Consider the following 54,975-nt stretch of genomic DNA (forward strand, 5'->3'; position numbering starts at 1 on the left):
CAGCATCGAGCAGTCGACCCGGCAGCAGCGGATCGGCATGGTGCTCAGCGGCGCCACCGAGCAGGCCACGCCGTACGAGCACTGGGTTGATGATGTTCTCCGGCGGCAGCCGGTCGGGGTTGTCCTGATCGCCTGCAAGCTGTCGGCCGACGACCGGCAGCGGCTGCGCTCGCGCAACATTCCGCTGGTCATGGTCGATCCGGCCGGCACCCCGGCGCCGGACACCCCGTCGATCGGCTCGGCCGACTGGAGTGGCGGCTACCAGGCCACCCGGCACCTGATCGACCTCGGGCACACCCGGATCGGCATCATCACCGGCCCGGCCGACATGATGGCCTCGACCGCCCGGCTCTCCGGCTATCGCGCCGCGCTCGACTCGGCCGGCCTGACCAGCGAACCCGAGCTGATCCGGCCCGGCCACTTCCACCACGCCGACGGCCTCGAGCAGGGTAGGGCTCTGCTCTCGCTGCCCGACCGGCCGACCGCGATCTTCGCCTCCTCCGACCTGTACGCGCTGGGCGTCTACGAGGCCGCCCGCACGCTGGGCCTGAGCATCCCGGCCGACCTCAGCGTGGTCGGTTACGACGACCTGACCATCGCGCAGTGGGCCGGCCCGCCGCTGACCACCGTGCACGTGCCCCTGGTGGCGATGGCCGAGCAGGCGGTGCGCCTGGTGATGCGGTTGAACGACGAGCCTGAGATGGCCTTCAGCCGGATCGACATCGACACGACGCTGGTGGTCCGCGGCAGCACCGCTGCACCGGTCGCTGCGCGAAACATTTCCAACTGATCAGGAAACCTTGACGCAAACGTTTCGCGCGACCTAGCCTCAGTCGCACAACACGAAACATCGTCGTAACGGCTCTCGCCGACCCAACCCCAATTTCTTTCTTGACTCCATCTATGAATGGAGAGGGTTCCATGCGCCTTCTGCCCGTTTTCGCCGCCGCCACCCTGGCCATCTCCGCTCTCGCCGCCTGCGGCGGCAACGACAGCAGCGAGTCCGACGCGTCGACCGCGACCTCCGGCACCGTCAACTGGTGGGGCTGGACGCCGACCGACACCGCGACGGCCAACGCCTACATCGCCGCGTTCAACCAGAAGTTCCCGGACATCAAGGTCAACTACAAGCTGGTCAACATCTCCGACTGGGTCGCCGCGCTGCGCCCGGCGCTGGCCTCGGGCAACGGCCCGGACGTCTTCGACATGCAGCCCGGGGCGTACGTCACCCAGTTCAAGTCGTTCGCCGAGGACCAGACCAAGCTGGCCGAGGACGCGCTTGGCGCCGGCTGGAAGGACAAGGTCGCCCCGATCGGGATCAGCGGCCTGACTGCCACAGAATCCACTCAGGACGGTGGCAAGCTCACCGCGATGTCGGTCGGCTCGGTCTACGCCGGGATGCTCTGGCTCAACGGCGACATCTTCAAGAAGTACAACCTGACCGCGCCGACCACTCTCGACGAGTGGAAGCACGTCTGCCAGGTGCTCAAGCAGAACAAGGTCGGCTGCTTCGTGCAGGGCGCCGCCCAGGAGGGCTTCGACCAGGACACCCTGCAGTCGATCGCCAACTCGGTGCAGCCCGGCCTGTGGAGCAAGGCGTCCACCGGCGACGCCAAGTGGACCGACCCGGGCATCGTCAAGACCCTGGCGATCTGGAAGGACCTGTTCGACAGCGGGATCATGCAGGAGGGCGCGGTCGGCTACCAGCAGTACCCGGACGCCAACAACGACTTCCTGACCGGCAAGTACGGCATGATCATGATGGGCACCTGGTACACCCAGTACGCCACCACCAAGGCGATGACCGCGGCCCTGTCGGCCGCCGGGGTGAGCGGGGCCAAGCCGTTCCCGATTGTGCCGGCCGCCTTCCCCGATGTGGCCGGGGCCGGCAACACCAGCGAGATGTACGGCGACGCCGACTTCGGCCTGGCCATCTCGACCAAGAGCAAGAACAAGGCGGCCGCCGAGACCTTCGTGAAGTGGATGGCCACCTCGGCCGAGGGCCAGCAGGCGATCGCCGACCAGCTCAACGACATCCCCTCGGTCAAGGGCGTCGAGCCCGACTTCACCAAGATCGAGCTGGTCGACCCGGCCACCCAGAAAGGCCCGGTCGAGGACCTGATCACCAAGTCCGGCTCGATCACCGAACCGCGGGAGTCCCTGCTCAGCGCGGACGTGCAGACCGGCATCCTGGCCGCCGCCACCTCGGTGGCCACCGGCAAGTCCACTCCGGAGGACGCCGCCAAGGCTCTCCAGCAGGCCGCCGAGGCCGCAGGCGTGACTTTCAAGTGACCGGGACCTCGACCCCGACCCTGCATCGGGCGGCGAGCGTCTCGGACGAGGCGGACGGCGGTGGCCGTCGTCGCGGCCCCCGTCGTCCGCCGGGTCTCCCCTGGATCCTGCCGGCCCTCGTACTCAGCGTCGGGCTGATCTATTACGGCATCGGGTACACGGGCTACATCTCGACGTTGAACTGGGACGGCATCAGCCCTGGTCCGGAGCACGTGGGAGCCCACAACTACACGCGGATGCTGCACGACCCGGTGTTCTGGGCGGCCGTACGGCACACGGCTTTGTTCTTCGTCCTAACGTTCGTCGTCCAAACGTTAGTCGGACTAACGTTCGCCGTCCTAATGCACAGCAAGCTGAAACTCGCGGCTATCTACAAGGTCATCGTGTTCGTGCCCGTGGTGCTCGCTCCGGCGATCATGGCGCCGGTGTTCCGGCACATGTTCGCGCCGGACGGGGAGCTCAACGCGGTGCTGCGGCACATCGGACTCGGCGACCTGGCCCAACCGTGGATCGGGCAGACCTCCACCGCCCTACCCGTGATCATGTTCATCACCATCTGGGAGTGGACCGGGGTCACCTTCGTCCTCTACTACGCGGCGATGACCCAGATCGACCCGTCGGTGCTGGAGGCCGCCCGGATCGACGGCGCCGGCAACCTGCGCACCCTGCGCAGCATCATCTGGCCGGAGCTGCGCGGCACCACGGTCGCGCTGGCCATGCTCGGCGCGATCGGGGCGCTGAAGACCTTCGACGTGCCTTACCTGGTGACGATCGGCGGCCCGAACTACGCCACCGAGTTCCTCGGCACCTACATCTACCGGCAGACCATCCCGCTCAGTCACGTCGGTTACGGCGCGGCGCTCTCCATCGTCCTGCTGGTGGTCGCCCTGCTGATGGCGCTGGCGCTGCAGTTCGCCGGCCGGGAACGGGAGGGCCGCTGATGTTCGAGATACGTAGCCGTACCGGACGGATCTTTCTTCAGATCTTTGCCACCGTGTTGCTCATCCCGTTCGCGTTCCCGCTGGTCGTGATGGTCAAGGGGGCGTTCGCCGGCGAGGGCCTCGGCAACTTCCAGGCCGTACTCAGAGTGCCGGGTTTTGGAAGGTTTTTTGTCAACAGCCTCATCATCGCGGCGGCCGTGATCGTGCTGGTCTACGTGGTGACCATGATGGCCGCGTTCGGGTTCGCCAAGCTGCACATCCGGTTCCGCGAGGTCTACTTCTGGCTGCTGCTGGCCTGCCTCACCCTGCCCGAGGTCGTGTTGCTGGCGCCGCTGTTCGCCACCGACACCAAACTCGGTCTGTACGACACGTACTGGGCGGTGATCCTGCCGCTGGCCGCCCTGCAGGTGCCGTTCGCGGTGCTGCTGACCAGGAACTTCATCAACAGTCTGCCGGACGAACTGTTCGAGGCGGCCCGGGTGGACGGCGCCAACTCATACCGCGGCTTCATCTACCTCGTCATCCCGCTGACCCGGCCGATCGGCGCCGCCGTACTCATCTTCACCCTGGTGGCGGCCTGGAACGACTACCTGTTCCCGCTGGTCTTCCTGCAGTCGCCGGATCTCCAGACGATCACGCTCGTCCCGCAGTTCTTCGTCGGCGAGTTCAGCAACGACCAGACCAAGATCCTGGCGTCGGCGGTGATCACGGCGATTCCCGAGATCGTCGCGTACCTCAGCCTCCAGCGCCTCTTCGAGCGCGGCCTCAGCGCCGGCGCGATCAAGTAGAAAGGCCGGATTCCGTGCCGCTCATTCAGGTTCACCTTGCCCGGGACACGTTCGACAAGCACCACGCCGCAATTGGCGACGCGATCCACGACGCGCAGATCGCCGCCCTCGGCATCCCGGCCGACGACCGTTTCCAGATCTTCACCCCGCACGACGCCGGCGAGCTCAAGTTCGACCCCGCTTACAACAACGTTCAACGGCAAAACCTTCTGGTCGTACGGGTCATCGCGGTCCACATGTACGACGTGGCGACGAAGCGCAAGTTCTTCCAGGCCGTCGTCGATCGTCTCGAGCCGCTGGGCATCCGGCCGGAGGACGTGCTGATCAGCCTGACCGAGAACGGCTTCGAAGACTGGTACGCCGGAAAGCTCTGAGGGGAAACTCGATGCTTCAACACGACTCCGCGCCGCTGCGGGTGCTCTACCTGGGCGGCACCGGAACCATCAGCGCGTCCTGCGTACGCCTCTCCGCCGCGGCCGGCATGCACGTGACCGTTCTCAATCGTGGCGTTAACGAGCGAGGCCGTGAGCTGCCCGAAGGCGTCGAAAAGTTAACCGCTGACGTCTCCGAGACGGCGGCCGCGCTGGGCGACCGTTCCTTCGACGCGGTGGTCAACTTCCTTTCCTACGACGCCGCCGACGCCCGGCGCAAGGCCGAGTTCTTCGCCGCCCGCGCCCGGCAGTACGTGCACATCAGCTCGGCCTCGATCTACTCCAAGCCGATCCGGCAGGTGCCGATCTCCGAGTCCACGCCGACCGGGCCGAACCCACCGCTCGCCTACGCCACCGCGAAATGGGAGGCCGAGCAGGCCCTGCAGGGCCTTCCGGTGACGATCGTGCGGCCCTCGCACACCTACGACGACGCCAATCCGCCGCTGCCCGGCGGCTGGGCGATGGTCGAGCGGATCGCCCGCGGCGAGGAGGTCCCGGTGCACGGCGACGGCACCTCGCTGTGGACGCTCACGCACGCCGAGGACTTCGCGCAGGGCCTGGTCGGGCTGCTCGGCAACCCGCGGGCGATCGGCGAGACGTTCAACATCACCGGCTCCGACATCTACACATGGGACCAGATCTACACGATCGTCGCCGAGGCGCTCGGCGTGCAGGCCAAGCTCGTACACGTCGCCTCAGACATGTTTCCGCTTGTCGCGCCGGAGTGGTTCTGGTCCGAGGAGATGGTCGGCGACCTCGGGCACAGCGCGGTCTTCGACACCACCAAGATCCGCACCTTCGTCCCCGGCTTCGCGCCCCGGCTCACCTTCCACCGCGCCGTCGCCCGGATGGTGGCCCGGCGGGCCGACCACCCGGTGCCGGCCGGCGACGAGACCGACGCGATACTCGACCGGGTCGTCGCGGCGTACCACAAGGCCCGCGCCGTTTTCGCTGGAGCGCAATGAAAACCCTGGGTAACACCGGTCTGCAGGTGTCGGCGCTCTGCGTCGGCACCAGCCCGCTGGCCAGCATGCCCGGCCTCTACGGCTACCCGGTCAGCGAGGAACGGGCGGTCGCCACGGTCACCGCGGTGCTGGCCAACAACAAGATCAACTTCATCGACACCTCCAACGGGTACGGCGAGGACGGCTCGGCCGAGCGTCGGATCGGGCTGGCTCTGGGCGGCCGCGGGTTGCCGGCGAACGTCGTACTGGCCACCAAGGTCGATCCCGATCCGCGCACCGGCGACTTCTCCGGGGCCCGGGTGCGGGCCTCGCTCGAGGAGAGCCTGTCCCGCCTCGGCCTCGACCGGATCCAGCTGCTGCACCTGCACGACCCGGAGCGGATCAGCTTCGCTTCGGCGACGGCGCCCGGCGGCCCGGTCGAGGCGCTGGCCGAGCTCAAACGGGAGGGGCTGGCCGAGCACCTCGGGGTGGCCGGCGGCCCGGTCGGCCTCATGCGGCAATACCTCGACACCGGGATCTTCGAGGTCGTGCTCACCCACAACCGCTACACCCTGCTCGACCGCTCGGCGGCCGAGCTCTTCCGGGACGCGCACGACCGCGGGATCGGGGTGCTCAACGCCGCGCCGTACGGCGGCGGCATGCTGGCGAATCAAACCCAGCAGAAGTACGCGTACGGCGCGCGCGACGAGCGGATCGCGGCCGCCGCCCGGGAGATGCGGGCGGCGGCGGCGCGGAACGGCGTACCCCTGGCCGCCGCCGCACTACAGTTCTCCCTGCGTGCGCCGTTCGTCGACGCGACCGTCGTCGGGGTCTCCTCGCCGTCGCGGGTCGCCGAAACGGTCGCGCTGGCCGAAACGCCGATCCCGGACCCGCTCTGGGCGGAACTGGACTGTCTGGTCCCGCCCTCCTCACTCTGGTTGGACCCGCGATGACCACGAGAATCGGACTCCTCGGCGCGGCCGGCATCGCCGGCGCCGCCGTCCTTCTTCCGGTGCGCCGCCGGGACGACGTCGTGGTCGCGGCGGTCGCTTCCCGATCGGACCCCAAGGCGTACGCGTCGGAGCACGGCATCGCCCACGCCTACGACTCGTACGAGGAACTCCTGGCCGACCCGAACATCGACCTCGTCTACAACGCGCTGCCGCCGTCGATGCACGCCGACTGGACGATCTCGGCGCTGCGGGCCGGCAAGGACGTGCTGTGCGAGAAGCCGTTCACGATGAACGCGCGGCAGGCCCGGCGGGTGATCGCCGCGTCCACCGAGACCGGGCGGCGGGTGATCGAGGCCTTCCACGACCACTACCACCCGCTCAGCGCGTACCTCCGGGGCGCGGTCGCGGACGGGATCCTCGGCCGGATCACCCGGGTCGACGCTGTTTTCGACGGCTCCAACCCGTACGCCCCGGGGACCTTGCGGCACGAACCGCAACTGGGCGGCGGCGCCCTGATGGACCTGGGTTGTTATCCCGTGCACTGGGTGCGGTCGCTGTTTCCGGGCACGCCGGTCGTCAACGCCGCGACCGCCACCCGGAACCCCTCGGGCGCGGACATGTCGATGCGGGCCGAGCTGACCTTCCCTGGTGAAGTAGCCGCGACGATCACGTGCAGCATGGTCGAGGGCGTGACGCTGAAGTCGGCGCTGACCCTGACCGGCGAGCGCGGCACCCTGCTTGCCGACAACATCGTCTTCCCGTCGTCCGGGCACAGCATCCGGCTGGAGATCGACGGGGTGCCCCGGCTGTCCACCGTCGCCGGCCGCACCACCTACGACCATCAGCTGGAAGCGGTCCTCGACGGGCTGCGCACCGGCCAGCCGCTGCCGACCGAGGGCGACGACTCGATCGCCACCATGACGGTGATCGACGCGATCTACCAGGCGGCCGGGTTCGACCGGTCCCGCTGGGAGTAATCTCGGCCTCCACTGTGGCGGGACGGCCGAGGGGGCAATCTTGTACGACGTGATTGTGGTGGGGGCACGGTGTGCCGGCTCGCCGCTGGCCATGCTGCTCGCCCGCCAGGGCTATCGCACTCTGCTGGTGGACCGGTCGACGTTCCCCAGCGATACCGTGTCGACCCACGTGCTGCACCCGCCGGGCGTGTCCGCGCTGCGCCGCTGGGGCCTGCTCGACCAGGTCACCGCGACCGGCTGCCCGCCGGTCGGGCGTTACTCGTTCGACTTCGGGCCGCTCACCCTGGCCGGCGCGCCGGGCACCCCCGAGTCGCCGTACGCGTACGCCCCGCGTCGCACCCTGCTCGACAAGATCCTGCTGGACGCCGCGGTGGCGGCCGGGGTCGAGGTGCGCGAGGGCTTCAGCGTCGAGGAACTGGTCTTCACCGACGGCCGGGTCACCGGCGTCCGCGGCGGCAACGGCGTCACCGAGCAGGCCAAAATTGTGGTCGGCGCGGACGGCCGCAACTCGGTCGTGGCCAAGGACGTGCAGGCGGTGGCGTACGAGGATCATCCCCCGCTGACGGTGGGCTACTACTCGTACTGGAGCAACCTGCCGACCGACACCTTCGAGGCGTACAGCCGGCCCGGCCGGGGCTGGGCGGTGTGCCCGACCAACGACGGCCTGACCATGGTCGTCGGCGGCTGGCCGCACGCCGAGCTGGCCGAGCACCGCGACGACGTCGAGGCCACCCTGATGGAGACGTTCGCGACCTCCCCGGAGTTCACCGAGCGCATCCGGGACGCCAAACGTGAGGAACGGATCGTCGGCGCCTCGGTGCCCAACTACTTCCGGGTCCCGTTCGGCGAGGGCTGGGCGCTGGTCGGCGACGCCGGCTACAGCCGCGACTTCATCACCGCGCAGGGCATCACCGACGCCTTCCTCGACGCCGAGGAGCTGGCCGGCTCGCTCGACGAGGCGCTCAGCGGCAAGGCCCCGTTCGCCGAGGCGCTGGCCCGCTACCAGTCCCGCCGGGACACCCGCGCGATGCCGCACTACCAGATGACGCTGGGCATCGCGTCGCTGCAGCCGCCGGACGAGCAGATGATCCAGCTGGTCTCGGCGATCGCCGGCAAGCAGCCCGCGATGGACGCGTTCGCCCGCCTCAACTCGGGCGTGACTTCCCCGGCCGAGTTCTTCAACCCGGAGAACATCGGCCGGCTGGTCAGCTCGTAGCGGTCGGATTCGGCGTGGACGGACGGCCCGGGCACCGTTAATTCGGTTTCCGGGCCGCAGCGCGCCCGGTAGACAGGACGGATGAGTGAGACGACGCTGCCCGGCGGGCGCACCACCGGCGCTGTGCTGATCGACGGCATCGTGCACAAGCCGGCCGCGCCCTCCAGCCCGACCGTGCACGCGCTGCTGCGGCATCTCGAGGAGGCCGGGTTCGAGGCCGCGCCCCGCGCGCTCGGCTTCGACGAGCAGGGCCGGCAGATGCTCACCTACCTGCCGGGCGAGATGATCGGCGACCGGTTCCCCTGGCCCGGGTGGGCCACCTCGGACGCGATGCTGGTCCAGGTGGGCCGGTGGCTGCGCCGCCTGCACGACCTGACCGCCGGCTTCACGCCGCCGGCCGGCGAGCAGTGGTTCATCGGCGGCACGATGGCTCCCGGCCTGGTCGTCGGACATCAGGACGCCGCGCCCTACAACGCGGTGGTCGACGGCGACCGGCTTGTCGGTTTCTACGACTGGGACACCGCCGGCCCGTCCACCCGGGAGTCCGACCTGGCGTTCTCGGCGCTGCCCTGGGTGCCGCTGGCCGCGCCGGACGGCTTCACCGACCCGGCCGAACGCTCCCGCCGCCTGCATCTCTTCCTCGACGCATACGGCTACGAGGGTGACCGGCACGTCTTCGCCCAGGCCGTCCCGCAGCGGGCCCGGCGCCAGGCCACCTTCATCCGGCAGATGCCCGACGGCCCGCTGTTGCCGATCGCGGCCCTCCTGGAGAAGGCCGCGAACGACGTCGAGGGTCTCCCGGACGACTTCTGGTCACCCACGGTGGTGTGACTCGGCCAGCCGGTAAACCGGGGTCGGCAGGCCCTCGTAACGGGCCTTGAGCTGCAACGCCAGATAGAGCGAGTAGTGCCGGGACTGGTGCAGGTTGCCGCCGTGGAACCACAGGTTCTCCTGCTGGGTGGGCTTCCACATGTTGCGCTGCTCGCCCTCCCACGGCCCGGGGTCCTTCGGGGTGTCCGAGCCGAGGCCCCAGACCTTGCCGATCCGGTCGGCGGTCGGCTGGTCGACCAGGTCGGCCACCCAGCCGTTCATCGAGCCGTACCCGGTGGCGTAGACGACCAGGTCGGCCGGCAGCTCGGTGCCGTCCTCGAGCACCACGCCGTCGGCGGTCAGGTGCGAGACCTGGCCCTGGGCCAGCTTGACCCGGCCGTCGGCGACCAGCTCGGCCGCGCCCACGTCGATGTAGTAGCCGGAGCCGCGTCGCAGGTACTTCATGAACAGGCCGGACCCGTCGGAACCCCAGTCGTGCCGGAACCCGGCCTTCTCCAGCCGGGCATAGAAGTCGGCGTCCCGGGAGGCCATCTCCTCGTACAGCGGGATCTGGAATTCATGCATGATCCGGTACGGCAGCGACGCGAAGATCATGTCGGCCTTGTCGGTGGTGACGCCGGCCGCGACCGCGCGCTCCGAGTAGAGGTCGCCGAGCCCGACGTCCATCAGCGTCGACGACTTGACGATGTGCGTCGAGGAGCGCTGCACCATGGTGACGTCGGCGTCGTGCTCCCACAGGGCACCGCAGATGTCGAAGGCCGAGTTGTTCGAGCCGACCACCACGACCCGCTTGCCCCGGTACGCCTCCGGGCCCGGGTGCTGGCTGGAGTGCTGCTGCTCGCCCCGGAAGACGTCCTGCCCGGGGAAGGCCGGGTAGTTCGGTTTGCCGGACATGCCGGTCGCGAAGACCAGCTGCGTTGGTCTTAATTCGATGGTGTCGCCGTCCCGCTCGACGGTCACCGTCCATTTACCGGCCGCCGCGTCGTAGGTAGCTGACCGCACCGTCGAGGACGACCAGTACGGCACCTCCATCACCCGGGTGTACATCTCCAGCCAGTCCCCGATCTTGTCCTTCGGGGAGAAGACCGGCCAGTTCGCCGGGAACGGCAGGTAAGGGAGGTGGTCGTACCAGACCGGGTCGTGCAGGCAGAGGCTCTTGTACCGCTGCCGCCACTGGTCGCCGGGCCGCTCGTTCTTGTCGATCACCACCGACGGTACGCCGAGCTGCCGCAGCCGGGCCCCGAGCGCGATGCCGCCCTGCCCGCCGCCGATCACCACCACGTACGGCTGGTCCTGCCGCTCGGCCGCCCGGCGCTCGGCCCAGGTCAGCCGCCCCTTGGCCAGGGTGTGCTCGACACCCTGCGGCCGCCGCCCGCCCTGACTCTCCTCGAAGCCCTTGAGCTCACGCAGCGTGGTCAGCAGCGTCCACGCGCCCTCGGGTTTGAGCCGCAGATGCCCGGTCCCGCGCCCGGTAGCCGTCTCGAACCGGATCCACGCCTCGACCACGCCGCCCGATTCGGTCGGTTCCTCGGTCACTTCGAAGCCGCTCGGGTCGGCCTCGTCCAGGGTGGCGGCCAGCAGGTCCGCGACGCCGTCGGGGCCCTCGACGGTGGTGATGTTCCAGGTGAAGGCGACCAGGTCCCGCCAGAAACCGTCCGGGGCGAACAGGTCGGCCGCGGCCCGCACGTCCCGGGCCCGCAACGCGGACTCGAAGGACGCCAGCCAGTCATCGACGCGCTGCTTGGGGGAAGTCATGCCGTCCACGAAACCGGCACGCATACCCCGCGCAACAGGGTTGCAACACATTGCACAGGCGGGCCTATGCTCAGCCATGGGCGACTACAGCGCGGTCCAGCCGGGCACCGACCTGTCGCGCCACGCCCGCGACCTGCGCAAGGTCCACGACGCGGTGCTGGCCGGCGACCGCCCGCCGCACCGCCCCCGCCCGCTGGTCGAGCGGTCCTGGTCGCGGGTGCTGCGACTGGGCCTCGACCCGCACGACCTCCTCCCCGCCGGTGAGGTCGAACGGCTACGCCGCGACTCCGGGCTCGCCCCGATCATCACCGAACTGCTACGGCTCGCCTCGGATGCGTTCCTGCTGGTCGTCACGAACGCCGACGGCACCATCCTGTGGCGGGCCGGCTCGACCGCACTGCGCCGCCGGGCCGACGTGCTGGGCTTCGGCGAGGGCGCGCTCTGGACCGAGGCCGCGGTCGGCACCAACGCGATCGGCACCGCGCTGGTCGAGGCCGCGCCGGTCCAGCTCTTCTCGGCCGAGCACTTCGAGGAGGCCCAGCACGCGTGGTACTGCTCGGCCCACCCGGTGCACGACCCGCGCACCGGCGACCTGCTGGGCATCGTCGACGTCAGCGGCCCCGCGCTCACCCTGCACCCAGCGATCGAGGCGCTGGTCGCGACCGGCGTGCGGCTGGCCGAGGCGCAACTCTGGCGGCACCACGCCGACCGGCTGGAACGGTTGCGCCGCTCGGCCGCCCACGTGGCCGGCACGGCCGGCGGCCCGCTGCTGATCGTCGACGACCACGGCTGGGTGGCACACGCGAGCGGGGTGGCCGCCCGGGACCGGATCGGCGCGCCACGGTCCGGGACTGCTCTGGGCGTACCCGGCCTGGGCCTTTGTCTTGTCGAACGCCTGCCGGAAGGCTGGCTGGTACGGCCCGCCGGGCCGCACCCCAAGATCACCGCGACCCTCGATCTGACCGGCCCGCCCTTCCTGGAGCTGCGCGGCGCGGGCGAGCCATGGCGCACGTCGCTGACGCGCCGGCACGCCGACATCCTGACGCTGCTGCACGATTGCGGCCCCGCAGGACTGACAGCCGGCCAGATAAGCCATTTCCTGTACGGAGACGCAGCTCACGTGGTGACCGTCCGAGCCGAGATCAGCCGGCTACGCCGAGCGATCGGCGCCCTGGTAGCGACCAATCCCTACCGCCTGGAGACAGGGGTAACCATCGATGTCCTACGGGTGCATTCCGGCAAGCCGCCGAGCAAACCTCTGGTAAACAGGACGGATGGCGCTTGATCTCGGATACCGACAGGCTGGTGACCCGGCCGGCGCGCCGGTACTGCTGCTGCACGGCAGCGGAAGCAACGCGAGCACCTGGGACCGCTTCACCCCCCGGCTGACCGAGGCAGGCTTCCGAACAATCGCCGCCGACCTGCGAGGCCACGGCACGAGCCCGCGCCCCGGCGATTACGCCCTGACCAGCATCCGCGACGACGTCCTGGCCCTGCTGGAGACCCTGGACCTGCGCAACGCCATCGTGATCGGCCATTCGGTAGGCGGCCACGCCGCTCTGGCCGCCGCGCTGGTCGCGCCGGACCGCATAGCCGGCCTGGTCCTGGAGGACCTGGCAGCGCCGCCGCAGCAGCCCGGCTCGGTCTCCCTGCGCGGCATCAACCCACTGCAGGTGCTGGCCGCGATCGCCGGCATCGCCACGGTCCGCCGAGATTACGACCTACGCGCCGTGGGTTCCATCCTCCGCCAGCTGACCCGCCCCGACCCTTTGTGGTGGGAGCAACTGAGCGAGGTACGCCAGCCAACCCTGATCTTGTCCGGCGGCCCAACGAGCTGCATCCCCCCGAAGCGCTTGGCCGAGGCGACCGCCGCGATCCCAGGAGCCCGCCTGACCACGATCCCGGTAGGCCACCGAGTGCACAGCCTCGCCCCCGACCGCTTCGCCACCGAGGTCCTCACCTTCCTCGCCCAGGCTGACGATCTGGTGACGAGCCAGGGCTCAGCGGTCCCCCAATAGACCAGCGCCCTCGTCGGCGAAGAGCAACGGCAGCACGAGCCGGAGGGCGTGCGCCTGGGCGGTCAGCGACTTCTGCATGCCCGCTCGCGTTACCGCACTGGTTCTGGGTTGGCCGGCACTCGTCAGCTTCGCCTTGCGCACGAGATTCCACACCGACGCGCTCAGGATTTTCTCGCCAACATCCAGGTTGACGAACGTGTCCACAGTCTTGTTGCGCTCTTCCAGAACCGCCCAGATCGCCCAACGCCCCGACACGTAACCGACATATCCGGGTTCTGGCGTTCGCGGCCCATCAAGACCAAAGTCCTTCGCGAGGAAATCCAGCACACCCGAAGCGTCCGCCGGAAAATGTTCCACGCGACTGTCCTTCATGCTCGATCTACCCCTTCGTCGCCAGCACCCCGAAATGCCGGCGGACCGCTCCACGGGACATGGTCGAGCAAGAAAATATTGCGGTTCTGCCACACTCCTGAGTAGTTCAGAAGGAACGACGCAAACGACAGCTCGGTGAAATCGGAGCGTGCGAGCTGCGGGCCGACCGCGACCACGGTCCAGGACGGTGGGCCGGCTGCCCAGGTCTGCCAGCAGAGAAGCCACCCATCCGGCGTCACTCCCCAGGGAATGGCCCCACCCGCATCCGGGTGAAACCGGACGTACGGCACCGACGGGATCAGCCGATCCCGGCCGGTCTGCAGGAGGTCCCACAGATTCCAACCAGCGGCGGCCTCCGGGCCGACGATGGTGATGTCACAGAACACGCCAGGCCCGAGCGCGTCATAAAAGCGCCGATAGTCCGCCGGAAACTCCACGCCCGCCTGGCGGGCAACTGCCGCCCAGTCAGTCGCAGTAGCCTTGACGCCATCGGCGATGACCGCAGTGAGTAGCGGTTCGGATTCATCGGGAAGCGCCGGAAAGTCCGCACCCGCCTGGCGGATCTGCTCCTCACGATCTTTCAGATCGACAGCCTTCAGGCGCGGCGGAAACGCCTTGAACGGCGGACTCGAGGCAAGGTCGGCCCCGGCCAGCTCGGCCAGCCCGAGCGGCGGATCGGCAATGATCTCCAGCAGGAACTCCGACATGGTCTTGCGGTGAACCCGCCAGTCCTCGTAGTGCATGTCCGCCCAGACCACCGGCCACCGCTCCGGGTCCGCGTCCTCGGTCAACCAGAAGAACATCCCGCCGGTCGGCGATGTCCCCCCAGAGCAGCAAACCGCCTTTTTCCGGGTAGAGCGGGTACGGATACGTACCGTCGCCCTCCGCCCGCCAGGTACGAAGGTCGTCCAGCCAGGTCTCGTAGTCGCCGAGGTAGTCATTCTCGTCTCCCCGGCGCTTGCCCGGCCGATGGACGCGGACAACGCCCTTGAACTCACCAGGCGAGAACCCGTCCACGACCCGCTTGAAGTCCCGCGGGAGGGTCAAGCCATCCAGCGACTGCTCGATCCGCGTCCAGTCCCGACCTAGGCCGGCGTTCAGCGCAACCCCGACCACCGCCGCAAGCGATTCAACGGTGTCCACTGTGGTCCCCGCCTACTTCTCTGGGTTCAGCTTTCAAACTCAGGCCATGGTACCGAGCACGTCCGGCCACAGCGACCCACCTCGATCGCCAATCGCCGCTCACGTGGGTTTAGGTCAATAACGAGCGTGACAAGCATTCATCAAATCGTTCCCAGTTGGCCCATCCAGGAACGGTAGAACAAGCTTGAGCGCCTTGACCTGGGTAGCAATAGCCGCAGCAACCAGGCGATATGTATGGGCGCTGTCCTTGGCATCTTGCGCAGACCCAAGCCCGGCGGCCCCACAATGGCGACTGCGCGCCACAGATGCTTCACCGCCGCGGCCGACCTGCTACAGGGCAGAGGTATCCCCCGCCGAAGGCAAGCCAGGTAGCTTATCGATCAGTGCGATGACCTGAAAAGTCTCCCCAACTTCACGATGCATCTCAACAACCTCGCTCGTTTCCACGTTGATCGACTTAGCATCGATCAGCCCGTTGGTCCAAACGATCACCTCTGCGATAGTGGAATCCGATTCGAGCACCAACCAGACGGAACCAGGATCACGATCTTCAGGTGATTCAGTTAACTCGGACACGAATCCAGTCGCCGACAATTCCTGGCTCCGATCAGCTAGCCAACGGCGAACAGCGGCGACAAGTTCGACTTTCTCCAGCATATCCTTCACCCGTACTTGCTAGTCACGTGGTTGACATTCAGCGCCTCAGGTAGCTCGTGAATTGGATTACCCTTTCGCTGCGCCATGCGACTGTCGAGCGAAGCACGAAGCGCCTGGCCGAGGCGACCGCCGCCATCCTTGGCGGCCGCCTGACGACGATCCCAGTAGGCCACCGTGTGCACAGCCTCGCCCCGGACCGGTTCGCCAACGAGGTCCTAACCTTCCTGGGCGAGACCGTCCCGCGTGGTGCGGAGTCCTCCTACCGCTGATCCAGCTCGGCGCTCCGGAACCTCGGCGGACCGCTCCACCGGGCATGGTCGAGCAAGAAGATGTTGCGGCTCTGCCACACCCCGGCGTAATTCAGAAGGAACGACGCAAACGACAGCTCCATGAAATCGGAGCGCGCGAGCTGCGGACCAACTGCGACCACCGTCCAGGACCGCGGGCCGGCCGCCCAGGTCTGCCAGCAGAGAAGCCAGTCATCCGGCGTCACTCCCCCACGGAATGACTCCGCCGGCATCCGGGCGAAACCTCACGTACGGCACCGACGGGATCAGCCGGTCCCGGCCAGTCTGCAGAAGATCCCACAGATTCCAGCCGTCCTGGGCTTCCGGGCCGACGATGGTGATGTCACAGAACACGCCAGGACCAAGCGCGTCGTAGAAACGCCGATAGTCCGGCGGGAACTCCACCCCTGAGCGGGCCGCGATCCCCGCCCAGTCTGTGGGGGCGGCCCCGGCGCCGTCTCCGATCACGACCGCCAGCAGCGCTTCAGACTCGTCCGGAAGAACCGGAAAGTCCGCACCGGCCCGGCGGATCTGCTCCTCGCGCCCCTCCGGGCTGAGCGCCCGCGCCCGGGGCGGAAACGGCTTGAACAACGGGCTGGTGGCAAGGTCGCCGCCTGCCAGTTCGGCCAGGCCGAGCGGCGGATCTGCGATGATCTCCAGCAGAAACTCCGACATGCTCTGGCGCCGGAGCTGCCATTCCTCGAAGCCCTTGTCCGCCAAGACCACCGGCCACCGCTCCGGGTCCTCGCCCTCGGTGAGCCAGAAGAAGATCCCGGCCATCGGCGTGGTAGCCCAGGGAAGTAGGCCACCCTCCTCCGGATAGAGCGGGTACGGATAGGTCCCGTCGCCGTCCTCGCGCCACATCCGAAGGTCGTCCAGCCGTGACTCCCAGTCGCCGAGATAATCGTCGCTGCCCGGTTGCAGGACTCGGACAAGCGCCTTGAACTCACCGGGCGGGAACCCGTCCACCACGCGCTTGTAGTCCGCCGGGAGGGTCAGGCCGCCGAGCGACTGCTCGATGCGCGTCCAGTCCCGACCCGGGCCGACGTTCAACGCAACCCCGACCGCCGACGCAAGCGATTCAACGGTGTCCACGTTGGTACCCGCCCGCTTCTCTGGGTTCAGCTTTCAGGCTCGGACATGTTAGCGAGCACGTCCGGCCACAGCGACCCCGCTCGATCGCCGGGAAAGCCAGGCGCACTTAGGTCAATAGCGGGCGTGACAAGCGTTCATCAAATCATTCCCAGTTGGCCCGTCCAGGAGAGGCAGAACAAGCTTGAGCGCCTTGACCTGGGTAGCAATAGCTGCAGCGACCAGGCGAGACGTGCGAGCGCTGCCCTTGACATCTTGCGCAGGTCCAAGCCCGGCGGAAGCGTAGAGACAGGACAGTTCCGCCCGCCGAGTCGCGTCACCAACTCTACGAGTAACGACGGTGATCGCCGACTTTTCATAATTGTCGTAAATGACAAGTATTGAATAGCCTGCCGAATGATATCCGATAAGGCCATCAGAAATATCCGGCCCCGCAAACCCCAAGGCCTCGGAGAGGAACTTATACTGCTCGATTGCTTCAGCATTGAACCGCTCCGCCGGGCCCATCGCCGCATCACGGCCGTCCATGAGTTACCACCCAATGGTCCGCTACTCGAACCTTCAGCAACTACCCTGCAACTGGGACGGGACTGTACCCCAGTCCAACGATCCCGGCCTCATCGAGCGATGATTTGAGGAGATCGCCCAAGAAAATATCGGTATATAAGCCGGGAATCCGAAAGATTCGCGAGCGCATCTCATCATCACAGCCATCTCGAAATGCAGGAAACTCAATTACTCGATACGAGCCATAGTCGGCAACTACCGATGCAGCAACGTCCACCACATCCAGCATCGTCACAACTTGAACGATGTGCAGTTCTTTTTCGCCCAAATATCCTTTACCAAGCAGCCTCGGATCCGATGGCGCGACTTTCGAAAGCACGGACCAGGCCACATCATCACAAACCCAATCACGAATCTCGGGATGCCGGAAGATGTTGGGCTCAGCCCCCAGCCCGCCCGCCTCCCACTCGAATCTCGCAGGCACCACAAACGTCGGATACGGAGATTCCCAGTCGTGCTCTGTCACGTCGACCGGAAAACCCTCCTCCCCTCCGAACAGGAAGCCATATTCGTCAACCAACAACCTCGCCATGAAGGCCATTTCTTTCTCCATCACCGCCTTTGGTCCTGTCCGGTGGCCCCGCAAGGGGCATCCCCTCAAGCGACCGGCACCATTCCCGGCGCCATATGCACGCGGCCTACGACGAGCGGGGAGGCGCCGTCCACGCTTATAGGAACATCCCAGGGTTGGACCGGATATGTGTCACCACCCTTCTTGCTGGATAATTTACTGAAGAACCAAACGTCACAACTTCCCTTCAATGGCAAGCCAAGCCTCAACCTCGCGACGAGTTCCGGGGTCCTTTAAGTGATCGGCTATCCAAGGAAGCGCAGACAGGATCTTTTCAACTCCTCTGAGGTTCCGTGATTCAAAATCGGGCTCCTTCCCGGCAAATTCATACAATATTCCCACCGGGGCGTACGATGATTCGCCTGCGGTCAGGTATTGCTCTCGCCTGACACGCGCTAATTCCAATGCCGCTTCTCGAGAAATCGGCAACCGATCCAATGCCCAGCCGGCTGCACCATCGGGTGAAAGCACGACCGGTAGCTCGCTGTCCCGAATTTCGAGCCGGATTGCTGCCGTCGCAAACCTAAGCGGCGGGTTGGCCGAGTTGGATGTGGCAGCGGGCGGCCATGACGTCGATCTCCGCGCGGTTGAGCCAGTACACCCATTCCGGTTCGGTGATCCCGGGCCGGCGCTGGTCGTAGGCGTCGTCGACGGCGTCCAGGGCGCGGCGGCAGGTGTCCTGGTCGTGGCAGCGGGCGGCGGCCCAGGCCAGGCGTTCCAGCAGCAGCGCCCGTACGACCGGAGTCGCGTCGGTGGCGCCAGCTACAGCGGTTTTGGCGATGAGCAGGCCGTCTTCGCGTTTGCCGACGCAGCACCAGCAGCACCCGAGCCGGCGAAGCCGCGCCGCGCCCGCAAGCCAGCCAAGTAGCCGCAGCAGCCCTCAGCGCCAGCGAAGCCCGCAGCAGCCGATTGGCTAAGAAAAGCTATACAGGATCAAGAAGGCGGCCCGGCCGAAGCCGGGCCGCGCGCACGCGCTACAGGCCTACGGCCCCACGCGCACGCCAAGCAAACGCGGACCGCCAGACCCATGCACGTAGGCCCTTGCAATTACATCGACGATCCTAAATGTCGATGATCATCTGACATCAATCGTGACAGCAACAGGAGTGCACGCCAAGGCACAACCCAGCACGCCGCCAGGGTGCTCGCCGCTACCGCCCCTCGCGGCCTTCACCGTCAGGGCGTTCCTCGCAGCGGCCCGAAATGTGATGGACTTCGATGATCTCCGTCGTCCTCTTCCCAGGCGACATTCGTAGCCAAGATGTAGTCCGGCCCGCCATTGACCAGATATCTCGCGAGCGGTTCACCTGCAGTGACACTCACATCGAGACCTCCGTCCACAAACACTTCTGAAGCTTTCTCGATACTGAGACTCCCATAGCTATCCCGAAGATGGAGCGCTCGAACTCCAAAGAATGCGACATCGATCCGGTTTGGCACCTCACTACCACTGCCGACACAGCGCAGAAGCAGCGTGGAGTGACTTATAGAGTAATCCCATAACCTGAAGGACCTATCCCAAGACTTCATGACCTGCGACAACTCAGCCTCCTGGCATTGGGAAGGACGGCTGCGGGAAGTTTACAACCTTCCCGCCATCATAGAACGTAATGCTGTCCCACGAACGGTTACCGACCCGCACCGCAAGACCAGTCTTGTACATCTCCCACTCAGTCGCATACCAATTATCACCCATTCCACTCCGGTAAGCATTCGTGAACTTTTCGGCCGGAGTCGCACCATGGAAACCATCGAGCCTGACATGCAGGCGAGTATTTGGATCGTTTACAGCTGCCCGCACATCCGCCTGCCATGAAGGTGAATCAAGGTAATGCGTGTATCCGTTTCCGTCGGCAAACTCCCGGAGGCCGTGAGCACGCGTTCCGAGTGCAACATCACCGCAGTTATGTACGAGTACCGGAGTGTTGCCGGCGAGCACATAGTAGGTGTGGATGTCAGCGACGGTCAGATTAAAGCGGTGAGCACGGTGTTGGAAGAGGTGAACGTCCCTGACGACGGCCGTGCTTCCCGTTGTGCTGGCTAGACGATCACCTGGTTGGAGGGCGTCGGCGCGGGTCCATTGCCTGGTCGTCTCGGTCCAGAAGGGGTGATTTTGGGTGGTGTGGATGACGTTCTGGTGGCCGTGCCCGTCGGTAACCGTGACGTCGGCCATGTCCAGGTCGATGTCGTCGTGCCAGGCGGTCACTGGTTTGCCGGTTGTTGTTCCGTCGACCGGGTCGGTAGCGGCAACTTCGTCGCCGAGTTCGAGCTTCTCGATCGGTTTGGTCGTGCCGTCGGCCATGAGCACTGTGGTTCCGGCTGCGAAGCTGCACGGCCCGTGGGCCAACCGCGCCGTCTTACCCTTGGCGGCGGCTCTGGTGAGCATCGCGTCGAGGCCGGGGCCACCCCCGACGGCCATCGAGGCGACGAAGAAGGTCAGGTTCGCGTTGCACTCGGAGGTCCAGCCGTTTTGACAGTCGAAGTCGACGTTGAGGTCGTCGCAGTTGCCGGCTCCGCACTGGACGAAGTCGAGGGCAAAGTTGAGGGCGTTCAAGGGGTTGCCCTGGTCGATGCAGACCTGAACGCCTTGGGCGACGCAGCCTCCCGGCACTATCGAACTGCCGAAGTCGACCGTGTTGGTGCCGAGCGTGCCGAAGTAACGGCCGGTGGCGCTGCGTCTCCCGGTGGCCTTGGCCTTCGTGGCCGAAGCTTTTGTGCCGCCGTAACCGCCTTCGCTTACCGGGTTGTGCTTTTCGCAGGCGTTCGCGCTGCCGCAGCCGCTGTGCGCGCTGGTGTTGACCGTGTCAGTCAGCGCCGCCGCTCCCCCGCCCTTGTCGTCGCGGGCCATCAGGCCGCTGGGATCGCTGGACGAGACGGGGTTGTTGGCGGCGTAGGCGTACGCGTTCCACTGTTGGGGGTCGGCCAGGTCGAGCAGCGGGTCGACGGAGATGAACCGGCCGAGGCCCGCGTCGTACTCGCGGGCGCCCAGGTGGGTCAGGCCGGTGTTGTCATTCGTGCCGCCCACGAAGCCCTTGTCGTTCGGCCACGCCATGGTGGCCCCTCGGGGGCCGCCGAACGGGGTCTGCCGGCGGGTGGTGGCCTGCTGGGTGCCGACGTCCACCGCGATCTGGGCGGTGCCCTGCTGGTCGGAGGAGAGCCAGGTCAGTGCCGTGCCGGTGCGGGAGGCGATCGTGCCACCGGCGAAGGAGTAGTACCGCGTGGCGGTGGTGGTGCCGGTACTGGTGTCGTATCGAATCTCCTGGCCGGGCAGGTACAGGGTGTGGCCGGTCGGGTCGCGGCGGACGAACCGGTTGCCGTCGGCGTCGTAGATGTACGTGGTCAGCCCGGTGTTGTCGGACGACTTCTCCAGAGCGCCGTCGGCGTTCCAGGTCATGGTCTGGGTGCCGGCCGAGGGCGTCGGGCGGGTGAGCATGTTGCCGGAGTCGTCGTAGCTGTAGGTTCCGGTGCTCGCGCCGGACGTCGTCGTCACGGCGTGCGGGCGCACGGTGGTGCTGCTCGACGTCGGATAGTTGTAGTCGGTGGTGCTGTCCCCGCTCGCCGAGTGGGCTACCTGCTTGGTGCGGTTGCCGATGGCGTCGTACTGCCAGCTGTTCCAGTACGCGGCCGGGCCGCCCAGCAACGCGGTCGACGGCGTGGGGGCACAGTCGCCACCGGCCGGGGTCCACGCCTCGGTGAGCCGGGCGAGGTGGTCGTACGTGAAGCACTGGGTGTCGTCCGCCGGGTCCGACGCGACATCGGTGATCTTGGTGATGTTGCCGGCCGGGTTGTAGGTGAACCTGGTGTCGGTAAGGCTGTTGGGGGTGACCGTGTCCCGGTCGGTGCGGATGGCGGTGAGCCGGCCGGTGTCCACCTCGCGGGAGTACGCGGTGTAGACGTGTCCGCCGCTGCCGAAGTAACGGTCGATCTGGTCGATCTCGCCGAGCGCGTTGTAGACGGTGCCCCCGATGTAGGACCGGGCTTCCGGTCCGTACTTCGTGTCCAGGGTGATCGGCGCGCCGAGGTCGTTGTAGCCGTAGGTGAGGGTCTCGTCCGGAAGATCGGTGTCCGCGCCGGGCAGGTCGGTCGATTTGATCGAGCCGTCGAGGTTGTAGGTGTTGGTGTAGACGTAGGTGCCCGCCAGGCCGGTCTCGGCGGTCTGCGGGGTGGGCGCCGCGCCGTGGTACTGACGCAGTTCGACGGTTCGGCCGCGGGCGTCCGTGACGGTGGAGGCCGCCGTCCCGCCCGCCGGTGGTGTGACGTCGATCCGGTCGACGCGTGACCGACCGGACAGCAACCATCAACATCAAAACTCCCGAGCCGTAGGCTCGCCCCGCTGGGAATTTATACATAGAAGATCTTTGAAGTAAACCGAGAGTCCTCGGCCAACTGCGGACCGGAATCAGCCACGCAACCCGCGAATCCGCTGGCCACCGCGGAGATCCAGCGGGCCCGCAACCAGCCGGCTATGACGCATATCACTCAGGATCTGTCCAGAAAGGACGGAGTCAGGCGGCGGAGCGCTGCTTGGCGGCGGCCGGGCGGTAAGTCGCGATCGCCTCTGGAGGCATGGGGCGGGCGTAGTAATAACCCTGGGCGTATCGATAGCCCAGCCGATACAGCTCGGCCGCCTGGTCGGCGGTCTCCACGCCCTCGGCGACCGCGCGCAGGTTCATGCCGTCGCAGATGCGGATCAACGCCGCCGCTACCACCGCCTCGTGGCCTCCGGTCACGATGTCGTCCACGAAGGACTTGTCTACCTTCAGGATGTCGGCGGGGCAGGTGCGCAGCAGGCCCAGTGACGAGTGGCCCGTACCGAAGTCGTCCAGGGCGATCTTCACGCCCAGCGCGGCGATCGCGCGCAGCTCCTCCAGGGCCGTGCCGCCGTCGAAGACGGCCGTTTCGGTTACCTCGACCGTGAGCACGTGCGGGGCTAGGCCGGTGCGGCGCAGGACCGCGTCCACGTCGGCCGCGAAGCCGGCCTCCCGCAACTGACGGGCCGACACGTTGACGGTGACCGTGCGCGGGGCCCCCTCGCCCAGCTCGTCGCACCAGCGCACCGCCTGCTCGCACGCCTCCTCCAGGATCCACGCGCCCAGCGGGACGATCAGGCCGGTGCGTTCGGCGGCGGGGATGAAGACGGCCGGGCCGACCGGGCCGCGTTCCGGATGGGTCCAGCGCACCAGCGCCTCCACCCCGAACAGCTCGCCGCCGGGCATCGACACGATCGGCTGGTAGTGCAGGTACAGCTGGTCGGTATCCAGGGCGATGCGCAGGTCGGCGGCCAGGCGGGCCAAATCGGCGGTGCGCTGGTCCATCACCGGGTCGTAGCCGACCTGGCGGCCCTTGCCCTGGCCTTTCGCCTCGTACATCGCCACGTCGGCCCGGCGCAGCAGCTCCTGGGCGGTGTCGCCGCATTGGGCCGGAGCCAGGCCGATGCTGGCCTCCACCACCAGCTCGTAGCCGCCGGCATGAACCGGACGGCGCAGCTGGGCGGTCACCTCGGCCAGGGTGGCGGCGGCGTCGCCGGGCAGCAGCATCGCGTACTCGTCGCCGCCCAGCCGGGCGACCACGCCGCCGGCCGGGACCGCGGCGGCAATGCGTTCGGAGACCGCGATGAGCAGCGCGTCGCCGACGGCGTGCCCCAGGTCGTCGTTGATGGCCTTGAAGTCGTCCAGGTCGATCAGGGCCACGCTGAGCGACGACGGCTCGCCGGCCAGCGCGGCGGTGATCGCGCGGACCAGCACGGTGCGGTTGGCCAGGCCGGTCAGCGCGTCGTGGTCGGCCTGGTAGGCCAGTTCGCGCTGGCGGGCGTCCAGGTCGTCGAGCAGGCGGGAGTTGTCGCGCAGCGCGACCAGCTGCCGGGCGGCGACCAGCACGGTGACGGTCACCGAGCCGGCCGCGATCATCTCCAGGTCGGTGGACTTCGAGCGGGCGCCGGACATCAGCAGGATGCCGGTGGCCAGGACCGCGGCGTACGGCATGAAACTCAGCCGGCGCGGCACCGGCCGCGGCAGCGGGCGACCGGCCCGGGTGGCCCGGGTCTGCCGGTCGGCGGCCAGGCAGGTCAGCATGCAGGTGGCCGGCAGGATGACCCAGGCCGAGTTCAAGTACGAGTGGGTGGCCAGCAGCGGGGCCAGCGCTCCCCCGCCGGCGCCGACCGCGCCGGTCAGGGCCAGGATGTGCAGGGCCCGCCGGTCGATCGGGCCGGTGCCGGTGAAGGCGACCTTGACGAACGCGAAGGCGCAGATGAAACCGGCCGCGAGCACCACGATGAAGGAGACCGCTGCCGTCGTGCTGTCGCCCAGCCAGCTGTGCCAGCGCGGATAGAACACGTGCCAGGAGAACGTCACCACGGTGACGATCACGGTGGCGATGTCCAGCCCGAACCGGGTCCACTCGATCCGGGTCCGGCGCGACCCGCGGATGCGCATCAGCCCCAGCAGCATCGCGATCAGCCCGGACACGTAGACCACCGAGGTGAACACGCTGATCGGCTGGGACACCTCGGTGTCCCGGAAATAGTCGTTCGCGGCGGAGGCGGCACCCAGGCCGACCAGCACGAGGCCGACCGACATGTACCGCCAGAATGTGCGGCCGCGCCGGCCGGCCCGCCACGAGGTCACCGCGGCCAGCGGCACCGCGATGAACAGGGTGAACCAGCCGGGCTCGGACGGGATGCGGTGGAACATGCCGATCGAGAACCAGACCACCGCGACGGCGGCGAGGCCGATGGACGTGGCGAGCGTGCGCGTCAACCGCCACGGTGGCACTGTCGTCGCAGCCTGCACGATGATCCCATCGGCAGGTCACGCCACGGAGTGAGCCTTAGCGGCGGCAAGGGCCGGGGCCAGCGGTGCCAGCGCGGCCCGGATCAACTCCGGCAGGCCGCCGGAGACCATGACCAAGCCGGGTACGCCGGCCGGCTGCACCCATCGCCGCAGAGCGACCCGGGCCGCGGCGGCGACCGCGGCGGCCAGCACCTCGGCCGTGCGGGGGTCGGCGCCCCGGGCGGTGATCGCGGCGGCGACCGGCCCCTCGATGCCGGTGACGGCCTCGGCGTAGCAGGCCCGCAGCGCCGGGTTGGTGACGATGATCAGCATCGCCTCGCCCGGGTCGGTGTAATAGCCCACCACCGCGTCGATGATCCCGTCGGCCAGCGGGACGCCGGGCGGGATCTCGGGCGCGCGGGCGGCGGTCAGCGCGGCGACGATCGCGTGTTCGCGACTCGGGAAGTAGTTGTTGTAGGTGCGCGGCGAGACGCCGACGGCCTCAGCGATCTCCTCCACCCGTACGTTCTCCGGGCCCTTGCGCAGCGCCAACCGCAACGCCGCCTCCTGCAGGGCCACCCGGGTGGCCTGCTTTTTCCGTTCGCGCAACGACTCCACGGCCAAATCCTACGCGCACGCAAAGTTGCGTGCACGCAACTTTAGGCCCTAAGTTCAACGGCATGAGAGCAATGGGCATGACGTACGACGTGGGATTCGTACGCGACGGGGCGAACTCGATCCCGCACCTCGACCTGGAACTGGTCCGCCGCGAGCTGGCGATCATCCGGGACGACCTGCACTGCACGGCCGTCCAGATCGTCGGCGGCGACCCGGAACGCCTGGAAGCGGTGGCCCGGATCGCCACCGGCCTGGGATTGGAGGTCTGGTTCACGCCGTACCCTCTGGATCTTGCTCCTGACCAGATCGAGGCGCTGTTCCTGGAATGCGCCCGGCGGGCGGCGCGGGTCCAAGGCCAGGTTGTCTTCGTGGCCGGGGTGGAGTTGAGCATCATGAACCGCGGCTTCATCGACGGCGATCGGCTCGAACAGCGGCTCGAGCACCTGTTCGGCGACGCGCAGCGCATCGCCGAGGCCCAGGACCGGCTCGGCCGTTTCTTCCGCACGGTCGTGCCGGCGATCCGCGAGGTGTTCGGCGGCCGGGTCACCTATTCGGCCATCCAGTTCGAGGGCGTCGACTGGTCGCTGTTCGACTTCGTGACGTTCGAGCTGATCCGCTCGGCCGAGGTGGCCCACCTCTTCCGCGGCGCCGTGCGCACCCTCGTCGCGCAGCCCAAGCCGGTCGCCATCACCGGTTTCGGCACGGCGACCTGGCGCGGCGCCGGCGACGTCGCACCGCGCAGCATGGCGATCCTGCAGGACGGCCCGCCGCTGCGGCTGGACGGCGTCTACGAGCGGGACGAGGCCGGCCAGGCCGCGTACCTGGACGAGCTCCTGGAGATCTTCGACAGCGAGGGCGTGGACAGCGCTTTCGTGCACCTGTTCGCCCTGCACAACCTGCCGCACCGCCCGGACGGCGACCCCCGAGACGACCTGGACCTGGCCAGCCTGGGCATCGTGAAGGTCCTCGAAAACGGCACCGGCAACACCTACCCGGGCCTGCCCTGGGAGCCGAAGGCCGCGTTCGCGGCGGTAGCGGCCCGCTACGCCTGAGCCGACGGTCCGGTCAAACCTCGGTCCACGCGACGCTGTCCGGCCGAACTCCGGTCGCAACGAAATTGCAGACCGCGTCCATCGCATCGCTCATGGGTATTTCCTGCCAGCTCGGGAATTCGGTCGCCGAACCGAAATAGTCAAACCTGACCACCCCGTCCCCGGCCGCTGGGGAGCGGCCCTCGCTGGCGAGGTACGGCGGCTTCTTGGAGGCGGACACAAAGTTGAGCACCGATTTTACTCTACCGAGAGCGATGCCCAGCGAGTCACCATTCTCGATGACCACCTCGGCGATAAACGGGAATGCAACAGCCGATCGGTCCAACTCCACCAACACACTTCTAACGCTGGCGGCCGTCACGAACGCCGACTCGCCGGCGCCGCCGCCCCACACTATCTCCGTCAAGGCCGAGCCCTTCGGTCACTTGATGTTTCCGCGGACCGGAAGTCTTCGACAATTTCGAGGTATTCCGGATCGCCTTGGCGCCCAGCTGCCTGCAACAGATCGGCGAGGCAATCGCTTTCACCGAGATGCTCAAGCAACTCCGCTAGACGACGGCAGTCCTCCGCATCGGCATTGAGCGACCGCTCAGCTGAAGCCTTCTTGATCAGCGGCGAGATCGCCTCGGGCCGCCCGGCCGCGATAGCGCGCCTTGCGGCCAGCGCCCAACCGGGAGCCATCGCATTGTCAATCAGAACATCAAGCAGTTCCGGAACATCATCCGGCAGAGTCTCCAAGAAGGAGAGAGCGGCACCACGTTCCCAACTGGACCCACGCAAGGCACCGGCCAAGATCTCCGGACGTGATTGTGCGTGCCGATGGAACTCCGCGCGGGCTCGCGCGAGCTGCTGTTGGGCTGCAACGACAGCAGCCCAAAGCTCTTGATCAACCTCGTCGGCCATCGCAAGGTCCTATCGCTTCGGCTTGGCGCCGACATTCTGCCAGTCCGAGGCGCGCCGGTGGGGCCGGTCAGGTCGCTGGGCGGAAGCTGTCGAAGACCAGGGTCAGGTCTGGCTGGGCGGCCTTCCAGCCGGCATCCGTGGTCTGCCAGTAGAAGCCGTACGCCTGGTGCTTTGAGGTCACTACGCCTCGGTTGTTCACGTGCTGGCGTACGCCGGAGCGGTTGAAGGTGAATTCCCAGTCGGCGGCCTTCAGGAAGTACTTCACCTCGCGGATGTGGATCTCGCGGTAACCGGGGAAGTCGCCGTTGGATTTGCGGTAGTTGGCCTTGCCTCGCCAGTCGGCTACCGGGTCCCACTGCGGTTTGTCGGTCTGGTCGATGCCCAGGACCCGGCCGGGGGCGCGGAAGTAGACGATGCTGCCCTCCTTGGACCGGGTCCAGCCCTTGGGGACGTAGACCGAGAAGCCGGTGGGGTCGTGGTAGTCGGTCCAGCCAGCCGGGAGAGCGGGCCGGTCAGTCGTCGCGGCGGCGGACGAGACCGCGGCGGACGGTGTCGGCGAGGCGGGCACGGAAGCGGACGGCTGCGACGGGGAGGGCGCCACCGAAGAGGGCGACAACCCGGCGGGGGAATTGCCGGAATCTGGCCGCAGCGTCAGCCAGGCGGCTCCGGCACCGAGAAGAAGGACGAGCACGGCCACGGCTGCGGCGATCGCGGGGCGATTGCTCCGAGGTGTCGCGGAGGACGGCTCTAATGCCTCGTACAGCCGCCTCTTGGTTTCTTCCGCATCTATGCGTTCGCCGGGCGACCTGCGCAACAGACCGTCCAGGACCGGCCGCAGTTCGAAGGCCTGGGTCGCCGCCGCCGGCTCCTCCACCGCGATCGCGGTGATCGTCTCCATGACCGACGGGCGCTGGTACGGCGCGTGGCCCTCCACCGCCGCGTAGAGCGTCGCGCCCAGCGACCACAGGTCGCCGGCCGGCGTGGTGTCGCCGTCGCGCACCCGTTCCGGGGCCATGTACTGCGGTGACCCGAAGACCAGGCCGGAGCTGGTGTTGAGGCTCTCGCCGTCGACCGCGGCCACGCCGAAGTCGGTGAGCACCACCCGGCCGTCGGTGGCGAGCAGGACGTTGGCCGGCTTGACGTCGCGATGCCGTACGCCCGCCGCGTGCGCGGTCCGCAGCGCCGCCAGCACCGCCAGCCCGATCTCGGCGACCCGCTGCGGCGGCAGCGGGCCGTCGGCGTCGATGACCTCCTGCAGCGAGCGGGACGGCACGTACTCCATCACGATCCAGGCCCGGCCCTCCGACTCGAAGGTGTCGTAGATCCGGGCCACGGCCGGATGGGCCAGCCGGGCGGCGGCCCGGCCCTCGCGCAGCATGTGCTTGCGCAGCGCCTCGCCGTCGGCGCCGACGATCTCGTCCGGCAGCAGGATCTCCTTGAGCGCCACGTCGCGGTCGAGGAGCTCGTCGCGGGCCTGCCAGACGCGGCCCATGCCGCCCGCGCCCAGGGTCCGGCCGAGGCGGTACCGCTCATGCACATAGACCGGGGCCACAGTCACGTACGGCGATGTACCCGGCCGGGGCGGAATTCACGCGTCAGCGTCGCTGCCGTGCCATCCACTGCCAGAAGTTCTGGTCGTTGCGGGCCACGTAGATCCATGACCAGTGGCCGGGGAACCGGTAACCGTTCCAGGTGACGGTGTCGTAGAGGGTCATCCGGGAACGCGGGATCAGGTCGTGGGCGTGCACGGTGTTCGCGACCGGATCGACCGTGGTGTCGTCCCGGGACGCGACCAGCCAGCTCGGGGTGCGGATCTCGGCCAGCTCCGTGTCGGAGACCAGCGCGGTCACCACGCCGCAGATCGGCACCGAGGCGGCGAACAACCGGGGATAGGTCACGGTCATCTTCATGCTCATGTAGCCGCCGTTGCTGCACCCGGCCACGTAGATCCGGTCACGGTCGACGTCGTTCCGGCGCGCCACGTCCTCGACGATCTCGCGGATGAGGGGCGCGAACCGGGGGCCGTCCTGGATCCAGTACGACGTGCTCTGCGGAACCACGACGTGGGCGCCGCCGAAGATTTTCTGCGCCTCTCGGGTGGCGAAGCCGAGCGCTCCGCGGTTGGCCCGCAGCGTGGTCTCGTTGTCGTAGTAGTCGTCCGGCAGGGACGCGCCCTCGCCGCCGCCGTGCAGCCAGACGATCAGCGGCCGCCTGCGGGCGTGCCCGGGCGAGTACAGCCGGTACTTCAGGCCCGAGGCCGAGGCGTGGTAACCGAACGCGTCGACCTCGGGGTTCACCAGCCCGCCCTGCAAGAAACGCGTATTCGAGGCGGCATGGGTGATCGTGTAGACGAGGTTGAGCCGGACGTTGCGGCCCCGGCTGACGATGTAACCGAGGGTGCCGCCGCCGAGCTGCCCTTCGGCGTAACTGAGGTCGAGCACGATGTTGCCGCGGCGGGCGCGGCGGGCGGCGGTGACCGGGCGGTCCAGGTCGTACTCGCTGAAGATCTGGTCGCCCGGCGCGAGCGGGATCGGGCTGGTGGCCGTGGCGTGGACGCGGAAGGCCGCCGGATCGAGTGGACCGAGCCGGCCGGCGTGCAGGGTGAGCGAGGTGACCTGCTCGCCCCCGTCGAGGGTCTCGGCGTTGAGGGTGAAACCCACGGCCGGGCGGGTGCGTGCGGCGCCGAGGGGCAGGGCCAGCCCGGCGGCGGCGGTCAGAACGGTACGACGACTGATGGGCATGGCCGGGTCAACTCCCGAGCGGTAGCGAGGTCCGTCGATATCTGAACGTAGCGCCGCCGTAACCTACCCGCAACAATCCGGAGTGTTAATGCCCACACTTACGGGCGGTTTAGCGGGGCAACATACCGTGTAACCTGCGCGAAGATTACGTAGCGCAACCAGACCGCCGCTTTTCGTGAAGATCGATTTGATCACTCCGATTAGCCTCGTCGCCGTGCCCTTCGCCATCCGTCGCCGTGACCGCCATCCGTTGACCAACGTGAGCTCCCTGGCCCTGGTCGGGTTGCTCGCCGGGGTGGTGGTCGCGGCCGCCGCGTTCCCGGCCGCAGCCCTGACCGGGCTGGCGGCCAAGGCCGGCTCCGAGGGCTTCGCCGACCTGCCCAGCTCGATCAAGCAGCAGACCTCGCCGCAGATGAGCCGGATCTACGCGTCCGACGGCAAGACCCAGATCGCGGTCATGTACGACGAGTACCGCAGCGACGTCCCGCTCAAGGACATCTCGGTCAACATGCAGAAGGCGCTGGTCGCGGCCGAGGACCACAAGTTCTACGAGCACCACGGCGTCGACTTCAAGGGCCTGGCCCGGGCATTCGCCAACAACAAGGCCGGCGGCGACCAGCAGGGCGCCTCGACGCTGACCATGCAGGTCGTGCGCATGTCGCAGTCCTACTCGGCGACCACCGCGTCCGAGGTGCTGGCCGCGACGGCCAAGACGCCCGAGCGCAAGGTCTCCGAGATGAAGTTCGCGCTCGAGCTCGAGAAGCAGATGACCAAGGAACAGATCCTCGAGCGCTACCTGAACATCGCGCCGTTCGGTAACGGCGCCTACGGCATCTACGCGGCCAGCCAGATCTACTTCGGCAAGAAGCCCAAGGACCTCGACGTGGCCGAGTCGGCGCTGCTGGCCGGCATGGTCAAGGGCACCTCGTACTACGACCCGACCAGCACCGAGGGTTACCCGCGGGCCGAGCAGCGCCGCAACTACGTCGTCAACGACATGCTGTCGCTGAACTACATCACCGCCGACCAGGCGGCCAAGGCCAAAACCGAGAAGGTCCCGCACACTACGAAGTCGGTCGGCAACGGATGCACCGCCGCCAACAAGAACGAGTGGGGCTTCTTCTGTGACTACTTCCAGCGCTGGTGGCTGGCCCAGCCGGCGTTCGGCGAGAACTCGTACGACCGGGAGCGCCGGCTGAAGAGCGGCGGCTACAAGATCGTCACCACGCTCGACATCAAGGCGCAGAAGTCGGCCCGCAAGCGCATCCTCGAACAGCGCAGCGACAACTCGGTGAACGCGCTGCTGCTGGCGGCCGTGCAGCCCGGCACCGGCAAGGTGCGGGCGCTCGCCGCCAACCGCAAGTTCAAGCTGCCCACCGCGGCCAACCCGAACCCGCTGTCGTCCGACCCGAAGAAGCGCAAGGCCGGCGCGCGGGCCACGTACCCGAACACCACCAACCCGATCATCACCGGTGGCGGCGACATCAACGGTTACCAGGCCGGCTCGGTGTTCAAGATGTTCACCATGGTCGCGGCCCTGGAAAACGGCTTCAACCTGGATTACAACATCAACACCACCAATCGGTACGTGTCGCCGCTCTACCGCGACTCGGCCGCCCCCGCCGCCTGCAACGGCCACTACTGCCCGAGCAACTCCAGCGCCAAGGAGGCCGGCCCGTTCAACATGTGGACCGGCTTCGGCGCCTCGGTGAACACCTACTTCGTGCCGCTGCAGGAGCAGGTCGGCGCGGAGAAGGTGGTCGACGTGGCGCAGCGCTTCGGCGTGCAGTTCCGCGAGAAGCAGGACAACGACCTGGCCACCCAGTCCGCCCACGACTGGGGCGCGTTCACCCTGGGCGTCTCGGCGTCGACCCCGCTGGACATCGCCAACGCGTACGCCACCCTGGCCGGCGACGGTATGTACTGCACACCCACTCCCGTCGAGCAGATCACCAACCACAACGGCGAGAAACTGGACATCGGCAAGCCCAGCTGCAAGCGCGTGACCAGCACGGACGTGGCCCGCAAGACGCTTGACGCGACCCGCTGCCCGGTCGGCGACTCGGCCCAGCTGGGCAGCTGCGGCGGCACCGGCACGGCCAAGGCGGTCCGCGGCGTGGTGGGCCACCCGGTCTTCGGCAAGACCGGCACGACGGACGCCGAGAAGACCGCGTCCCTGGTGGTGGGCACGACGTCGATCGTGGTGGCCGGCTACATGGTCAACCCCGACTGGCAGGCCCACCACGACCAGATGAAGCACGACGTCATCAACCCCGCGGTCTGGAACACGGTCGCCGACTACATGGACGGAAAGCCCTCAGAGCAGTTCAAGACACCCTGAGGCGCGGCCTTATAGGGTCTTCGCCATGGCGAAGCTGGACGAACTCGTTGCTCGCTATCTGACGCCTGCGGTGGGGCCGCACGTGGAGAACTCGTCGGTCGAGTTCGTCGTGGACGGGCGCGGGTGGATGTGGCGGATGCGGGAGCTGCTGACGTCTCTCGGGGCGGGCGACGCGGCGTACATCTGCGGTCTGCAGCTCGAGCCGGAGATGGACCTGACCGGGAAGCGGGCCGGCGACGCCGGCTATGAGCCCCTCGCCGATCTGCTGGCCGGGCTGGCCGCAAAGGGGGTCGACGTCCGGATCATCCTGGCCGGGGCGGTGGTCAGCAGCAGCCTGGTGCGGCCCACGATCGGGCCGTTCCATCAGAACGTCAGCTCGGCGCACGTGCTGCGGCGGTGGCGCCGTAGCGTCGACCGGCGCAACGATCCGGCGCCGCTGGCCGATCGGGTGCTGCTCGACTGGTCCGGGTCCGGCGTCGGGTCCAACCACCAGAAGATCACCCTGGTGCGGCGGGGTAACGAGCTCACCGCGTGCGTGGGTGGCATCGACTACGCGGGCAATCGGGTCGACGAGACGCCGCACCGGCGGCAGTCGGTGCGCGGCGGGCGGTGGGGGTGGCACGACGCCGGGGCGATCATTCAGGGGCCGGCCGCCGCCGACGTCTGGCGGGTGTTCCGGATGCGCTGGATCGGCGCGGTCGGGCTGCCCCGGCGGCGATACGTCTGGCCTGCCATGAAGGGCCTGCAGGTGCTCAACCCGGGTGGGACGCTGCGCGGGATCGGGCCGGCCCCGGCCCAGGCCGCCCGGTCGGCGCCCGGGTCGGCCTGTCAGGTCCTGCGGTCGGTCGGGCCCTGGTACATCGATTCGCTGCTGCCGTGGGAGCGCCGGCACTACAGCGACGTCGCGCCCGACGGCGTGCACGAGGTCTTCCTGACGCTGGTGCAGGCGATCGGGGCGGCGCGGCGCTACGTCTACATCGAGGATCAGTACTTCCGGGAGTACCCGGGCGGCGACCACCGCTTCGAGCTCTACCCCTACCTGCGGGCGGCGGCGGCCCGCGGGGTCAAGGTGATCCTGGTCGGCTCGGGCACCCGAGACCCGGCCGAGTCGTCCCCGCTGATCAACGGGACGGTCAACGCCGACCTGCAGAAGAAGGTCATCGAACCGCTGCCGTACGGGCTGCGCCGCAACATCGGACTCTGGCGGATCGAGCACCTCACCGTGCACGCCAAGGTGGTGATCGTCGACGACCGGTTCGCCGCGGTCGGCTCGGCCAACCTGTTCAGCCGCTCGATGGTCGGCGTCGACACCGAGCTGACCGCCGCCCTGGTCACCACCGGCGACGAGGTGCGTGACCTGCGGGTGCGGCTGTGGGCCGAGCATCTGCGCACGCCGGTGACCGCGGAGCTACGCCCGTACCTCGAAGATCTGGATTTGGCCCTGGGGGTTTTCCGCCCGGAATGGCTGCCGGCGACCGCGCCGGCCGGCTCCTGGCGCACGACGGGGATGCCGGCCGGTTTCGACCCGCTCGAATCGGTGCTGAGCCTGGTCGGCCCGGCCTGACTAGGATCGAGCGCGATGCTGCAGACGTATGACGAACGCAACGCCGACCTTCGCTACTGGGTCAACGGCGAGCTGTTCCACCGCGACCAGCCCGGCCTCTCCCCGTTCGACTCGGTGGTGCAGGGTGGCGACGCGGTCTGGGAGGGGCTGCGGCTCTATCGGGGCGCGATCTTCGGCCTTCGGGAGCATCTGGCCCGGCTGCGCCGGTCGGCGACCGCGCTGAACTTCGCGCACATCCCCGGCGACGACGAGATCATCGCGGCGGTCACCGCGACGCTGCAGGCCAATCAGATGTACGACGAGGTGCACGTACGCCTGACGCTGACCCGTGGGGTGAAGGTGACAAGCGGGATGGATCCGCGGCTCAACCGATCCGGGTCGACGCTGATCGTGCTGGCGGAATACAAGCCACCGGTCTACGACACCAGTGGCCTGCGGCTGGCCACCGCGAGCGTGCGGCGGCCCGGCCCGGACGTGCTCGACCCGAAGATCCACCACGCCAACCTGCTGAACTCGATCCTCGCCAAGATCGAGGCGACCGCGGCCGGCGCCGACGACGCGCTCATGCTCGACCAGCGCGGTTTCGTTGCCGAGACCAATGCCACCCACCTGTTCGCGGTGGCCGGCGGCGGGCTGGTCACGCCGACCACGGCGGCCTGCCCGGAGGGCATCACCCGGCAGACCGTGCTGGAACTGGCGGCGGCGGCCGGCATCCCGGCGGTGGTGCGGGACGTGTCGCTGACCGAGATGTACAACGCCGACGAGGTGTTCTGCACCGGCACGATGGGCGAGGTCGCCGGAGTCACGGTGATCGACGGCCGGACGATCGGCACCGGCGAGGTGGGCCCGATGACCATCCGGGTCGCCGAGCTGTACCAGAAGCACGCCGCGCTTCACGGGGTGCGGCTGCCGGCCAGTTCGTCGTAGTAGGGCTGGGCCGCCTCGACCAGCGGGCGCAGCCGGGCCGGCACGTCGGGTGGCGACGGGTCGTACGGCGCGAAGCCGGTGGAGGCCTCGACCGCGGAATACCAGTGTGGGGCCCACACGCCGTCGGTCGGGCGCGGGCCCGGTGCCCAGGCGAGCATCGCCGGGTCGAACGGGATGCCGAGCGCGGCGCAGAGGCGGCTCAGCGTGCCGGCCGGGTCGCGGAGCACGTCGGCCGCGTCGATGACCGGTCCGCCGTACGCCCGGAAGATCTCGGCCTGTTGGGGGTAACCCAGATCTTCGAGAGTGGGCTCGCCGCGCACCCGGGCGTAGGACGCGACCACGTGCGCCGGGTCGCGGATCAGGAACGCGTGGGTCAGCGTGCCCAGCCAGTCCCGGCCGATCACCGGCAGCAGGTGGTGGGTCATGTGTTTCTGGTAGTGCACGGCCGGGTCGCCGGGCAGCGGCCCGGTGAGCTGTGCGGCGACCTCGGGCCAGCCGGTCGGCTGGCTGCGCAGGATCGCGTCCCGGCCGGGGTGCTCGATGCCGGTGACGTCGAGATAGTGGGCATAGAGCGGCTCGTCGACCACCACCGTGTCGGCCCGCGCGCCGAAACTGCGCATCATCGCGGTCGAGATGTTGCGCGGCCCGGACCACATCGCCACCCGCACTGTCATCGCTAGATGATGGCATTGGTGCAGATCACAGCTGCCCCGGCCCGATCCGCGGGTAACTTCGGCCGCATACCACCGAGAAGGGACATAACCGTGGCCAGGACCTGGTTCATCACCGGCACGTCCCGCGGCTTCGGCCGCGAGTGGGCCGAAGCAGCTCTCGACCGGGGAGACCGTGTCGCGGCGACCGCGCGCGACGTCTCCTCGCTCGACGAGCTCACCGCCGAGTACGGCGACAAGGTGCTCGCTCTCGCCCTCGACGTCACCGACCGGCCGGCCGTGCTGGCCGCGCTCGCCCGGGCCTACGAGCACTTCGGGCGCCTCGACGTGATCGTCAACAACGCCGGCTACGGCCAGTTCGGCATGATCGAGGAGATCAGCGAACAGGAGGCCCGCGCGCAGTTCGAGACGAACGTCTTCGGCGCGCTGTGGGTCACCCAGGCCGCCCTGCCCTACCTGCGGGAGAGCGGCGGCGGCAACATCATCCAGGTGTCGTCGATCGGCGGCATCTCGGCGTTCGCCAACATCGGCATCTACAACGGCTCCAAGTGGGCCCTCGAAGGCTTCAGCCAGGCCCTCGCCCAGGAGGTCGCGCTGTTCGGCATCAAGGTGACGCTGGTCGAGCCGGGCGGCTTCAGCACCGACTGGGGTGGCGCGTCGGCCAAGCACGCGACCAAGCTCGACACCTACGACAAGGTCCGCGAGCTGGCCGCCGAGACGCGCAAGAGCCGGGTGGCCAACCCGGGCGACCCGGCGGCGACCCGCTCGGCGATCCTCAAGGTCGTCGACGCGGAGAACCCGCCGCTGCGCATCTTCTTCGGCACCTCCCCGATCGGCATCGCCACCGCCGACTACGAGTCCCGCCTGGCCGAGTGGAAGGAATGGCAGGCCGTCTCCACCGAGGCCCAGGGGTCCTAGACTCGCCGGGTGACATTCCGGGGATGGCCGGTTGAGGCGCTGGAGTTCTACGAGGGGCTCGGCGCCGACAACTCGAAGACCTATTGGACCGCGCACCTGCCCTTCTACGAGGAGCAGGTGCGCGGGCCGATGCAGGAGCTGCTCGCCGAGCTGGAACCGGAGTTCGGGCCCGGCAAGATCTTCCGGCCGTACCGGGATGTGCGGTTCAGCAAGGACAAGACCCCCTACAAGAACCACCTGGGGGCATGGCTGACCTTCGGCGGTTACCTGCAGCTGTCGGCGGACGGGCTCGCGGCCGGCTCCGGGATGTACCACCTGGAGCCCGACCAGCTGGAGCGATACCGCCGGGCGGTCGCCGACGAACGCACCGGGGCGGAACTGGCCGCGCTCATCGCCGGCCTGGAAAAGGCCAAGATCGGGGTGGTCGGCCACGACAGCCTCAAGACCGCGCCGCGCGGCTTCCCCAAGGACCACCCGCGCATCGAACTGCTGCGGCACAAGGGCCTGACCACCTGGACCGAGTGGCCACCGGCCGCCTGGCTCGGCACCGCGGCCGCCAAGAACCGGGTCGTCACCTTCCTGCGCACCAGCCGCCCGCTGCGGCAATGGCTGGAAGAGCACGTTTCCCACACCCGGCCGGCGGGCACCTGACATGCATGTTCCCAGCGGAAAACCTGCGTGACTGGCGAGGCGAAAAAGTCATCGACCCGGACGGCGCCAAGATCGGCGAGCTGGAGGCGGTCTACGTCGACACCTCGACCGACGAACCGGCCTTCGCCACCGTGCGAATCGGCATGATCGGCCGGCACCGGCTGGTCTTCGTGCCGCTCGACGGCGCCACGGTCACCCCGGCCGCGGTCCGCGTCCGGTACGACAAGAAGCTGGTCGGCGACGCCCCCGCCATCGACGTCGACGGCGAACTGGCCGCCGCCGACGAGCCCCGGGTGTTCGCCCACTTCGGCGTCCCCTACCAAACCGGCGCCGCCGGCGAACGCCGCCTGGCCCGCCGCTAATCCCAGTCGGACCAGGCGATCCATCGCTCCGCCCGGAGCACCAGGATGAGTGCGTCGGGCGAATCGACGGTGGCGAAGTCGCTGCGGCCGTACTTCTCGTCCAGGGCCGCGAGGTCGCCGGGCGGAGGCGGGCGGCGGGTGGTGACCGGGCCGGAGACGCTGACGAAGCTGCGTACGGTGTCGTCGGTGACCTCGACGCACAGCGTCGCCTGGCCGGCGCTCGCCGCGTTGCGGGTCTTGACCGCGGCGGCCTCGGCCAAAACCTTGATCTCGCTGCCGGCGACGAGGAAATACACCGGTACGGAGTGGATCCAGCCGTCCGGATGCAACGTGGAGAACACCCCGGCCAGCGGCCGGGACAGCAGCGCGACGCTCTCCGCGCGTGACAGCCGCCGCCGGTTCTCCACAGGCTCAGACATGCCGGCAGCGTACGCCGGGAATGATCGTCGAGTGACGCTCAGCTGACCCGGGCGGGTTAACGAGGAATCGCCGTACGACGCGGCCCGCTCCGTTGTTGTTTAGCTCAAGCTATAGTCGGGTCATGCCTCAGGACGCACCGCGTCGCTGGTCGATCAAGACGACCTCTGACGTGCGCACCTGGCTGCGGACACTGCGCCAGGCAGATCCGGATGTCTTCCGCTCGGTGAACGTCGCCATCGACATGCCGCGGAGGGAGGACTCGTGAGCGAGTTCGAGGATTGGGAAGACCTCCGTGCGGAACTGCACGACGGGGACGACGAAGCTCTGGCGACGGAGCGGGCACGGACCGAGGCCTGGATCAGCGCCTATCACCTCGCCGAGGAACGCAAGCGGCTGGGAATGACACAGCGGCAGGTGGCTGAGCTGATGGGTGTCTCGCCCGGGCGGGTGAGCCAGATCGAGAACGGGGATCTCGACGCCAACGAGGTCGCGACGTTGAGTCGGTATGCGCGGGCGCTGGGTGCCCGGATGCGGATCATCTTCGACTACGGCAACGATCTTCGGCAGATCGCCTGACGGGCACGAGGCTGCGCGGCGGACCTACACATATGACCCTCGCGGTGATCATTGATGTCGACGACACGCTGTGCCTGACCGAGGCCGCCTCGTTCGAGTTGGAGAACGAGGTGCTGGCCGGGATGGGGCGGGCGCCGATGAGCCGGGCGGTGCATCTGTCCACCTGGGGTGAGCCGCTGCTGGACGCCATGCCGCACCGCTCCCCCGGCCTCGACCTGGGCCGGTTCGCCGAGCTGTTCCCGGTGCTGCACCAGCGCTACCTCGTCGACGGACGCCTCGACGTCATCCCGCCGGAGAACCTGGACACCCTGGACCGGTTGGTCGCCGACGGGCACACGGTCCTGCTGCTGACCTCGCGCACCGAGGCCGAGGTGCAGCATCTGCTCGCCCCGGACCACGTGCTGGCCGGCCGGGTCACCGGCGCCTACCACCAGGGCAACACCCGCTTCCGCAAGCCGGATCCGCGGGTCTTCGACGAGCTGCTGGCCGACACCGGATTCCGGCCGGAGCAGTGTGTCTACGTGGGTGATTCGCCGGGCGACGCGGTGGCCGCCGGCGAGGCCGGCATCCGGTTCGTCGCCTGCCTGCAGAGCGGCGTACGCCGCCTCGACGAGTTCGACCCGCGCTACGTCACCGCCGCGGTGGACACCTTCCCCGAGATCATCGCGGCCCTCCAAAGATCATCTGGCCAGGCAGGCAACGGCTAGAAGAGCAGCAAAAACCCCATAGAGGTGTACGGCGTGCAAGCGCTCGCGCAGCACCGAGCGGTTGAGCAACAGAGTCACCGCGGGGTATAGAGACGCCACCACCGCGGCGGGTGCCAGCGCGGCCGTGGCCCCGGCGATGAAGGCGGCGTCGGCCACCGCGTCGGACGCGCCGACCACCAGGATCGGCAGGCCCAGCAGGGTGAGATCGAAGCGGTGCAGAACAACCGCAAGGACCAGGGCGATCAACCCCTCGGCGACCCGTACGGTGACCAGCGCCCAGAACTCGTCGGCTCGGCCCGCCTCGTGCAGCAGCACGAAGTAGACACCGAGGCCGAGCGCGGCCCCGAGCGCGCACAGGTTGGCCGAGCGCCGGGTGCGCCCCCGTTCCTCGTCGGGCACCGGCCAGCTCGCCATCGTGGCGCCGACCAGCCCGGCCGCGACGCCCAGGCCGGCGCCGAGGCCGAGGCGTTCGCCGTGCAGCAGGCCCCAGCCCACCGGGACCAGCGCGGAGATGGCGGCGACCGGGGCCACCACGGCGGCCGAGCCGTCCCGCATCGCCCGGTAGAGCAGGCCCATCGACGGCAGCCCGATGAACCCGGCCACGACCGCCAGCCAGAGCCGGTCGTCCCACCGGGGCGGAACTCCCCGGCCGACCGCGACCAGCAGGGCCAGCAGCATCGCGGCGAGCTCCGAGCCGAGCAGGATCGTCATCACCGGCAGGCGGCGGCCCAGCAGCCCGGCGAGAAAGTCGGAGAAGCCCCACGCGACCGCCGCCCCGAGGGCAGCCGTCATCATCCACGCCAAGCCCATCAGCGGCCGACGCCGTCACAGGAAACCATGCGGCCGATGATGCCGACCGCAAAGCCGCAGGTCAGTCGCCCGCAGGTGGGGGACCTTCCGGCCTAATCCGGGCGTGCCGAAGCTCTTGCAACTCTTCCAGGTCGAGGAGGTGAAGCCCTCCCAAAGCGTGGGCACAAAGCAGCCCCCACCGGACCGGGTCCGATGAGGGCTGCGTCCCCAAAAGGTCCTAGACGGCGAAGCCGCGGTGCCGGCGCACCAGTTTGCGCAGCATGAAGACGGTCTGGGCGATGGTGGCGATGTAGAGGATCGGCCAGCCCAGCGAGAGGATCGCGGACTGGACGCCCACGCTCTGCTGGCTCCAGGCGTAGATGCCGCCGGCCAGGATGGCGAACAGCACCACCAGCGGCATGACGTAGGCCGAACCCTTGCCCTTCTCGGCGTTGGCCTGGGCGGCCCAGTTGTCCTTGTCGCTCTGCGCCAGGAACTGGGTCCAGGCCGAGACGAAGTGCCCCATCCGGATCCACATGTACAACTCGGCCGGGATGATCAGGAAGGCGTACAGCAGGTCGGAAGCGCTCTTGTCCTGCATGGCCAGGGCGAGGCGGAAGTTCAGCAGCATGGCGATGGCCGGCGGGATCAGCCAGATCGGGTTGAACACGAACGCGTGGATCGACAGCGCCGCCACCAGCAGGAGCATGAAGCCGATCCGGGACGCGATGTTGAAGCCCATCGAGATGTTCTCGTACCAGCGCAGCCGCAGGTTGGGGTGCATCGGCTGGCCCTTGTTGTCGCCTCGCTGGCCCGGCCAGAACAGGTCGATGGCGCCGAAGTTCCACTTGACCTGCTGGCCGTGCAGGGCCCGGAGGTTGGTCATCGGACCGACGTACGCCCGGGCGCTTGCGCTGATCTTGGTGCTGTAACCGGCGTCCTTGATCTGGAGCGACAGCTTGCTGTCCTCCACCTCGCTGTCCCGGACCCACGGCGCCTGCTGGTGGTGCCGGATCATCACGGTCTCCAGCGCGCGCATGTTGAACAGGCTGCACTGGCCGCCCAGCACTGCCATGTTGCGGCCGCGGAGCAGGTTGTCCATGTTGAAGGCGGCGAACTGGGCCCGCTGACCGGCGATCAGGAAGCGCGCCATGGTGCCCTTGAACCGGCTCTTGTCGATGCTGTAGATGGCGCTCAGCCCGCCGATCCGCGGGTCGTCGGTCATCTCCAGTTCGAGCCGCTCCACGGTGTCCCGGGCCAGCGTGGTGTCGCCGTCGACGCCGAGCACGTAGTCGAAGCCGCGGGACAGGAAGTAGCCGTAGTTCAGCGCCCCGACCTTCTTGTCGGGGTTCACGCCCATGTCGTGCACGTGGACGGTGGTGACGAACTCGACGCCCTTGACCTTGCGGGTGTGCCGGCCGGCGAAGCTGCGGGCGATCTCCGGGGTGTCGTCGTCGGTGTTGTTGATGATGACGTGGATGACGTCCGGCAGCCGGGTCTGGGCCAGGATGCTCTTGAGCACCTCGGCGATCGTGTCCTGCTCGTTGTAGCAGGGAATGATGCAGCTGATCGTGGCGTGCCGGGGGGTGTTGCTGCTGGCGGTCGAGGCAATCTCGCCAGATATCGCCTCCACGGCCTCCAGCTCGTGCAGCTGCGGGACGGCCGGCGGCAGGGCCAGCGGTCCGGCCTTGTCGCTGCGCGGCAGCAGGATCTGGCGGTCGGTGGCCCGGCGCAGGCCGGGGCTTGACTCGGTCATTCGGCGGCACCATTCGTCAGCAGCGGCAAGGTCAGCGTGTCGAGCGCGGTGGAGCGGTAGTAGCTGTTCGACTTCGGGGCGGTCTCCACCAGGAGGTCCACCTGGATGGTCAAGGTGAGCTTCGTTGCTCCGGTCGTCGCGGCCGGCACCGTCACCACGGTGTTGTAGGGGTACGGCGGGGTGACGTCGAACTTGCCGGTGTCGGTGTCGACCACCGAGCGCTTGGTGCCGTCGTCCTGAATCACCTGGAAGGACGAGATGATGACCTGGTGGGTGCTGTCGGCGTCCTCGATGTGGGCCGCGACGTTGATCGTCTTCAGTGACTCGGCCGTGTAGAGCTTGGCGTTGTCGCCGGTCCAGTAGGTCAGCTGAACCGTGAAGTTGCCCTGTTTCAACCGGTGGGTGGCCGTGCCGGTGTCCAGCGGGCCACTGGCCCGGGTGGACAGCACGACGGGGACCGCGGTCGGCGAGGCCGACGGGGACGCGGACGGCGATGCGCTGTGGGTCGCGCCGGCCTTGACCAGCGGTTTGCTGCTACTGGTGAGCTCTTTGAGGTTGCTGCAGCCGGTGAGGCTGCCGCAGAGCACGGCGGCGGTCATGCCAGTTGCCACGATTCGGGGGACTCGCAACGGTGGCCCTTCGCTGAAGATCGGACGGCGGGTCAGCCAGCACGTCGGCAGCGATCACGGGCAGTTGAGCGAATTTCCGCTCCGAACTTGAAACCGAGCCTCTACCCGGCCAGCTCCTTGATGAGCGCGATGGTGCGGGTCAGGTGCGCCTCGGCCCGGCCGGCGCCGTGGGCCAGGGCCAGGTCGATGCCGGCGTCCGGGTGGGTCAGCGGGCGGTAGGCGACGCCGTCCAGGGCGAGGGCGGTCACCGGCTCGGGCACCACGGCCACGCCCAGTCCCCCGGCGACCAGGGTGATCAGGGTGGACGTCTCGCCGACCTCGTGCCGGATGCGCGGGTCGAGGCCGGCCTCCCGGAACAGGCCGAGCACCAGGTCGTACATCACCGAGCGGCGGTCGGCGGAGTGCACGATCAGCGGGGAGTCCCGCAGGTCCGCGATCTTCAGCGGCCTCTTCTTCGTCAACACGTGCCCGGCTGGGAGCGCAACGACCAACCGGTCGCGGCGCAGCGGAATCACCGAAAGCGACGAATCGGCGACCGGCGGGCGCAGCAGGGCCAGGTCGATCTCGCCGGAGCGCAGCGCCTCGATCTGGTCGGGGGCGAGCATCTCGCCGCGGAAGGAGAAGTCGACGCCGGGCAGTTCGACGGCCAGGTGCCGGGAGAGGGCGGGCAGCAGGCTGTAGGTGACCGAGCCGACGCAGCCGATCGCCAGGTGGCCGACCGCCCCGGCGGCGACCCGGCGGGCCTCGTGCCCGGCGTCGTCGAGGTCGGCCAGGATCGCCCGGACCCGCGTCTGGTAGGCACGGCCGGCGTCGGTCAGCTCGACCCGGCGGGTGGTGCGGTGCAGCAGCTCGACCCCGAGTTCGCTCTCCAGACGCCGGATGGCCTGGGACAGCGGCGGCTGCGCCATGTTCAGCCGGGCGGCGGCCCGCCCGAAATGCCGCTCTTCCGCGACCACCAGGTAATAGCGCAGGCGAATGAGACTTTCCACATCTGAATCCTAGGGGATTTTGGTACTTCAGGGTCTCAAGCCGGAGGCCTACCGTGGAGACCATGACTGCTTACGTCTACGCGGCCACCCGCACCCCGTTCGGCCGCTTCAACGGCGCCCTCGCCGGGGTCCGGCCCGATGACCTGGCAGCCCACGTCATCGCGGCACTGCTGGCGAAGACCCCGGCCCCGGTCGACGAGGTGATCTGGGGCAACGCCAACGGCGCCGGCGAGGAGAACCGCAACGTCGGCCGGATGGCGGCGCTGCTGGCCGGCCTGCCGACCTCGGTGCCCGGCTCCACGGTCAACCGGCTGTGCGGCTCGAGCCTGGACGCGGCGATGCTCGCCTCCCGGGCGATCGAGACCGGCGACGCCGAGATCGTGCTGGCCGGCGGGGTCGAGTCGATGACCCGCGCGCCCTGGGTGCTGCCGAAACCGGCCAAGGGCTTCCCGCCCGGCGACCTCACCGCGGTCTCCACCACCCTCGGCTGGCGCCTGGTCAACCCCCGGATGCCCAAGGAATGGACGATCTCGCTCGGCGAGTGCAACGAACAACTGCAGGAGAAATTCAAGATCAGCCGGGTACGCCAGGACGAGTTCGCCGCCCGCTCGCATCAACTCGCCGCCCGGGCCTGGGACGACGGGTTCTACGACGACCTGATCACCCCGATCGAGGGGCTGACCCGGGACGAGGGGGTCCGCCCGGACTCGTCGGTCGAGAAACTGGCGGCGCTGAAGCCGAGCTTCCGCAAGGACGGCACGATCACCGCCGGCAACGCCTCGCCGCTCAGTGACGGCGCGTCCGCCGTGCTGATCGGCTCGGAAGCCGCCGCCGACGTGCTCGGGCAGCAGCCGATCGCCGCGATCCGGGGCCGGGGCGCGTTCGCGCTCGACCCGCAGGAGTTCGGCTACGCGCCGGTCGAGGCGGCCAACCGGGCCCTCAAGCGGGCCGGCGTCACCTGGGACCAGGTCGGCGCGGTCGAGCTCAACGAGGCGTTCGCGGTGCAGTCGCTGGTCTGCGTGGACGCCTGGGGCATCGACCCGGAGATCGTCAACAGCAAGGGCGGCGCGATCGCGATCGGGCACCCGCTCGGCGCCTCCGGCGGCCGCATCCTCGGCACCCTGGCCAAGGTGCTGCGCGAGCGCAACGAGCGGTACGGCGTGGCCGCCATCTGCATCGGCGTCGGCCAGGGCCTGGCCGTGGTCCTGGAGAACGTGGCGGCGAGCCGATGATCGCCGGCAGCGTCGACGAGGCGGTCGCCGGGATCGAGGACGGCAGCACCGTCCTGGTCGGCGGGTTCGGCTTCGCCGGGATGCCGTTCGACCTGATCGACGGCCTGATCCGGCAGGGCGCCACCGACCTGACCATCGTCAGCAACAACGCCGGCAACGGCGACGTCGGCCTGGCCGCACTGCTCAAGGCGGGTCGCGTACGCAAGGTGGTCTGCTCTTTTCCCCGGCAGGCCGACTCGTACGTCTTCGACGAGTTGTACCGGTCCGGCCGGATCGAGTTGGAGGTTGTCCCGCAGGGCAACCTCGCCGAGCGGATGCGCGCCGCCGGCGCCGGCATCGGCGCGTTCTTCTGTCCCACCGGGGTGGGCACTCCGCTGGCCGAGGGCAAGGAGACCCGCACCATCGACGGGCGTGACTACGTCCTGGAATACCCGATCAAGGGGGACGTCGCGCTGATCAGCGCGCACCGCGCCGACCGGATGGGCAACCTGGTCTACCGCAAGACCGCCCGCAACTTCGGCCCGGTCATGGCGACCGCCGCCACCCGGACGATCGTGCAGGTCAGCGAGGTGGTGCCGACCGGCGACCTGGACCCGGAGGCGGTCGTCACGCCGGGCATCTTCGTCGACCGCGTCGTGCGGGTCGAGGCCCGCAACTACACCGTGCAGGGAGCCCGCTGATGTCGCTGACCCCGGACGAGCTGGCGGCGGTGGTCGCCCGCGACATCCCGCCGAACTCCTACGTCAACCTAGGCATCGGCCAGCCCACCAAGGTCGCCGACCACCTCGGCGCCGACGCGGGCATCGTGCTGCACACCGAGAACGGCATGCTGAACATGGGTCCGGCCGCGACCGGCGACCAGATCGACCCCGACCTCACCAACGCCGGCAAGGTCCCGGTGACCGAGCTGCCCGGCGCGTCCTACTTCCACCACGCCGACTCGTTCCTGATGATGCGCGGCGGCCACCTGGACGTCTGCGTGCTGGGCGCGTTCCAGGTGTCGGCGGCCGGCGACCTGGCCAACTGGCACACCGGCGCGCCCGACGCGATCCCGGCCGTCGGCGGGGCGATGGACCTGGCCATCGGGGCCAAGCAGGTCTTCGTGATGATGACGCTGTTCGACAAGAAGGGCCGGCCCAAGCTGGTGCCGCAGTGCACCTATCCGCTGACCGGCCTGCGCTGCGTCAGCCGGGTCTACACCGACCTCGCGATCATCGACGTCGGCCCGGACGGCGCGTCGGTCCGGGAGACCTTCGGCGTCACCCTGGACGAGCTGCGGAAACGACTGGACGTACCGCTGGCGTAAGGGCCGGCGTTCGGCGCAGGCCGGCGGCTAGGCCGCCGCTGATCACGATAAAGACCATGGCGAGTACGACCACCGCGGGCCAGCCGCCGAGCGACCAGGCCGTGCCGGACAGGCTGCCGAAGATGGACGAGCCGGCGTAGTAGGCGAACAGGTAGAGCGACGCGGCCTGGCCCGAGGGCACCCCGCCGGCGTGCGCGCGGGCCGGGACCCAGCCGCTGGCCACGCCGTGCACGCAGAAGAAGCCGGCGGTCATCACGGCCAGGCCGAGCACCATGATCGGCAGCCGGTCGGGCAGGGTGAGCAGCAGCCCGGCCGCGGTGAGCAGGCAGCCGAACGGCATCACCGCGCGGCGGCCGTACCGGTCGGCGAGCCGTCCGGAGACCGCCGAGCTGAGCGTGCCGACCGGGTAGACCAGGAAGACCGCGCCGGCCGCGCCCGCGCCGAGCAGGAACGGCGCCGAAGTCAGGCGGAAGCCCATCGCGTTGTAGACGGCCACGAACGCGCCCATCGCGCAGGCGCCGATCGCGTACAGCGAGAGCAGCGCCGGATCGGTGACCGCGCGCAGCGTCATGGCGCCGGACCGGCGGGGTGCGAAGTTGCGCGAGGCCGGCAGCAGGGCGCCGACCACCGCGGCACAGAGCAGGCCGAGCAGCGCCACTCCGGCCATCGCCCACCGCCAGCCGTACGCCTCGGCGATCCCGCCGGTGACCAGCCGCCCCGCCATGCCGCCCAGCGCGGTGCCGCCGATGTAGAGGCCGGCCGCCCGCGCGTGGGTGTCGGCGTGCAGTTCCTCGCGCAGGTAGGCGGTGGCGACCGCGGGCAGCCCGGCCAGCGCGACCCCCTGCAGCAGCCGCAGCCCGAGCAGCGCCGGCCAGCTCGGCGCGACCGCGCAGGCCAGCCCGACCAGGCCGGACAACGTCAACGACAGATGGATCAGCCGGGTACGGCCGACCTTCTCCGACAGCGGCCCGGTGACCAGCAGCGCGACCCCGAGCCCGACCGTCGCGACGGACAGCGACCAGGCGCTCTGCGCCGGGGTGACGCCGAACGCGGTGGCCAGCTCGGGCAGCAGTGCCTGGGTGCTGTAGAGCAGGGCGAACGTGGCCACCCCGGCGGCGAACAGGGCGAGGCAGACACGGCGGTAGCCGGCCTCGCCGGCGTGATAACCCATCGGGCCACCGTGCGCCGCCTGCTGATATACGTCCAATGCATTGACTGGGTCGTCTCCATGCGCCGCACGTATGATCGCTGGCGTGCAGATCGACGATTTCCGCAGCCTGCTGGCCCTGGGTGAGTACGAACACGTCACCGAGGCGGCCACCGCCCTGCACACCAGCCAGCCGACCCTGTCCCGGCTGCTCGCCCGGCTGGAGAAGGAGCTCGGGGCCCGGTTGTTCGAACGTGACGCCAAGGGCGTGCACCCGAACCCCCTCGGCGAGCTGGCCCTGGCCGCCGCCCGGGACATCGTCGACCGGCACGACCGCCTGCGCCGCGACCTGGCCAGCGTGCTCGACCCCGAAGCCGGCACGGTCCGGCTCGCGTTCCTCGACTCGATGTCCACCTCGCTGGTGCCGCGGATGCTGCACGACGTCCGGCTGCGGGCGCCACGGCTGCGAGTCGAGCTGCGCCAGGAGCCCGGCCACGAGATCCTCCGCGACCTGACCACCGGCGCGTCCGAGCTGGCCCTGACCTCGCCGCGCCCCGACGGCCCGTACGGCTGGCAGGTCATGCAGCGGCAGCGCCTGGCCCTGATCGTGCCGGCCGGGCACCGCCTGGCCGGCCGGCGCTCGGTGCGACTGTCCGACGTGGCCGGCGAGGACGTGGTCACGGTGCCGCCCGGCTTCGGGTTCCGGGCCCAGGTCGAGGAGCTGTTCGCGGCGGCCGGGGTGGCGTTGCGGGTGGCCTTCGAGATCGGCGACCTGGGCACGGTCGAGGGCCTGGTCGGGGCCGGCCTGGGCGTGGCACTGGTGCCCGAGCAGTTCGCCGGCGCCACCGGCACGATCGGCGTCCCACTGCAGGCGACCGGCGCCGAACGCGTGGTCGGCCTCACCTGGCGCACCGACCGCCGCCTCGCGCCGCCGGCGGAACGCTTCCGGCAATGGGTGCAGGAGGCCGGCCCGTACGACTGACCGCGAAAGTGAATGGTGGATCCGGACTCGGCCGATCAGTGGACTACCGCGGTTTCTTTCGTGCCCGAAAGTGGACCCGTCCTCAACGAAAGGCCACCACCGTGAAATTACGCCGAATTCTGGTCACCCTGGCAATGACGCCGGCGATCGTCGGCCTAGCCGCTCCCGCTTATGCCGCCGCGCCGGCCGTCACTTTCACGAGAATCCAGTACAACTCCCCCGGCACCGACACCCGCAGCAACGCGAGCCTCAACGCCGAATGGGTCCGGCTGACCAACAACACGACAAAGGCGATCCAGCTGAAGAACTGGACCGTACGCGACAAGTCGAACCACATCTTCAAGTTCCCGGCGGTGACGGTGCCGGCCAAGGCCAACCTGTACCTGCACACCGGCAAGGGCACGGCCTACAGCGGCCACATCTTCTGGCAGTCCGCCGCCTACATCTGGAACAACACCGGCGACACCGCAACCCTGAAAAACACAGCCGGCAAAACAATAGACACGTGCACCTGGAAATCCGGCTCCACCCCCACGAATTGCTAGCTTCTCGCCGCCGTCCTACCAGGTGAGCGCCGGCTCTCGCATCCTGAGCCCGCGACCACATCGTGGCGCCGCGCCCGTCCGTCCGGACAGCGCTCCCGCGCCCCGGCCCGCACCCCACCAAAGTGACATGACGGATTAATCCGACGCCAAGAGCCGGCTCGCCCCGACCGTGTGGACATCCCGTCAGGACCAAGCAGCAGATCCGCAAGATCCGAGTCAGGCGCCCGGCCCGGCGCGGCCCAGGCGCCCAAGCCGCGATCTTGTGGATCTGGTGTGTGGCGCGAGCGGCAACTGCCCAACCTCTCCAGCCATACCGCCCCGCCGCCACCGGCCCGCGGCCAGCCTCCGCGCCAACCCCCGGCTCCGCCCCGCTCTCGCGCCCGCGCCCGCGCCCGCGCCCGCGCCCGCGCCCGCGCCCGCGCCCGCGCCCGCGCCCGCGCGATCTTGTGGATCTGGCGTGTGGTGCAAACGGCAACCACCCAACCTCCGCCAGGCATACCGCCGCGGCCAGCAGCCTGCGCGATCTTGTGGATCTGGCGTGTAATGCGAACGGCAACCACCCAACCTCCGCCAGGCATACCGCCCCGCCCCCGCAGCCGGCCCCGCTTCCGCGCCCGCGCCCGCGCCAAGACGCGATCTTGTGGATCTGGCGTGCGGTGCGAACGGCAACCGCCCAACCTCCGCCAGGCATACCGCCTCGCCGCCGCCGGCCCGTGGCCCGCCGCCGCCGGCTCGCGGCCCCGCGCCCGCGGCCGCGCGATCTTGTGGATCTGGTGTGCGGTCGACCCGACCCCGCCCCCGCGCCCATCCCCGCGCCGCGGCGCGATCTTGTGGATCTGGTTTGTGGTGCTGGCGGCAACTGCCCAACCTTGGCTGGGCGTGCCGCCTTGGCGCTACCGCCCGCGGTTTTGGGTTTGGGACGGGGCCGGCCGCAGCGGGCGCGGGGAGGGTGAGTTTCGCCTGGCGGGACTGTGGCGGCGGGACTTTGGGCTGCGCGTACTTTGAAAAGGCTGGAGGTTAGCGCCTGGCTGTTTGCAGGCGGGTTTCGGCGAAGCCCAGGAAAGTGTCGGTCAGCTTGCCCAGGGCGGCCAGCAGGACTATCGCCAGGAGCATTACGTCGGTTCGGCCGGTGTTCTGGCTGTCTATCAGTAGGAAACCCAGGCCCATCGACGAGGCGATCAACTCCGCCGCCACCAGGAACAGCCAGCCCTGGGCCAGGCCCAAGCGCAGGCCCGAGAGGATCGCCGGAGTTGCGGCGGGGAACAGGATCGTGGCGACCAGGGGTAGGCCGGAGCGGCCGTAAGCCCGGCCTACCTCGGTCAGATGTGGATCCACATGGGACAGGGCTGCCGAGACTGTGGTGTAGACCGGGAAGAACGCTCCTATCGCTACCAGGACGATCTTTGGGGTTTCGCCTACGCCCAGCCATAGCAGCAGCAGCGGGACCCAGGCCAGGGACGGGACCGCTCGGATCGCCTGGACCGTGGGGGAAAGTGCGGCGTTCGCGGTTCGGGAAAGGCCTACCAGGCCGCCCAGCGCAAGGCCCAGGGCGGCGCCGGCGGCGAAGCCGATCAGCACGCGCTGGGTGCTGATCGCTATGTGGTGCCACAGTTCGCCGCGGGCGACCAGGTCGCCGAAGGCCGACGCCACCTCGGCCGGGGGTGGGAGTTGGGCCGGTGAGTAGACGCCGGCGGTGGCCAGCAGCTGCCACACGCCCAGCAGGAGCAGCGGGAGCACTACGCCGATCGCCCGGAGGCCTACGCGACTCGGCGCCGACTTTTGCGGAGCGGCGGTTGCGGTGCGCTCCTCGGTCAGGCTCAAGCGGTGGTCCGGGCGGAGGCGTACTTCGGCTCCAGCAACGTGTCCAGGGCCGTGCGGGCCGACTCCCCGCTCTTGACGTTGTTGTCGGCCACCAGGACCGGGAGGATCTTTTCGAAGACTGCTCGCTGGGCGTCACCGGGGACCGGGTCCACGTCCAGTTTGGTGCGTTCGGTCAGCACCCGTTTGGCTACCTCGGGGGAGATCTTGGCCTCGCGGGCGTACAGGGCCACCGCGTCGGCCGGGTTGTCGGTGATCCACTTGCGGGCTCGCTCGTAAGCGTTCACCACGGCCTGGGCCAGGTCGGGGTGGGCGGCCAGGAAGGCCTCGCGGGCGTTCAGCACGCCGTAGGAGTTGAAGGCCACGTTGCGGTAGATCAGTTTTGAACCGGCATCCGTTTCGCTCTGGGCCATCAGCGGGTCCAGGCCGGCCCACGCGTCCACCTGGCCTCGCTCCAGGGCGGTTCGGCCGTCGGCGTGCTGCAGGTTCACCACCGTTACGTCGGCCGGCTTCAGGCCGGCCTCGTCCAAGGCCCTCAGTAGGAAGAAGTACGGGTCGGTGCCCTTGGTCGCGGCTATTCGCTTGCCGCGCAGGCCGGTCACCGCGGTGATCGTCGAGGCCTTCGGCACCACGATCGCGGCCCACTCGGGCTGGCTGAACACGTCGATGGTCTTGATGGGAGTGCCGTTCGCCCGGGCTACCAGGGCGGCGGCGCCGGCGGTCGAGCCGATGTCGATCACGTCGGCGCGCAGGCCCTCGTTGGCCTTGTTGCTGCCGGCCGAGAGCTGCCAGGTCACCGTGGTGCCCTTCGCGGCCAGGTCGGTCTCCAGCCACTTCTGTTCGCGCAGCACGAGGCTCAGCGGGTTGTAGTAGGCGTAGTCCAAGCGCAACGTGGTCGCCGCCGGGGCCTTCGCCGTGTCCTCACCGTCCACGCAGCCCGCGAGCACCACCGCTGACAACGCGGCGGCCAGAAAAGCGCGCACAACCCTCATGCCTGGATCCTTCCGTGGACGTTCACGCCGAGCTCGGACAGCAGGGAGGCACGCAGTTCGGCGAGGGTGGTGTCGCCGCGGTCGCGCGGGCGGGCGCCGGGAATCGGCAGCACCAGCCGGACCACCGAGCCGGCCTCCGGATCATCGGAGCCGGAGCCCGAGCCGGGGCCAGAGCCGGCGTCGGAGCCGGAGCCGAGCAGCACGATGCGGTCGGCCAGGTGCAGGGCCTCGTCCGCGTCGTGGGTGACAAGCAGGACCGTGGTGCCGGCCTCGCGCTGCACCTCGGCCAACAGGTCCTGCATGCGCAGCCGGGTCAGTGCGTCGAGGGCGGCGAACGGCTCGTCCAGCAGCAGCACCCCGGGGCGGCGGGCCAGAGCCCGGGCCAGGGCGGCGCGCTGAGCCATGCCGCCGGACAGCTGCCGGGGGCGGTGCTGGGCGAAGGCGTCCAGGCCGACCACCCTCAGCCAGTGCTCGACCTCCTGGCGGGCCGGCTCGCCGGTCACGCCGCGCGGCAGTCCGTAGGCGACGTTGCGGAACAGGGTGCGCCAGGGCAGCAGCCGCGGTTCCTGGAAGACGACCGCGCATCTCGGCTCGATGCCGCGCACCGGGCGGCCGTCGACCGACACCGTGCCGGCGCTGGGTGCGTCGAGGCCGGCGGCCAGCCGCAGCAGGGTGGACTTGCCGCAGCCGGACGGGCCGAGCAGGGCGATGACCTCGCCGGGGGCGACGGTCAGGTCGATGCCGGTCAGCACCTGGCGGTGCCGGCCGGCCACCGCGAATGCCCTGCCCACGCCCGAGAACTCGAGACCCGCCGGCTCACGCATAGCCGGCATTCTATCTATAGGGCCTACCGGTTTACTAGGCTTAGCTTGATCTCCTCCACTGCCGACGGACGGGACGGCTTCCAGCCCAGCTCGCGCCGCGCCTTGTCGCCGGTCGCCTGCTGGTCGAGCAGCAGCGCCTCGCCGAAGGCACCGAGCCGCTCGACCAGGGCGGCGGGCTCCTCCGGCAGCACCGGGAGTCCGACCGCCTCGCCCAGCTCGCGGACGGTCGGGTTGTCGCCGCTGACGCCGAGGAAGACGCCGGTCGCGCCGAGCGCCGCCACGTAGAGCTCGGCCAGGTCGTCCACGTGCACGGTGGTCCAGTGCTGGGTGCCGGGACCGACCAGCCGGAGCGCGCCGTCCACCCGCTCGGCGCCGGTCACCAGGCCGAGGATGCCCCGGCCGTGGCCGTAGACGATGCCGGGCTCGATCAGCACCGAGCGGATGCCGGGCGCGGCCAGGACCCGGGTGTCGAGCGCCTCGCGACCAGGGCGGGGGCGTTGCGCGGGGTCTCCTCGGTGAGCTCGGCGCCGGAGCCGTGCACCCAGACGCCGCCGGTGCGCACGAAGATGCTGCCGGGGCGCAGTCCGTCGAGGACCGCGTCGGCGAAGGCGGTCTCGACGGTCGCGCTTGTCGCGTCGCCGGGTGAGGCGGTGGCGATGACCGCGTCGGCCTCGGCGGCCAGGCGGCGGACCAGGTCGTGGTCGTCGATGCTGCCGACGACCGGGGCCGCGCCCTCCACGCGCCGCGACGGGTCGCGGACCAGGGCGGTGACGGAGTGACCGGCGGCCAGCAGGGCGGGCAGTACGGCCGAGCCGAGATAACCGGTCGCGCCGGTCAGGAAAATGTTCATGCTCAAGATCTACCCCTTGTCAGGTGTTCGCCGGAAACGAATACTTCCGATTCCACTGATCGCTGTCGGCGATAGGATCGGCCGATGGAACAGCGTCAGCTGGAGTTCTTCGTGGCGGTGGCCGAGGAGCTGAACTTCACCCGGGCCGCCCAGCGCACGCACGCCGTGCAGTCGACCGTTTCGGCGAGCATCCGCGCCCTCGAGCGTGACCTCGGCACTCCCCTGTTCGAGCGCAGCACCACCCGGGTCGGGCTCACCGAGGCCGGGCGGGCGCTGCTGCCCGAGGCCCGGCGCTCGCTCGACTCGCTCGACCAGGCCCGGGCCGCGGTCGACGGCACCCGGGCCGGCATCACCGGCAGCCTGCGGATCGGCACCCTGGCCAGGCTCTCCAAAATCGATCTGCCGGGGCTGGTCCGCGACTTCCGCGAGCGCCATCCGGGCGTACGGCTGAGCCTGCGCGTCGATGCGGCGGGCAGCGACGGCCTGCTCTCCGCACTGCGCGGCCGCACCCTCGACGTGGCGTTCGTCGGCGTCGAGACGGCGAGCGTGCCCGGCCTGCACCTGGACCCGATCGCCACGTTCCAGCCGCGCCTGCTGGTGCCGGCCGGCCATCCGCTGGCCTCGGCGCGCACGACCACCCGGGCGGCGGTGCTCGGGGAGCCGTTCATCGACCTGCCGATCGGTTTCTGCAACCGCAGCCGCACCGACGCCGACTTCCGCGGCGGCCGCACGGTCGCAGTCGAGGTCAGCGACGTGACCACGATCCCGGGTTACGTCGAGTCCGGGATCGGGGTGGCGCTCGTGCCGCCGCTGGCCACCGAGGCCGGCGCGCAGGTGGTGGCGGTCGCCCTCGATCCGCCCGCCACCTCGTGGACCCTCGCGCTGGCCCGGCTCGCCGCGGAACCGACCCGGGCCACCCGGGCCCTGCTCGACCTGGTGCCGGGCCACGTCAAGACGCACGGTTACTACTGACCGCGCAGGCCGAACGCGCTGCGGTGGAAGACCAGCGGCAGCGAGTGGTCGGCGTGCTCGACCGCGTGCAGCTGCAGCAGCACGATGGTGTGGTCGCCGGCCTCCACCTCGCGGTAGATGGTGGTGTCGAACTGGGCCAGCCCGTCCGGCAGCGTCACCGCGCCGTCGTCGCTGAGCACCACCTCGACGCCGTCGAACCGGGACTCGGGCGGGCCGGCCAGCTGGCGGGCCAGGCCGCCGTGCCGGTCGGCCAGGATGGTGACCCCCAGGTGCCGGGCCCGGCGCAGGTCGGGCCAGGTCTTGGAGGCGTTGGCGATGGAGAACTGCACCAGCGGCGGATCGAGGCTGACCGAGGTGAACGAGCTGGCGGCCAGGCCGACGAGCACCTCGTCGACCTGAGCGGCCACCGCCACCACCCCGCTCGGGAAGATCCCGAACACGGTGCGCAGCCGGAGCGGGTCGAGGTCCTGGTTGGTGGGAAAGGTCATGACGCCCCCTTGAAGTGCTCCCGCAGGGTGCTGGTCTCGTACTCGTGGCGATAGAGCCCGCGCCGCCGCAGGATCGGCACCAGCTCGTCGGCGATCACGTCGAGGCCGTCGGCCAGCACGTCCGGCTGCAGGTTGAAGCCGTCGATCGCGCCCGCGTGGAACCAGTCCTCGATGTGGTCGGCCAGCTGCTCGGGGGTGCCGACGAAACCGGCGTGCCCGGAACCGGTGTAGCGGGTCTGCTTCAAATATTCGCGGACGGTCGGGTTGGTGCGGCGGATCTGGGTGACGATCGACTCCCGGAAGCCGATGCTGCCCTGGAACGTCTGCGGGTCGGCCGGGGCGGCCAGCACGTCCTCCGGGAACGGCTCGTCCAGGGCCAGCTTCGAGGCGTCGTAACCGATCGACTGGGACAGCCAGCCGATCGAGTAGGACGCCGGGCCGGCGTCGTGCAGCTCGTCGCTGCGACGCTTGGCCTCCTCCTCGGTGCTGCCCAGGCTGAGCAGCAGGCCGGGCAGGATCTTCACGTCGTCCGGCGACCGGCCGTTCTCCCGGGCCAGCCCCTTGACCAGCCGGTAGTGCTCGATCGCCTGGCCCTTGGTCAGC

Annotated in this window: 56 protein-coding genes and 2 pseudogenes (2 of these 58 running past the window's edge); 28 read left to right on the top strand and 30 right to left on the bottom strand. The window is 69.0% G+C overall.

Annotated elements, in window-relative coordinates:
- From Ate02nite_RS33390 to Ate02nite_RS33435, 10 genes are all read left to right on the top strand, one after another.
- Positions 1–790 carry the 3' portion of a LacI family DNA-binding transcriptional regulator gene (locus Ate02nite_RS33390; protein ID WP_239147897.1) on the top strand. Its footprint begins 242 nt before the window's first position, so only the last 790 of its 1,032 coding nucleotides appear in the window; the start codon falls outside the window, past its left edge; it ends in the stop codon at positions 788–790.
- Positions 791–921: 131 nt separating this feature from the next.
- Positions 922–2,292 carry an ABC transporter substrate-binding protein gene (locus Ate02nite_RS33395; protein WP_203811855.1) on the top strand — a complete coding sequence of 457 codons (1,371 nt, stop codon included), beginning with the start codon at positions 922–924 and terminating at the stop codon, positions 2,290–2,292.
- Positions 2,289–3,233, top strand: coding sequence for a carbohydrate ABC transporter permease (locus tag Ate02nite_RS33400; protein ID WP_239147898.1), 945 nt, complete (start codon positions 2,289–2,291; stop codon positions 3,231–3,233). Before Ate02nite_RS33395 ends, Ate02nite_RS33400 begins: the two co-directional genes overlap by 4 nt.
- 53 nt (positions 3,234–3,286) lie before the next feature.
- The gene (locus Ate02nite_RS33405) at positions 3,287–4,021 is read left to right on the top strand and encodes a carbohydrate ABC transporter permease (RefSeq protein ID WP_239147899.1); all 735 of its coding nucleotides are present in this window, start codon (positions 3,287–3,289) and stop codon (positions 4,019–4,021) included.
- Between the two features lie 14 nt (positions 4,022–4,035).
- Positions 4,036–4,395 (top strand): tautomerase family protein, encoded by a 360-nt coding sequence (locus Ate02nite_RS33410; RefSeq protein ID WP_203811857.1) that lies wholly within the window; start codon positions 4,036–4,038, stop codon positions 4,393–4,395.
- A gap of 11 nt (positions 4,396–4,406) precedes the next feature.
- A complete protein-coding gene (locus Ate02nite_RS33415; protein ID WP_203811858.1) occupies positions 4,407–5,417 on the top strand; it encodes an NAD-dependent epimerase/dehydratase family protein in 1,011 nt (336 codons plus the stop codon).
- Positions 5,414–6,349 carry an aldo/keto reductase gene (locus tag Ate02nite_RS33420; RefSeq protein ID WP_239147900.1) on the top strand — a complete coding sequence of 312 codons (936 nt, stop codon included), beginning with the start codon at positions 5,414–5,416 and terminating at the stop codon, positions 6,347–6,349. Before Ate02nite_RS33415 ends, Ate02nite_RS33420 begins: the two co-directional genes overlap by 4 nt.
- Positions 6,346–7,326 (top strand): Gfo/Idh/MocA family protein, encoded by a 981-nt coding sequence (locus Ate02nite_RS33425; RefSeq protein ID WP_203811859.1) that lies wholly within the window; start codon positions 6,346–6,348, stop codon positions 7,324–7,326. Before Ate02nite_RS33420 ends, Ate02nite_RS33425 begins: the two co-directional genes overlap by 4 nt.
- Positions 7,327–7,375: 49 nt before the next feature.
- Complete coding sequence (locus Ate02nite_RS33430) at positions 7,376–8,542, top strand: NAD(P)/FAD-dependent oxidoreductase (protein ID WP_239147910.1); 1,167 nt, start codon at positions 7,376–7,378, stop codon at positions 8,540–8,542.
- An 81-nt stretch (positions 8,543–8,623) separates the two neighbouring features.
- Complete coding sequence (locus Ate02nite_RS33435) at positions 8,624–9,373, top strand: phosphotransferase (RefSeq protein ID WP_203811860.1); 750 nt, start codon at positions 8,624–8,626, stop codon at positions 9,371–9,373.
- On the opposite strand, the gene Ate02nite_RS33440 is transcribed toward Ate02nite_RS33435, so the two are convergent.
- Positions 9,356–11,128 (bottom strand): NAD(P)/FAD-dependent oxidoreductase, encoded by a 1,773-nt coding sequence (locus Ate02nite_RS33440; RefSeq protein ID WP_239147901.1) that lies wholly within the window; start codon positions 11,126–11,128, stop codon positions 9,356–9,358. The genes Ate02nite_RS33435 and Ate02nite_RS33440 overlap by 18 nt on opposite strands.
- A 76-nt stretch (positions 11,129–11,204) precedes the next feature.
- Here Ate02nite_RS33440 and Ate02nite_RS33445 point away from each other — a divergent pair, with 76 nt between their 5' ends.
- Both Ate02nite_RS33445 and Ate02nite_RS33450 read left to right on the top strand, forming a co-directional pair.
- The gene (locus Ate02nite_RS33445; protein ID WP_203811862.1) at positions 11,205–12,413 is read left to right on the top strand and encodes a sigma-54-dependent transcriptional regulator family protein; all 1,209 of its coding nucleotides are present in this window, start codon (positions 11,205–11,207) and stop codon (positions 12,411–12,413) included.
- Positions 12,403–13,146, top strand: a complete 744-nt coding sequence (locus Ate02nite_RS33450; RefSeq protein ID WP_203811863.1) for an alpha/beta fold hydrolase — start codon at positions 12,403–12,405, stop codon at positions 13,144–13,146. Before Ate02nite_RS33445 ends, Ate02nite_RS33450 begins: the two co-directional genes overlap by 11 nt.
- Here the strand turns inward: Ate02nite_RS33450 and Ate02nite_RS33455 are convergent.
- The 11 genes and pseudogenes from Ate02nite_RS33455 to Ate02nite_RS33505 all read right to left on the bottom strand — a co-directional run bounded on the left by Ate02nite_RS33455 (position 13,129) and on the right by Ate02nite_RS33505 (position 25,220).
- Positions 13,129–13,518 (bottom strand): hypothetical protein, encoded by a 390-nt coding sequence (locus Ate02nite_RS33455; protein ID WP_203811864.1) that lies wholly within the window; start codon positions 13,516–13,518, stop codon positions 13,129–13,131. The genes Ate02nite_RS33450 and Ate02nite_RS33455 overlap by 18 nt on opposite strands.
- Positions 13,515–14,321 carry an SMI1/KNR4 family protein gene (locus tag Ate02nite_RS33460; protein ID WP_203811865.1) on the bottom strand — a complete coding sequence of 269 codons (807 nt, stop codon included), beginning with the start codon at positions 14,319–14,321 and terminating at the stop codon, positions 13,515–13,517. The genes Ate02nite_RS33455 and Ate02nite_RS33460 overlap by 4 nt, the downstream gene beginning before the upstream one ends.
- 670 nt (positions 14,322–14,991) lie before the next feature.
- A complete protein-coding gene (locus tag Ate02nite_RS33465; protein ID WP_438871283.1) occupies positions 14,992–15,318 on the bottom strand; it encodes an immunity protein TriTu family protein in 327 nt (108 codons plus the stop codon).
- A gap of 259 nt (positions 15,319–15,577) precedes the next feature.
- A complete protein-coding gene (locus Ate02nite_RS33470; RefSeq protein WP_203811867.1) occupies positions 15,578–15,811 on the bottom strand; it encodes a hypothetical protein in 234 nt (77 codons plus the stop codon).
- On the bottom strand, positions 15,798–16,700 hold the full coding sequence (locus Ate02nite_RS33475; RefSeq protein ID WP_203811868.1) for an SMI1/KNR4 family protein: 903 nt from the start codon (positions 16,698–16,700) through the stop codon (positions 15,798–15,800). The genes Ate02nite_RS33470 and Ate02nite_RS33475 overlap by 14 nt, the downstream gene beginning before the upstream one ends.
- 111 nt (positions 16,701–16,811) lie before the next feature.
- Positions 16,812–17,225 carry a hypothetical protein gene (locus tag Ate02nite_RS33480; RefSeq protein WP_203811869.1) on the bottom strand — a complete coding sequence of 138 codons (414 nt, stop codon included), beginning with the start codon at positions 17,223–17,225 and terminating at the stop codon, positions 16,812–16,814.
- A gap of 40 nt (positions 17,226–17,265) precedes the next feature.
- Positions 17,266–17,820, bottom strand: coding sequence for a hypothetical protein (locus tag Ate02nite_RS33485; RefSeq protein ID WP_203811870.1), 555 nt, complete (start codon positions 17,818–17,820; stop codon positions 17,266–17,268).
- Positions 17,821–18,361: 541 nt separating this feature from the next.
- A pseudogene (locus Ate02nite_RS49130) lies at positions 18,362–18,685 on the bottom strand (transcriptional regulator); the annotation flags it as partial.
- A gap of 693 nt (positions 18,686–19,378) precedes the next feature.
- A pseudogene (locus Ate02nite_RS33495) lies at positions 19,379–22,129 on the bottom strand (polymorphic toxin-type HINT domain-containing protein); the annotation flags it as partial.
- Positions 22,130–22,340: 211 nt separating this feature from the next.
- Positions 22,341–24,590 carry a putative bifunctional diguanylate cyclase/phosphodiesterase gene (locus Ate02nite_RS33500; RefSeq protein WP_203811873.1) on the bottom strand — a complete coding sequence of 750 codons (2,250 nt, stop codon included), beginning with the start codon at positions 24,588–24,590 and terminating at the stop codon, positions 22,341–22,343.
- Between the two features lie 51 nt (positions 24,591–24,641).
- The gene (locus Ate02nite_RS33505) at positions 24,642–25,220 is read right to left on the bottom strand and encodes a TetR/AcrR family transcriptional regulator (protein ID WP_239147902.1); all 579 of its coding nucleotides are present in this window, start codon (positions 25,218–25,220) and stop codon (positions 24,642–24,644) included.
- Between the two features lie 62 nt (positions 25,221–25,282).
- Here Ate02nite_RS33505 and Ate02nite_RS33510 point away from each other — a divergent pair, with 62 nt between their 5' ends.
- Positions 25,283–26,272: a glycoside hydrolase family 113 protein gene (locus Ate02nite_RS33510; protein ID WP_203811874.1), complete on the top strand. Its 990-nt coding sequence runs from the start codon at positions 25,283–25,285 to the stop codon at positions 26,270–26,272.
- 13 nt (positions 26,273–26,285) lie between these two features.
- Here the strand turns inward: Ate02nite_RS33510 and Ate02nite_RS33515 are convergent, their stop codons facing one another.
- The 4 genes from Ate02nite_RS33515 to Ate02nite_RS33530 all read right to left on the bottom strand — a co-directional run bounded on the left by Ate02nite_RS33515 (position 26,286) and on the right by Ate02nite_RS33530 (position 29,916).
- Positions 26,286–26,678 carry an Imm1 family immunity protein gene (locus Ate02nite_RS33515; RefSeq protein WP_203811875.1) on the bottom strand — a complete coding sequence of 131 codons (393 nt, stop codon included), beginning with the start codon at positions 26,676–26,678 and terminating at the stop codon, positions 26,286–26,288.
- On the bottom strand, positions 26,675–27,175 hold the full coding sequence (locus Ate02nite_RS33520) for a hypothetical protein (protein ID WP_203811876.1): 501 nt from the start codon (positions 27,173–27,175) through the stop codon (positions 26,675–26,677). Before Ate02nite_RS33520 ends, Ate02nite_RS33515 begins: the two co-directional genes overlap by 4 nt.
- 67 nt (positions 27,176–27,242) lie before the next feature.
- Positions 27,243–28,733: a serine/threonine-protein kinase gene (locus tag Ate02nite_RS33525; protein WP_203811877.1), complete on the bottom strand. Its 1,491-nt coding sequence runs from the start codon at positions 28,731–28,733 to the stop codon at positions 27,243–27,245.
- A 37-nt stretch (positions 28,734–28,770) separates the two neighbouring features.
- A complete protein-coding gene (locus Ate02nite_RS33530; RefSeq protein WP_203811878.1) occupies positions 28,771–29,916 on the bottom strand; it encodes a carboxylesterase family protein in 1,146 nt (381 codons plus the stop codon).
- 214 nt (positions 29,917–30,130) lie between these two features.
- Here Ate02nite_RS33530 and Ate02nite_RS33535 point away from each other — a divergent pair, with 214 nt between their 5' ends.
- Genes Ate02nite_RS33535 through Ate02nite_RS33545 form a run of 3 tightly spaced genes read left to right on the top strand, consistent with a single transcriptional unit; the run spans position 30,131 to position 34,748 of the window.
- A complete protein-coding gene (locus Ate02nite_RS33535) occupies positions 30,131–32,257 on the top strand; it encodes a transglycosylase domain-containing protein (RefSeq protein WP_203811879.1) in 2,127 nt (708 codons plus the stop codon).
- A gap of 25 nt (positions 32,258–32,282) precedes the next feature.
- Complete coding sequence (locus Ate02nite_RS33540) at positions 32,283–33,821, top strand: phospholipase D-like domain-containing protein (protein ID WP_203811880.1); 1,539 nt, start codon at positions 32,283–32,285, stop codon at positions 33,819–33,821.
- Between the two features lie 15 nt (positions 33,822–33,836).
- Complete coding sequence (locus tag Ate02nite_RS33545) at positions 33,837–34,748, top strand: aminotransferase class IV (protein ID WP_203811881.1); 912 nt, start codon at positions 33,837–33,839, stop codon at positions 34,746–34,748.
- Here Ate02nite_RS33545 and Ate02nite_RS33550 read toward each other — a convergent pair.
- Entirely contained in the window at positions 34,715–35,422 is a 708-nt protein-coding gene (locus Ate02nite_RS33550) for a sulfotransferase-like domain-containing protein (RefSeq protein WP_203811882.1), read from the bottom strand. The genes Ate02nite_RS33545 and Ate02nite_RS33550 overlap by 34 nt on opposite strands.
- A 90-nt stretch (positions 35,423–35,512) precedes the next feature.
- Here Ate02nite_RS33550 and Ate02nite_RS33555 point away from each other — a divergent pair, with 90 nt between their 5' ends.
- The 3 genes from Ate02nite_RS33555 to Ate02nite_RS33565 are packed head-to-tail and all read left to right on the top strand — an operon-like array spanning position 35,513 to position 37,350.
- Positions 35,513–36,337 (top strand): SDR family oxidoreductase, encoded by an 825-nt coding sequence (locus tag Ate02nite_RS33555; protein WP_203811883.1) that lies wholly within the window; start codon positions 35,513–35,515, stop codon positions 36,335–36,337.
- A 9-nt stretch (positions 36,338–36,346) separates the two neighbouring features.
- Entirely contained in the window at positions 36,347–36,988 is a 642-nt protein-coding gene (locus Ate02nite_RS33560) for a DUF2461 domain-containing protein (RefSeq protein WP_203811884.1), read from the top strand.
- A gap of 5 nt (positions 36,989–36,993) precedes the next feature.
- Positions 36,994–37,350: a PRC-barrel domain-containing protein gene (locus tag Ate02nite_RS33565; protein WP_203811885.1), complete on the top strand. Its 357-nt coding sequence runs from the start codon at positions 36,994–36,996 to the stop codon at positions 37,348–37,350.
- Here the strand turns inward: Ate02nite_RS33565 and Ate02nite_RS33570 are convergent.
- Positions 37,347–37,769 (bottom strand): pyridoxamine 5'-phosphate oxidase family protein, encoded by a 423-nt coding sequence (locus Ate02nite_RS33570; RefSeq protein ID WP_203811886.1) that lies wholly within the window; start codon positions 37,767–37,769, stop codon positions 37,347–37,349. The genes Ate02nite_RS33565 and Ate02nite_RS33570 overlap by 4 nt on opposite strands.
- A gap of 122 nt (positions 37,770–37,891) precedes the next feature.
- Here Ate02nite_RS33570 and Ate02nite_RS33575 point away from each other — a divergent pair, with 122 nt between their 5' ends.
- The 3 genes from Ate02nite_RS33575 to Ate02nite_RS33585 are packed head-to-tail and all read left to right on the top strand — an operon-like array spanning position 37,892 to position 39,053.
- Complete coding sequence (locus Ate02nite_RS33575) at positions 37,892–38,035, top strand: hypothetical protein (RefSeq protein ID WP_203811887.1); 144 nt, start codon at positions 37,892–37,894, stop codon at positions 38,033–38,035.
- Positions 38,032–38,346, top strand: coding sequence for a transcriptional regulator (locus Ate02nite_RS33580; protein ID WP_203811888.1), 315 nt, complete (start codon positions 38,032–38,034; stop codon positions 38,344–38,346). Before Ate02nite_RS33575 ends, Ate02nite_RS33580 begins: the two co-directional genes overlap by 4 nt.
- A 32-nt stretch (positions 38,347–38,378) precedes the next feature.
- The gene (locus Ate02nite_RS33585) at positions 38,379–39,053 is read left to right on the top strand and encodes an HAD family hydrolase (RefSeq protein WP_203811889.1); all 675 of its coding nucleotides are present in this window, start codon (positions 38,379–38,381) and stop codon (positions 39,051–39,053) included.
- On the opposite strand, the gene Ate02nite_RS33590 is transcribed toward Ate02nite_RS33585, so the two are convergent.
- The 4 genes from Ate02nite_RS33590 to Ate02nite_RS33605 all read right to left on the bottom strand — a co-directional run bounded on the left by Ate02nite_RS33590 (position 39,027) and on the right by Ate02nite_RS33605 (position 43,216).
- Positions 39,027–39,848, bottom strand: coding sequence for an EamA family transporter (locus Ate02nite_RS33590; protein ID WP_239147903.1), 822 nt, complete (start codon positions 39,846–39,848; stop codon positions 39,027–39,029). The two genes, Ate02nite_RS33585 and Ate02nite_RS33590, sit on opposite strands and share 27 nt — an antisense overlap.
- 232 nt (positions 39,849–40,080) lie before the next feature.
- Complete coding sequence (locus tag Ate02nite_RS33595) at positions 40,081–41,598, bottom strand: glycosyltransferase family 2 protein (RefSeq protein ID WP_203811890.1); 1,518 nt, start codon at positions 41,596–41,598, stop codon at positions 40,081–40,083.
- Positions 41,595–42,197 carry a hypothetical protein gene (locus Ate02nite_RS33600; RefSeq protein ID WP_203811891.1) on the bottom strand — a complete coding sequence of 201 codons (603 nt, stop codon included), beginning with the start codon at positions 42,195–42,197 and terminating at the stop codon, positions 41,595–41,597. Before Ate02nite_RS33600 ends, Ate02nite_RS33595 begins: the two co-directional genes overlap by 4 nt.
- A 131-nt stretch (positions 42,198–42,328) precedes the next feature.
- Positions 42,329–43,216 carry a LysR family transcriptional regulator gene (locus Ate02nite_RS33605; RefSeq protein WP_203811892.1) on the bottom strand — a complete coding sequence of 296 codons (888 nt, stop codon included), beginning with the start codon at positions 43,214–43,216 and terminating at the stop codon, positions 42,329–42,331.
- Between the two features lie 62 nt (positions 43,217–43,278).
- Here Ate02nite_RS33605 and Ate02nite_RS33610 point away from each other — a divergent pair, with 62 nt between their 5' ends.
- Genes Ate02nite_RS33610 through Ate02nite_RS33620 form a run of 3 tightly spaced genes read left to right on the top strand, consistent with a single transcriptional unit; the run spans position 43,279 to position 45,754 of the window.
- Positions 43,279–44,448, top strand: a complete 1,170-nt coding sequence (locus Ate02nite_RS33610; protein ID WP_203811893.1) for a thiolase family protein — start codon at positions 43,279–43,281, stop codon at positions 44,446–44,448.
- A complete protein-coding gene (locus Ate02nite_RS33615) occupies positions 44,445–45,128 on the top strand; it encodes a 3-oxoacid CoA-transferase subunit A (RefSeq protein WP_203811894.1) in 684 nt (227 codons plus the stop codon). Before Ate02nite_RS33610 ends, Ate02nite_RS33615 begins: the two co-directional genes overlap by 4 nt.
- Positions 45,128–45,754 carry a 3-oxoacid CoA-transferase subunit B gene (locus Ate02nite_RS33620; protein ID WP_203811895.1) on the top strand — a complete coding sequence of 209 codons (627 nt, stop codon included), beginning with the start codon at positions 45,128–45,130 and terminating at the stop codon, positions 45,752–45,754. The genes Ate02nite_RS33615 and Ate02nite_RS33620 overlap by 1 nt, the downstream gene beginning before the upstream one ends.
- Here Ate02nite_RS33620 and Ate02nite_RS33625 read toward each other — a convergent pair.
- On the bottom strand, positions 45,708–46,925 hold the full coding sequence (locus Ate02nite_RS33625; protein WP_203811896.1) for an MFS transporter: 1,218 nt from the start codon (positions 46,923–46,925) through the stop codon (positions 45,708–45,710). The two genes, Ate02nite_RS33620 and Ate02nite_RS33625, sit on opposite strands and share 47 nt — an antisense overlap.
- 82 nt (positions 46,926–47,007) lie before the next feature.
- Here Ate02nite_RS33625 and Ate02nite_RS33630 point away from each other — a divergent pair, with 82 nt between their 5' ends.
- Positions 47,008–47,883 (top strand): LysR family transcriptional regulator, encoded by an 876-nt coding sequence (locus Ate02nite_RS33630; protein WP_203811897.1) that lies wholly within the window; start codon positions 47,008–47,010, stop codon positions 47,881–47,883.
- 101 nt (positions 47,884–47,984) lie between these two features.
- The gene (locus Ate02nite_RS33635) at positions 47,985–48,428 is read left to right on the top strand and encodes a lamin tail domain-containing protein (protein WP_239147904.1); all 444 of its coding nucleotides are present in this window, start codon (positions 47,985–47,987) and stop codon (positions 48,426–48,428) included.
- Between the two features lie 1,017 nt (positions 48,429–49,445).
- On the opposite strand, the gene Ate02nite_RS33640 is transcribed toward Ate02nite_RS33635, so the two are convergent.
- Genes Ate02nite_RS33640 through Ate02nite_RS49140 form a run of 5 tightly spaced genes read right to left on the bottom strand, consistent with a single transcriptional unit; the run spans position 49,446 to position 52,912 of the window.
- A complete protein-coding gene (locus tag Ate02nite_RS33640) occupies positions 49,446–50,249 on the bottom strand; it encodes an ABC transporter permease (RefSeq protein ID WP_203811898.1) in 804 nt (267 codons plus the stop codon).
- Positions 50,246–51,238 (bottom strand): aliphatic sulfonate ABC transporter substrate-binding protein, encoded by a 993-nt coding sequence (locus tag Ate02nite_RS33645; protein ID WP_203811899.1) that lies wholly within the window; start codon positions 51,236–51,238, stop codon positions 50,246–50,248. Before Ate02nite_RS33645 ends, Ate02nite_RS33640 begins: the two co-directional genes overlap by 4 nt.
- Positions 51,235–52,062 carry an ABC transporter ATP-binding protein gene (locus tag Ate02nite_RS33650; RefSeq protein WP_203811900.1) on the bottom strand — a complete coding sequence of 276 codons (828 nt, stop codon included), beginning with the start codon at positions 52,060–52,062 and terminating at the stop codon, positions 51,235–51,237. The genes Ate02nite_RS33645 and Ate02nite_RS33650 overlap by 4 nt, the downstream gene beginning before the upstream one ends.
- Before the next feature lie 23 nt (positions 52,063–52,085).
- On the bottom strand, positions 52,086–52,496 hold the full coding sequence (locus Ate02nite_RS49135; RefSeq protein WP_239147905.1) for a Rossmann-fold NAD(P)-binding domain-containing protein: 411 nt from the start codon (positions 52,494–52,496) through the stop codon (positions 52,086–52,088).
- A complete protein-coding gene (locus Ate02nite_RS49140) occupies positions 52,490–52,912 on the bottom strand; it encodes an NAD(P)H-binding protein (protein WP_239147911.1) in 423 nt (140 codons plus the stop codon). The genes Ate02nite_RS49135 and Ate02nite_RS49140 overlap by 7 nt, the downstream gene beginning before the upstream one ends.
- Positions 52,913–52,996: 84 nt before the next feature.
- On the opposite strand from Ate02nite_RS49140, the gene Ate02nite_RS33660 reads away from it, so the two are divergent.
- Positions 52,997–53,884 carry a LysR family transcriptional regulator gene (locus tag Ate02nite_RS33660; RefSeq protein WP_203811901.1) on the top strand — a complete coding sequence of 296 codons (888 nt, stop codon included), beginning with the start codon at positions 52,997–52,999 and terminating at the stop codon, positions 53,882–53,884.
- Here the strand turns inward: Ate02nite_RS33660 and Ate02nite_RS33665 are convergent.
- Positions 53,878–54,372: a flavin reductase family protein gene (locus Ate02nite_RS33665; protein WP_203811902.1), complete on the bottom strand. Its 495-nt coding sequence runs from the start codon at positions 54,370–54,372 to the stop codon at positions 53,878–53,880. The two genes, Ate02nite_RS33660 and Ate02nite_RS33665, sit on opposite strands and share 7 nt — an antisense overlap.
- On the bottom strand, positions 54,369–54,975 hold the 3' portion of the coding sequence (locus Ate02nite_RS33670; protein WP_203811903.1) for an NtaA/DmoA family FMN-dependent monooxygenase. 668 nt of this gene lie beyond the right edge of the window; the window shows 607 of its 1,275 coding nt (coding positions 669–1,275); its start codon lies beyond the right edge, outside the window; its stop codon occupies positions 54,369–54,371. Before Ate02nite_RS33670 ends, Ate02nite_RS33665 begins: the two co-directional genes overlap by 4 nt.

Origin of the sequence: Paractinoplanes tereljensis, assembly GCF_016862435.1 — a bacterium.
Classification (GTDB): Bacteria; Actinomycetota; Actinomycetes; order Mycobacteriales; family Micromonosporaceae; genus Actinoplanes; species Actinoplanes tereljensis.

What these genes read in the sequence shown, in the direction of transcription:
- Ate02nite_RS33660 (WP_203811901.1), top strand. Translation starts at nt 52,997, where the DNA reads ATGGAACAGCGTCAGCTGGAGTTCTTCGTGGCGGTGGCCGAGGAGCTG.
- Ate02nite_RS33520 (WP_203811876.1), bottom strand. Translation starts at nt 27,175, where the DNA reads ATGGCCGACGAGGTTGATCAAGAGCTTTGGGCTGCTGTCGTTGCAGCC.
- Ate02nite_RS33550 (WP_203811882.1), bottom strand. Translation starts at nt 35,422, where the DNA reads ATGACAGTGCGGGTGGCGATGTGGTCCGGGCCGCGCAACATCTCGACC.
- Ate02nite_RS33415 (WP_203811858.1), top strand. Translation starts at nt 4,407, where the DNA reads ATGCTTCAACACGACTCCGCGCCGCTGCGGGTGCTCTACCTGGGCGGC.
- Ate02nite_RS33650 (WP_203811900.1), bottom strand. Translation starts at nt 52,062, where the DNA reads ATGCGTGAGCCGGCGGGTCTCGAGTTCTCGGGCGTGGGCAGGGCATTC.
- Ate02nite_RS33665 (WP_203811902.1), bottom strand. Translation starts at nt 54,372, where the DNA reads ATGACCTTTCCCACCAACCAGGACCTCGACCCGCTCCGGCTGCGCACC.
- Ate02nite_RS33615 (WP_203811894.1), top strand. Translation starts at nt 44,445, where the DNA reads ATGATCGCCGGCAGCGTCGACGAGGCGGTCGCCGGGATCGAGGACGGC.
- Ate02nite_RS33395 (WP_203811855.1), top strand. Translation starts at nt 922, where the DNA reads ATGCGCCTTCTGCCCGTTTTCGCCGCCGCCACCCTGGCCATCTCCGCT.
- Ate02nite_RS33450 (WP_203811863.1), top strand. Translation starts at nt 12,403, where the DNA reads ATGGCGCTTGATCTCGGATACCGACAGGCTGGTGACCCGGCCGGCGCG.
- Ate02nite_RS33435 (WP_203811860.1), top strand. Translation starts at nt 8,624, where the DNA reads ATGAGTGAGACGACGCTGCCCGGCGGGCGCACCACCGGCGCTGTGCTG.
- Ate02nite_RS33570 (WP_203811886.1), bottom strand. Translation starts at nt 37,769, where the DNA reads ATGTCTGAGCCTGTGGAGAACCGGCGGCGGCTGTCACGCGCGGAGAGC.
- Ate02nite_RS33585 (WP_203811889.1), top strand. Translation starts at nt 38,379, where the DNA reads ATGACCCTCGCGGTGATCATTGATGTCGACGACACGCTGTGCCTGACC.
- Ate02nite_RS33440 (WP_239147901.1), bottom strand. Translation starts at nt 11,128, where the DNA reads ATGACTTCCCCCAAGCAGCGCGTCGATGACTGGCTGGCGTCCTTCGAG.
- Ate02nite_RS33600 (WP_203811891.1), bottom strand. Translation starts at nt 42,197, where the DNA reads ATGACCGCCGCCGTGCTCTGCGGCAGCCTCACCGGCTGCAGCAACCTC.
- Ate02nite_RS33420 (WP_239147900.1), top strand. Translation starts at nt 5,414, where the DNA reads ATGAAAACCCTGGGTAACACCGGTCTGCAGGTGTCGGCGCTCTGCGTC.
- Ate02nite_RS33510 (WP_203811874.1), top strand. Translation starts at nt 25,283, where the DNA reads ATGAGAGCAATGGGCATGACGTACGACGTGGGATTCGTACGCGACGGG.
- Ate02nite_RS33445 (WP_203811862.1), top strand. Translation starts at nt 11,205, where the DNA reads ATGGGCGACTACAGCGCGGTCCAGCCGGGCACCGACCTGTCGCGCCAC.
- Ate02nite_RS33645 (WP_203811899.1), bottom strand. Translation starts at nt 51,238, where the DNA reads ATGAGGGTTGTGCGCGCTTTTCTGGCCGCCGCGTTGTCAGCGGTGGTG.
- Ate02nite_RS33480 (WP_203811869.1), bottom strand. Translation starts at nt 17,225, where the DNA reads ATGGACGGCCGTGATGCGGCGATGGGCCCGGCGGAGCGGTTCAATGCT.
- Ate02nite_RS33565 (WP_203811885.1), top strand. Translation starts at nt 36,994, where the DNA reads ATGTTCCCAGCGGAAAACCTGCGTGACTGGCGAGGCGAAAAAGTCATC.
- Ate02nite_RS33575 (WP_203811887.1), top strand. Translation starts at nt 37,892, where the DNA reads ATGCCTCAGGACGCACCGCGTCGCTGGTCGATCAAGACGACCTCTGAC.
- Ate02nite_RS33590 (WP_239147903.1), bottom strand. Translation starts at nt 39,848, where the DNA reads ATGATGACGGCTGCCCTCGGGGCGGCGGTCGCGTGGGGCTTCTCCGAC.
- Ate02nite_RS33455 (WP_203811864.1), bottom strand. Translation starts at nt 13,518, where the DNA reads ATGAAGGACAGTCGCGTGGAACATTTTCCGGCGGACGCTTCGGGTGTG.
- Ate02nite_RS33425 (WP_203811859.1), top strand. Translation starts at nt 6,346, where the DNA reads ATGACCACGAGAATCGGACTCCTCGGCGCGGCCGGCATCGCCGGCGCC.
- Ate02nite_RS33610 (WP_203811893.1), top strand. Translation starts at nt 43,279, where the DNA reads ATGACTGCTTACGTCTACGCGGCCACCCGCACCCCGTTCGGCCGCTTC.
- Ate02nite_RS33530 (WP_203811878.1), bottom strand. Translation starts at nt 29,916, where the DNA reads ATGCCCATCAGTCGTCGTACCGTTCTGACCGCCGCCGCCGGGCTGGCC.
- Ate02nite_RS33620 (WP_203811895.1), top strand. Translation starts at nt 45,128, where the DNA reads ATGTCGCTGACCCCGGACGAGCTGGCGGCGGTGGTCGCCCGCGACATC.
- Ate02nite_RS33625 (WP_203811896.1), bottom strand. Translation starts at nt 46,925, where the DNA reads ATGGGTTATCACGCCGGCGAGGCCGGCTACCGCCGTGTCTGCCTCGCC.
- Ate02nite_RS33540 (WP_203811880.1), top strand. Translation starts at nt 32,283, where the DNA reads ATGGCGAAGCTGGACGAACTCGTTGCTCGCTATCTGACGCCTGCGGTG.
- Ate02nite_RS33465 (WP_438871283.1), bottom strand. Translation starts at nt 15,318, where the DNA reads ATGCTGGAGAAAGTCGAACTTGTCGCCGCTGTTCGCCGTTGGCTAGCT.
- Ate02nite_RS33460 (WP_203811865.1), bottom strand. Translation starts at nt 14,321, where the DNA reads ATGTTCTTCTGGTTGACCGAGGACGCGGACCCGGAGCGGTGGCCGGTG.
- Ate02nite_RS33595 (WP_203811890.1), bottom strand. Translation starts at nt 41,598, where the DNA reads ATGACCGAGTCAAGCCCCGGCCTGCGCCGGGCCACCGACCGCCAGATC.
- Ate02nite_RS49140 (WP_239147911.1), bottom strand. Translation starts at nt 52,912, where the DNA reads ATGAACATTTTCCTGACCGGCGCGACCGGTTATCTCGGCTCGGCCGTA.
- Ate02nite_RS33545 (WP_203811881.1), top strand. Translation starts at nt 33,837, where the DNA reads ATGCTGCAGACGTATGACGAACGCAACGCCGACCTTCGCTACTGGGTC.